The 53815-nt window shown below is 65.6% G+C and carries 62 protein-coding genes and 1 tRNA gene (1 of these 63 cut by a window edge); 45 read left to right on the top strand and 18 right to left on the bottom strand.

The features are described 5' to 3' along the window. Positions 1 to 1036, top strand: partial view of a peptidoglycan L,D-endopeptidase MepK gene (locus tag AC1DIN_RS18380; protein WP_476810837.1) — the 3' portion only. It extends 710 nt beyond the left edge of the window; 1036 of the gene's 1746 nt are visible here — the last part of the coding sequence; its start codon lies off the left edge, out of view; its stop codon occupies positions 1034 to 1036. Between the two features lie 120 nt (positions 1037 to 1156). On the opposite strand, the gene AC1DIN_RS18375 is transcribed toward AC1DIN_RS18380, so the two are convergent. Continuing rightward, entirely contained in the window at positions 1157 to 1765 is a 609-nt protein-coding gene (locus AC1DIN_RS18375; protein WP_476810836.1) for a glutathione S-transferase family protein, read from the bottom strand. Between the two features lie 78 nt (positions 1766 to 1843). Beyond that, positions 1844 to 2836, bottom strand: coding sequence for a LysR family transcriptional regulator (locus AC1DIN_RS18370; RefSeq protein ID WP_476810835.1), 993 nt, complete (start codon positions 2834 to 2836; stop codon positions 1844 to 1846). A gap of 114 nt (positions 2837 to 2950) precedes the next feature. On the opposite strand from AC1DIN_RS18370, the gene AC1DIN_RS18365 reads away from it, so the two are divergent. Further along, positions 2951 to 3556, top strand: coding sequence for an FMN-dependent NADH-azoreductase (locus tag AC1DIN_RS18365; protein ID WP_476810834.1), 606 nt, complete (start codon positions 2951 to 2953; stop codon positions 3554 to 3556). A gap of 69 nt (positions 3557 to 3625) precedes the next feature. Here the strand turns inward: AC1DIN_RS18365 and AC1DIN_RS18360 are convergent, their stop codons facing one another. Then, on the bottom strand, positions 3626 to 4957 hold the full coding sequence (locus AC1DIN_RS18360) for an aminotransferase-like domain-containing protein (RefSeq protein WP_476810833.1): 1332 nt from the start codon (positions 4955 to 4957) through the stop codon (positions 3626 to 3628). A 97-nt stretch (positions 4958 to 5054) separates the two neighbouring features. Here AC1DIN_RS18360 and AC1DIN_RS18355 point away from each other — a divergent pair, with 97 nt between their 5' ends. From AC1DIN_RS18355 to AC1DIN_RS18310, 10 genes are all read left to right on the top strand, one after another. Continuing rightward, positions 5055 to 6029, top strand: a complete 975-nt coding sequence (locus tag AC1DIN_RS18355) for a substrate-binding domain-containing protein (RefSeq protein ID WP_476810832.1) — start codon at positions 5055 to 5057, stop codon at positions 6027 to 6029. 95 nt (positions 6030 to 6124) lie between these two features. Continuing rightward, entirely contained in the window at positions 6125 to 6970 is an 846-nt protein-coding gene (locus AC1DIN_RS18350; RefSeq protein WP_476810922.1) for an ABC transporter substrate-binding protein, read from the top strand. Positions 6971 to 6983: 13 nt separating this feature from the next. Beyond that, a complete protein-coding gene (locus AC1DIN_RS18345) occupies positions 6984 to 7895 on the top strand; it encodes an amino acid ABC transporter permease (RefSeq protein WP_441472272.1) in 912 nt (303 codons plus the stop codon). Then, positions 7892 to 8692 (top strand): amino acid ABC transporter ATP-binding protein, encoded by an 801-nt coding sequence (locus AC1DIN_RS18340; RefSeq protein WP_441472271.1) that lies wholly within the window; start codon positions 7892 to 7894, stop codon positions 8690 to 8692. Before AC1DIN_RS18345 ends, AC1DIN_RS18340 begins: the two co-directional genes overlap by 4 nt. A gap of 272 nt (positions 8693 to 8964) precedes the next feature. Further along, entirely contained in the window at positions 8965 to 9354 is a 390-nt protein-coding gene (locus AC1DIN_RS18335; RefSeq protein WP_441472270.1) for a c-type cytochrome, read from the top strand. Positions 9355 to 9793: 439 nt separating this feature from the next. Then, positions 9794 to 10609, top strand: coding sequence for a cytochrome c oxidase subunit II (locus tag AC1DIN_RS18330; protein WP_476810831.1), 816 nt, complete (start codon positions 9794 to 9796; stop codon positions 10607 to 10609). 55 nt (positions 10610 to 10664) lie between these two features. Next, positions 10665 to 12425 (top strand): cbb3-type cytochrome c oxidase subunit I, encoded by a 1761-nt coding sequence (locus AC1DIN_RS18325; RefSeq protein ID WP_441472267.1) that lies wholly within the window; start codon positions 10665 to 10667, stop codon positions 12423 to 12425. Between the two features lie 12 nt (positions 12426 to 12437). Further along, complete coding sequence (locus AC1DIN_RS18320; protein ID WP_476810830.1) at positions 12438 to 13154, top strand: cytochrome c oxidase subunit 3; 717 nt, start codon at positions 12438 to 12440, stop codon at positions 13152 to 13154. Between the two features lie 22 nt (positions 13155 to 13176). Then, positions 13177 to 13899 (top strand): heme-copper oxidase subunit III family protein, encoded by a 723-nt coding sequence (locus AC1DIN_RS18315; RefSeq protein WP_476810829.1) that lies wholly within the window; start codon positions 13177 to 13179, stop codon positions 13897 to 13899. Between the two features lie 9 nt (positions 13900 to 13908). Continuing rightward, positions 13909 to 14244 (top strand): cytochrome C oxidase subunit IV family protein, encoded by a 336-nt coding sequence (locus AC1DIN_RS18310; protein WP_476810828.1) that lies wholly within the window; start codon positions 13909 to 13911, stop codon positions 14242 to 14244. 161 nt (positions 14245 to 14405) lie between these two features. Here AC1DIN_RS18310 and AC1DIN_RS18305 read toward each other — a convergent pair whose 3' ends face one another. The 3 genes from AC1DIN_RS18305 to AC1DIN_RS18295 all read right to left on the bottom strand — a co-directional run bounded on the left by AC1DIN_RS18305 (position 14406) and on the right by AC1DIN_RS18295 (position 17540). Beyond that, entirely contained in the window at positions 14406 to 15407 is a 1002-nt protein-coding gene (locus AC1DIN_RS18305) for a D-cysteine desulfhydrase family protein (RefSeq protein ID WP_476810827.1), read from the bottom strand. 382 nt (positions 15408 to 15789) lie between these two features. Continuing rightward, on the bottom strand, positions 15790 to 16665 hold the full coding sequence (locus tag AC1DIN_RS18300; protein ID WP_476810826.1) for a LysR family transcriptional regulator: 876 nt from the start codon (positions 16663 to 16665) through the stop codon (positions 15790 to 15792). After that, complete coding sequence (locus tag AC1DIN_RS18295) at positions 16662 to 17540, bottom strand: LysR family transcriptional regulator (protein ID WP_441472261.1); 879 nt, start codon at positions 17538 to 17540, stop codon at positions 16662 to 16664. The genes AC1DIN_RS18300 and AC1DIN_RS18295 overlap by 4 nt, the downstream gene beginning before the upstream one ends. A gap of 114 nt (positions 17541 to 17654) precedes the next feature. Between AC1DIN_RS18295 and AC1DIN_RS18290 the strand changes: the two genes are divergently transcribed. The 11 genes from AC1DIN_RS18290 to AC1DIN_RS18240 all read left to right on the top strand — a co-directional run bounded on the left by AC1DIN_RS18290 (position 17655) and on the right by AC1DIN_RS18240 (position 27191). Continuing rightward, on the top strand, positions 17655 to 19181 hold the full coding sequence (locus AC1DIN_RS18290) for an ABC transporter substrate-binding protein (protein ID WP_476810825.1): 1527 nt from the start codon (positions 17655 to 17657) through the stop codon (positions 19179 to 19181). A gap of 37 nt (positions 19182 to 19218) precedes the next feature. After that, positions 19219 to 20154: an ABC transporter permease gene (locus tag AC1DIN_RS18285; RefSeq protein ID WP_476810824.1), complete on the top strand. Its 936-nt coding sequence runs from the start codon at positions 19219 to 19221 to the stop codon at positions 20152 to 20154. Positions 20155 to 20158: 4 nt separating this feature from the next. Then, a complete protein-coding gene (locus AC1DIN_RS18280) occupies positions 20159 to 20971 on the top strand; it encodes an ABC transporter permease (protein WP_476810823.1) in 813 nt (270 codons plus the stop codon). Positions 20972 to 21006: 35 nt separating this feature from the next. After that, positions 21007 to 21924 carry a serine hydrolase gene (locus AC1DIN_RS18275; RefSeq protein WP_476810822.1) on the top strand — a complete coding sequence of 306 codons (918 nt, stop codon included), beginning with the start codon at positions 21007 to 21009 and terminating at the stop codon, positions 21922 to 21924. Positions 21925 to 22016: 92 nt separating this feature from the next. Next, complete coding sequence (locus AC1DIN_RS18270; RefSeq protein WP_476810821.1) at positions 22017 to 22781, top strand: ABC transporter permease; 765 nt, start codon at positions 22017 to 22019, stop codon at positions 22779 to 22781. Further along, positions 22774 to 23550 carry an ABC transporter ATP-binding protein gene (locus AC1DIN_RS18265; RefSeq protein WP_476810820.1) on the top strand — a complete coding sequence of 259 codons (777 nt, stop codon included), beginning with the start codon at positions 22774 to 22776 and terminating at the stop codon, positions 23548 to 23550. Before AC1DIN_RS18270 ends, AC1DIN_RS18265 begins: the two co-directional genes overlap by 8 nt. Continuing rightward, a complete protein-coding gene (locus AC1DIN_RS18260; RefSeq protein WP_476810819.1) occupies positions 23547 to 24503 on the top strand; it encodes an ABC transporter substrate-binding protein in 957 nt (318 codons plus the stop codon). The genes AC1DIN_RS18265 and AC1DIN_RS18260 overlap by 4 nt, the downstream gene beginning before the upstream one ends. Positions 24504 to 24558: 55 nt before the next feature. Continuing rightward, complete coding sequence (locus AC1DIN_RS18255; RefSeq protein ID WP_476810818.1) at positions 24559 to 25581, top strand: MsnO8 family LLM class oxidoreductase; 1023 nt, start codon at positions 24559 to 24561, stop codon at positions 25579 to 25581. 247 nt (positions 25582 to 25828) lie between these two features. After that, positions 25829 to 26158 (top strand): hypothetical protein, encoded by a 330-nt coding sequence (locus tag AC1DIN_RS18250; protein ID WP_476810817.1) that lies wholly within the window; start codon positions 25829 to 25831, stop codon positions 26156 to 26158. Positions 26159 to 26214: 56 nt separating this feature from the next. After that, positions 26215 to 26697, top strand: coding sequence for a hypothetical protein (locus tag AC1DIN_RS18245; RefSeq protein WP_476810816.1), 483 nt, complete (start codon positions 26215 to 26217; stop codon positions 26695 to 26697). Between the two features lie 417 nt (positions 26698 to 27114). After that, positions 27115 to 27191: transfer RNA gene (locus AC1DIN_RS18240), tRNA-Arg, on the top strand. Positions 27192 to 27763: 572 nt separating this feature from the next. On the opposite strand, the gene AC1DIN_RS18235 is transcribed toward AC1DIN_RS18240, so the two are convergent. Then, the gene (locus AC1DIN_RS18235) at positions 27764 to 28081 is read right to left on the bottom strand and encodes a hypothetical protein (protein WP_476810815.1); all 318 of its coding nucleotides are present in this window, start codon (positions 28079 to 28081) and stop codon (positions 27764 to 27766) included. Between the two features lie 55 nt (positions 28082 to 28136). Between AC1DIN_RS18235 and AC1DIN_RS18230 the strand changes: the two genes are divergently transcribed. From AC1DIN_RS18230 to AC1DIN_RS18205, 6 genes are all read left to right on the top strand, one after another. Then, positions 28137 to 28385, top strand: a complete 249-nt coding sequence (locus tag AC1DIN_RS18230; RefSeq protein ID WP_476810814.1) for a helix-turn-helix domain-containing protein — start codon at positions 28137 to 28139, stop codon at positions 28383 to 28385. Between the two features lie 164 nt (positions 28386 to 28549). After that, on the top strand, positions 28550 to 28816 hold the full coding sequence (locus AC1DIN_RS18225) for a hypothetical protein (protein ID WP_476810813.1): 267 nt from the start codon (positions 28550 to 28552) through the stop codon (positions 28814 to 28816). Then, positions 28813 to 29118 carry a helix-turn-helix domain-containing protein gene (locus AC1DIN_RS18220; protein WP_476810812.1) on the top strand — a complete coding sequence of 102 codons (306 nt, stop codon included), beginning with the start codon at positions 28813 to 28815 and terminating at the stop codon, positions 29116 to 29118. The genes AC1DIN_RS18225 and AC1DIN_RS18220 overlap by 4 nt, the downstream gene beginning before the upstream one ends. After that, a complete protein-coding gene (locus AC1DIN_RS18215) occupies positions 29105 to 29488 on the top strand; it encodes a hypothetical protein (protein ID WP_476810811.1) in 384 nt (127 codons plus the stop codon). Before AC1DIN_RS18220 ends, AC1DIN_RS18215 begins: the two co-directional genes overlap by 14 nt. Positions 29489 to 29509: 21 nt before the next feature. After that, a complete protein-coding gene (locus AC1DIN_RS18210) occupies positions 29510 to 30034 on the top strand; it encodes a hypothetical protein (RefSeq protein WP_476810810.1) in 525 nt (174 codons plus the stop codon). A gap of 58 nt (positions 30035 to 30092) precedes the next feature. Next, positions 30093 to 30470, top strand: coding sequence for a hypothetical protein (locus AC1DIN_RS18205; RefSeq protein ID WP_476810809.1), 378 nt, complete (start codon positions 30093 to 30095; stop codon positions 30468 to 30470). 54 nt (positions 30471 to 30524) lie between these two features. Here the strand turns inward: AC1DIN_RS18205 and AC1DIN_RS18200 are convergent, their stop codons facing one another. Next, a complete protein-coding gene (locus AC1DIN_RS18200; RefSeq protein WP_476810808.1) occupies positions 30525 to 30764 on the bottom strand; it encodes a hypothetical protein in 240 nt (79 codons plus the stop codon). Between the two features lie 157 nt (positions 30765 to 30921). Here AC1DIN_RS18200 and AC1DIN_RS18195 point away from each other — a divergent pair, with 157 nt between their 5' ends. After that, the gene (locus tag AC1DIN_RS18195; protein ID WP_476810807.1) at positions 30922 to 31224 is read left to right on the top strand and encodes a helix-turn-helix domain-containing protein; all 303 of its coding nucleotides are present in this window, start codon (positions 30922 to 30924) and stop codon (positions 31222 to 31224) included. Here AC1DIN_RS18195 and AC1DIN_RS18190 read toward each other — a convergent pair. Together AC1DIN_RS18190 and AC1DIN_RS18185 are read right to left on the bottom strand one after the other, a co-directional pair. After that, a complete protein-coding gene (locus AC1DIN_RS18190; RefSeq protein WP_476810806.1) occupies positions 31221 to 31496 on the bottom strand; it encodes a type II toxin-antitoxin system HicB family antitoxin in 276 nt (91 codons plus the stop codon). The two genes, AC1DIN_RS18195 and AC1DIN_RS18190, sit on opposite strands and share 4 nt — an antisense overlap. 407 nt (positions 31497 to 31903) lie before the next feature. Beyond that, complete coding sequence (locus tag AC1DIN_RS18185) at positions 31904 to 32146, bottom strand: DUF982 domain-containing protein (protein WP_476810805.1); 243 nt, start codon at positions 32144 to 32146, stop codon at positions 31904 to 31906. Between AC1DIN_RS18185 and AC1DIN_RS18180 the strand changes: the two genes are divergently transcribed. Continuing rightward, on the top strand, positions 32135 to 32419 hold the full coding sequence (locus AC1DIN_RS18180; protein ID WP_476810804.1) for a helix-turn-helix domain-containing protein: 285 nt from the start codon (positions 32135 to 32137) through the stop codon (positions 32417 to 32419). The two genes, AC1DIN_RS18185 and AC1DIN_RS18180, sit on opposite strands and share 12 nt — an antisense overlap. A 489-nt stretch (positions 32420 to 32908) precedes the next feature. Here the strand turns inward: AC1DIN_RS18180 and AC1DIN_RS18175 are convergent, their stop codons facing one another. Further along, on the bottom strand, positions 32909 to 33355 hold the full coding sequence (locus AC1DIN_RS18175) for a low affinity iron permease family protein (protein WP_441472240.1): 447 nt from the start codon (positions 33353 to 33355) through the stop codon (positions 32909 to 32911). 616 nt (positions 33356 to 33971) lie between these two features. On the opposite strand from AC1DIN_RS18175, the gene AC1DIN_RS18170 reads away from it, so the two are divergent. Further along, entirely contained in the window at positions 33972 to 35210 is a 1239-nt protein-coding gene (locus AC1DIN_RS18170) for an NAD(P)/FAD-dependent oxidoreductase (protein ID WP_476810803.1), read from the top strand. 217 nt (positions 35211 to 35427) lie between these two features. Here AC1DIN_RS18170 and AC1DIN_RS18165 read toward each other — a convergent pair whose 3' ends face one another. Beyond that, on the bottom strand, positions 35428 to 35709 hold the full coding sequence (locus tag AC1DIN_RS18165) for a hypothetical protein (RefSeq protein ID WP_476767023.1): 282 nt from the start codon (positions 35707 to 35709) through the stop codon (positions 35428 to 35430). Between the two features lie 401 nt (positions 35710 to 36110). Here AC1DIN_RS18165 and AC1DIN_RS18160 point away from each other — a divergent pair, with 401 nt between their 5' ends. Then, on the top strand, positions 36111 to 36401 hold the full coding sequence (locus tag AC1DIN_RS18160) for a hypothetical protein (RefSeq protein WP_476810802.1): 291 nt from the start codon (positions 36111 to 36113) through the stop codon (positions 36399 to 36401). A 178-nt stretch (positions 36402 to 36579) separates the two neighbouring features. On the opposite strand, the gene AC1DIN_RS18155 is transcribed toward AC1DIN_RS18160, so the two are convergent. Then, the gene (locus AC1DIN_RS18155) at positions 36580 to 36897 is read right to left on the bottom strand and encodes a hypothetical protein (protein WP_441472235.1); all 318 of its coding nucleotides are present in this window, start codon (positions 36895 to 36897) and stop codon (positions 36580 to 36582) included. Positions 36898 to 37063: 166 nt separating this feature from the next. Next, entirely contained in the window at positions 37064 to 37963 is a 900-nt protein-coding gene (locus tag AC1DIN_RS18150; RefSeq protein WP_441472234.1) for a LysR family transcriptional regulator, read from the bottom strand. 137 nt (positions 37964 to 38100) lie between these two features. Between AC1DIN_RS18150 and AC1DIN_RS18145 the strand changes: the two genes are divergently transcribed. The 4 genes from AC1DIN_RS18145 (at position 38101) to AC1DIN_RS18130 (ending at position 41153) form a co-directional block, all read left to right on the top strand. Further along, entirely contained in the window at positions 38101 to 39018 is a 918-nt protein-coding gene (locus AC1DIN_RS18145; protein WP_476810801.1) for an alpha/beta fold hydrolase, read from the top strand. Positions 39019 to 39418: 400 nt separating this feature from the next. Continuing rightward, entirely contained in the window at positions 39419 to 40105 is a 687-nt protein-coding gene (locus AC1DIN_RS18140) for a Spy/CpxP family protein refolding chaperone (protein WP_476810800.1), read from the top strand. A gap of 309 nt (positions 40106 to 40414) precedes the next feature. Beyond that, positions 40415 to 40609 carry a heavy-metal-associated domain-containing protein gene (locus tag AC1DIN_RS18135; RefSeq protein ID WP_476810799.1) on the top strand — a complete coding sequence of 65 codons (195 nt, stop codon included), beginning with the start codon at positions 40415 to 40417 and terminating at the stop codon, positions 40607 to 40609. Positions 40610 to 40751: 142 nt separating this feature from the next. Beyond that, entirely contained in the window at positions 40752 to 41153 is a 402-nt protein-coding gene (locus tag AC1DIN_RS18130; protein WP_476810921.1) for a PRC-barrel domain-containing protein, read from the top strand. 24 nt (positions 41154 to 41177) lie between these two features. Here AC1DIN_RS18130 and AC1DIN_RS18125 read toward each other — a convergent pair whose 3' ends face one another. Then, positions 41178 to 41462 carry a hypothetical protein gene (locus tag AC1DIN_RS18125; protein WP_441472230.1) on the bottom strand — a complete coding sequence of 95 codons (285 nt, stop codon included), beginning with the start codon at positions 41460 to 41462 and terminating at the stop codon, positions 41178 to 41180. 378 nt (positions 41463 to 41840) lie between these two features. On the opposite strand from AC1DIN_RS18125, the gene AC1DIN_RS18120 reads away from it, so the two are divergent. Then, on the top strand, positions 41841 to 41984 hold the full coding sequence (locus AC1DIN_RS18120; protein WP_441472229.1) for a hypothetical protein: 144 nt from the start codon (positions 41841 to 41843) through the stop codon (positions 41982 to 41984). A 121-nt stretch (positions 41985 to 42105) separates the two neighbouring features. On the opposite strand, the gene AC1DIN_RS18115 is transcribed toward AC1DIN_RS18120, so the two are convergent. Continuing rightward, positions 42106 to 42552 (bottom strand): PaaI family thioesterase, encoded by a 447-nt coding sequence (locus AC1DIN_RS18115; RefSeq protein ID WP_476810798.1) that lies wholly within the window; start codon positions 42550 to 42552, stop codon positions 42106 to 42108. A gap of 70 nt (positions 42553 to 42622) precedes the next feature. Beyond that, positions 42623 to 44113 carry a MocR-like pyridoxine biosynthesis transcription factor PdxR gene (pdxR, locus tag AC1DIN_RS18110; protein WP_476810920.1) on the bottom strand — a complete coding sequence of 497 codons (1491 nt, stop codon included), beginning with the start codon at positions 44111 to 44113 and terminating at the stop codon, positions 42623 to 42625. Positions 44114 to 44225: 112 nt separating this feature from the next. Between pdxR and AC1DIN_RS18105 the strand changes: the two genes are divergently transcribed. The 7 genes from AC1DIN_RS18105 (at position 44226) to AC1DIN_RS18075 (ending at position 51000) form a co-directional block, all read left to right on the top strand. Further along, the gene (locus tag AC1DIN_RS18105; protein ID WP_476810797.1) at positions 44226 to 45458 is read left to right on the top strand and encodes a benzoate/H(+) symporter BenE family transporter; all 1233 of its coding nucleotides are present in this window, start codon (positions 44226 to 44228) and stop codon (positions 45456 to 45458) included. 374 nt (positions 45459 to 45832) lie between these two features. Beyond that, on the top strand, positions 45833 to 46876 hold the full coding sequence (locus AC1DIN_RS18100) for a transporter substrate-binding domain-containing protein (RefSeq protein ID WP_476810796.1): 1044 nt from the start codon (positions 45833 to 45835) through the stop codon (positions 46874 to 46876). Between the two features lie 51 nt (positions 46877 to 46927). Then, positions 46928 to 47530 (top strand): protein-tyrosine phosphatase family protein, encoded by a 603-nt coding sequence (locus AC1DIN_RS18095; RefSeq protein ID WP_476810795.1) that lies wholly within the window; start codon positions 46928 to 46930, stop codon positions 47528 to 47530. Positions 47531 to 47532: 2 nt separating this feature from the next. Then, positions 47533 to 48159 carry a GntR family transcriptional regulator gene (locus tag AC1DIN_RS18090; protein WP_476810794.1) on the top strand — a complete coding sequence of 209 codons (627 nt, stop codon included), beginning with the start codon at positions 47533 to 47535 and terminating at the stop codon, positions 48157 to 48159. Positions 48160 to 48170: 11 nt separating this feature from the next. Next, on the top strand, positions 48171 to 48713 hold the full coding sequence (locus AC1DIN_RS18085) for a protein-tyrosine phosphatase family protein (RefSeq protein WP_476810793.1): 543 nt from the start codon (positions 48171 to 48173) through the stop codon (positions 48711 to 48713). After that, complete coding sequence (locus AC1DIN_RS18080; RefSeq protein ID WP_476810792.1) at positions 48710 to 49903, top strand: ABC transporter permease subunit; 1194 nt, start codon at positions 48710 to 48712, stop codon at positions 49901 to 49903. Before AC1DIN_RS18085 ends, AC1DIN_RS18080 begins: the two co-directional genes overlap by 4 nt. A gap of 65 nt (positions 49904 to 49968) precedes the next feature. Further along, positions 49969 to 51000: an amino acid ABC transporter permease gene (locus AC1DIN_RS18075; RefSeq protein ID WP_476810791.1), complete on the top strand. Its 1032-nt coding sequence runs from the start codon at positions 49969 to 49971 to the stop codon at positions 50998 to 51000. Between the two features lie 28 nt (positions 51001 to 51028). Here AC1DIN_RS18075 and AC1DIN_RS18070 read toward each other — a convergent pair. After that, positions 51029 to 53815, bottom strand: a 2787-nt coding sequence (locus AC1DIN_RS18070) for an aminotransferase class III-fold pyridoxal phosphate-dependent enzyme (protein WP_476810790.1), incomplete at its 5' end; no start/stop codon positions are given.

Raw genomic sequence — 53815 nt, 5'->3', positions numbered from 1 at the left:
CGGCGGCAAGAGCCTGTGGGCCTCGCTCTTCGGCGGCGATGACGAGGAGGCCGATGCCCGGCCGGCCCGTGGCCGCCGCGCTGCGCCGCGCCAGCAGCCGGCCGCCATCGCCTATGCCAGCCCCGGCTATGCCGACAGCAACTCCGGCGACGGCGGCCGGTTCGCCGTCGCCATGGCGCCGGAGCCGACGACGCGGACGCTCACGCGCGAACGCTCCGAGCGACTCGCTCCGCAGACAGCCGCAGCGCCGCCTCCTGCGCCGGCCACCCCAGCCACGGCTCCGGAGCCAGCCGCCCTGCCCACGCCGCCGCAGCAGCGCGCGCCTGAGAGCAGGCCTCAGCTCATGGATGCGCCGCTGCCTCTGGCGCGGCCACGCGGCCTCTCCGCGCCGGGAGACGATCCGGTCCAGGTCGCGGCCCTGCCCGCGACCGGCGGCGCACTCGCCTTCGCGCCGCAATCGGGCGCCGCCGCCGACCCGCGTCTCATCCTCGCATCGCTGCCGCCACGGCGGCCTGACGAGATGGTCGCGGCAACCACCCTTGCCCTTGCCGCCAGCCCGGCCGGCAGCCCGACCAACGCACCGTTGCCGCCGATCCGCCCGACGGCGCTCGCCGACGCCGCCATCGCCGCCCTGCGCGGCAGCGCCACGGATCAGGCGCCCGCCGCGGCAGCGGAAGGCCGCCTCGTCACGGCCGCGCTGCCTCCTGTCCGGCCGCGCGAAGGAGGCGTCACCTTCGTTCCGGCCAGCCAGCGCTCGGTCCCCGTCGCAGCCGAGCCTGAAGAACCTGAGGACATGGATCGCTCCGGCCTGAAATCGCTGTTCGCGACGGTCGCGCGCACCAGCGTATCGCCGGGCAGGCCGGTCAATGTCGCGACGGCGCGCGCCAGAACCGCAGGCCCCTCGGCCGCCCCGATCGCAGGCCCGAGCCCGGCCGCCGCGCTCGGCTTCAGCCATGCCGATTCCGGTGCCCCCAAACCGGGGGCCTTCAGCGGCCCGGCTGTGCGCCCGCTGCCGACGAGCTTCGTGCAGAACTGAGTGGTCGGGCGCCCGTCATGCTCGGGCTTGCTCCGAGCATCTCGCGACGCAGAGCCTCGGCCGGCTTGTGTTCTCGGGCCTCCCTGCGGTCGCCTGAGAACCACGCCTTAGGTGGCTCGGCTATTCCCGGTCGATCGGCCACGCCTTGAAGACGTCGAGCGCCTCGCAGGCCCGCGCCTGCTCGGCCAGCGCCGGCCAGCGCTCCTCCGGCGCGAATTCCGGGATCACGAAACGGCAGAAGCCCCAGGCGATCGCCGCGGCGATATCGCTCGGCAGCAGCTCCGGCCCTGCGGTCAGCTCGCCCTCCTTCGCCGCCGTGTCGAGCAGGTCGAGCGCGACGTGCAGCTGGCTGACGATGCGCTCCTGCCAGGGCGCATAGCGCTGCGCCTCCGGCCGCTTGCGCTCGTACTCGATCGACACTGCCTTGTCGGCCGCGACGATGCCGATGCCGGTGAGCGCGAGGTCGCGCCGGCGCGCCACGCCCTCGATCGGGCGCAGCGAGCGGCCCGCGACGTCCTCGAAATGCTGGATGATCAGCAGGGATTCGCTGATGGCGATGCCATCGTCTGTGACCAGCGTCGGCGCCTTGATCAGCGGGTTGATCGCCCGAAACTCGCCCATGTGGCGGAAGACCGAGACCGAGCGGTGCTCGAACGGCACCTCCAGCAAGCTGCCGGTGATCGCCGCACGGCGGACATAGGGGCTATCGAGCATTCCGACGAGCAGCATCGCTTCCTCCTGACAAGAGCGGTGCGACAGTGCAGAAGCCCGCGAAAGAAACCACGCGAATTCGCGTGATGCTGCGGATCACGCCGCTTGATGTTCGCGCTTCTTGGCCGGCGTGAGCTGGGCGCTCAGAGGTTCGTCCAGCCTGATGCCGCGCTGATGCGCCTCCATCTGGCAGGGATCCCAGTAAGGCGTGCCGCCGAAGCGCTCGACAAGCAGGTCGATCAGCACCCGAACCTTGCCGGGGACATAGGCACCCGGTGGGCGCACCACATAGAGCGCCCGCGTCGGCATGGGATGATCGAGCAGGATCGGTTCGACCGCGCCGGACCGGATGGCGTCGGAGGCAATGAAGGTCGGCAGCACGGCGAGCCCCAGCCCCGCCACGGCCCAGGATAGCAGCGTGTCGCCATTGTCGGAGCGCATCCGCCCCGGCGGCCGCACCGTGATCCAACGCTTGCCGGTGCGGAAGACCCAGTCCTGATCATTCGTGCCGCTATAGAGCAGGCAGTCATGGTCGTTGAGATCGGCAGGGATGGCGGGGCGGCCGCGCCGCGCGAGATAGGCCGGGCTGCCGATCACCGTGGCATGGACCGGCGCAACCCGGCGGGCGATCAGGCTTGAATCCTTCAGCGAGCCGATGCGGATCGCCGCATCGAAGCGCTCGCCGATCAGGTCGACATAGCGGTCGCTCGCCTGCACGTCGATCTCGAGCCGCGGGTACATTTGCGCGAGCTCGCCGAGCAGCGGCGCGACATGCTTGGTGCCGAAGGTGAGCGGCATCGAGAGCCGCAGCCGCCCGGCGACGCCGCCCGCCTGCTGCGCCACGGCCTCCCGCGCCTCTTCGAGCTCGGCCAGGATGCGCTCGCTGCGCGCCTTGAACTCCAGCCCGGCCTCGGTCGCGCTCACGCCGCGGGTGGTGCGGCTGAGCAGGCGCGTGCCGAGCTCCTCCTCCAGCCGGCTCACGCGGCGGCTGACGATCGACTTCGCCAGGCCGAGGCTCTGCGCCGCCCGGCCGAAGCCACCGGCCTCGACCACGGCGATGAAGCTGCGGATGTCATCGAGCTCCGACATGGGTGTTCCTCAGGGTGCAACAGCTTGGTGCCGATTATGCGAATTCTGGTGCGATCCGTGAACCACTATCTTCTCGGCCATCGAAATCACTCCTGCCGAATAGGAAGCTTCATCATGGCTACCGCCCTCGTCCTCAACAGCAGCGCTTCGGGCGCCGACTCGGTCTCCAGGCAGCTGGTCCAGGCCACGGTCTCCCGGCTGCGCGCCCAGAACCCCGGCGTGCATGTCGTCGAGCGCGATCTCGACGCCAACCCCATTCCGCATCTCAACGCGGAGACCACGGCCGCCGTGCGCGCCGGCATCACCGAGACGGCCGCGCAGCGCGAGGCGCTCGCCCTTTCCAACGCGCTGGTCGAAGAGCTGAAGGCCGCCGACACCATCGTCATCGGCGCGCCGATGTATAATTTCGGCATTCCTTCGACGCTGAAGAGCTGGTTCGACTACGTGCTGCGCGCCGGTGTCACCTTCCGTTACAGCGAAGCCGGCCCCGAGGGCCTGCTCAAGGGCAAGCGCGCCATCGTCGTCGAGAGCCGTGGCGGCCTCTACAGCAGCGGCCCGGCCCAGTCGCTGGATTCGCAGGAGCCGCATCTGCGCACCATGCTCGGCTTCGCCGGCATCACCGAGGTCACCTTCATCCGCGCCGAGAAGCTGGGCTATGGCACCGAGGCTCGCGAAGAGGCGATCCGCAACGCCAACGCCGAACTCGCCCTCGTCGCCTGAGGACGGCACAAGCAAAAGAGCCCCGTATCGGTCAGCCGATGCGGGGCTTTCTGTCGTCTGCGTCCAGGATCAGTCGCTGCGACGCGCGGCGCGCGCCACCGCGGCGGCGACCCGCTCATGCCCTTCCGCCAGGATCGCCGTAGCCAGGCGGACATGCTCGGTTGGCCGTAGCGAGCACTTGCTGCCAGGCAGAACCGCGATGCCGTGGGCGGCGAGTGTCACCAGCGCATATTGCTCGGACTCGACCGGAATCCAGATGCAGAGCCCATCCGTCTCCGGCATCGCGACGCCGTGCTCCGCCAAATGCCCCAGCAAGGTCCGCCGGCGCTCCGCATAGATCCGGCGCGCGTCGGCGACGCTCCGCATCGTCGCCGCATCCTCGAGCAGCCAGGCCGTGGCGGCCTGCAGCAGCCGGCTCGTCCAGCCGGAGGAGAAGCTGCGGTAGGATTGAATCTGCCGGATGACCTTGTCCGGTGCCGAGAGCACGGCGATCCGCAGATCCGGGCCGAGCGATTTGGAGAAGGAGCGGATGTGGACGACCCGCTCGGGCATGGTCGCGCCCAGGCTGATCGGCGGGTGGATGGAGACATCGCCGACGCCGTCATCCTCGATCACCAGTGTCTCGCTGGCGGCCAGCAGCGTTGCCAGCTCCTGCAGGCGTCGCGCGCTGACGGGCCGGCCTGTGACGGAATGAGTGCGCGGCTGGAACATGAAGGCGGCGGGGCGCCGTGACAATGCGGCTGCGAGCTGGTCTGGCAGAGGTCCCTCCGCATCGCAGCCGATCGGCAGAAGCTCGGCGCCGAGATTCTCGATGATGTCGAGGAGGCGCATCGCCGTAGGGTCCTCGATCGCGACGCAGGAGCCCGGCAGCACCGTCGCATTCAGCACAGAATAGACCGCGTTGTAGCCGCCATTGGTGGCAAGGAAGGCATCCGGCGCATAGGGCCATTGCGGCAGCACCGCCTCTCGCAGCGCCGGCAGGATCGAAGCACGCTCATAGCTGTTGAGGTCCTCGACGCAGGCCGCATGGGCCAGCGCTCCGTGCAGCGACGGCAGCAGGCTGGCGTCGGGGATGGCAAGCGACAGATCGAGCACGCCCGGGCCGAAATGGGCGACGCTGCCCATGCGGGCCGGGCGGGGCGTGGCGCTGTCGCCGCTGACCCAGGCGCCGCCGCGCCCGCGCCCCGAGACGATCTTCTGCCGCTTCAGCTCGCTCCAGGCTTCCGAGATCGTGCCGGGGCTGACGCCGAGCGTGAAGGCGAGGTCGCGCACGGTCGGCATCCGCGTGCCCACGGCCAGCGCACCCGAGCGGATCAGCGCGCTGACCTCCAGCGCAATTCCGCGTGCGGTGCGTTGCGTCAGGCGGCTCGCCAGCCAGGTCGCGTCGGGTTCGGTGCTCATCGATTCGGAAATTAATGTTCAGGAACGTAATATCGATTGATCAGCCAAAGTGAACATTTAATCTGCCTGATATTCAAGGCTTGGAACGAGGTATGCGTTGAAACCTGTCATCCGGCTGGCCCTGCGGGACTGGGACTTCATCACGCCGCTGCTGCTCGGCGACGTCGCCTCCGACCAATTCGAGCTCAAGATCGAGCGGCTCGCGGCCCTGCCGGACGATTTCGCCAGCGACCCGCGCTTCGACGCCTCGGAGATTTCGTTCAGCCGCTACACCACCGGGAAAGCGCGGGGCGAGACCGGCGTCTTCGGCATTCCGAACTTCATCATGCGCGGCTTCCGGCATCGCTGCGTCGTCACGGCGGCGGACAGCCCGCTGACGCGCTTCGAGGATCTGCGCGGCAAGCGCATCGGCATCGCCGGCTGGCAGGATTCCGGGAACACCTGGACGCGCGCAGCCCTGGCCGAGGCCGGGATCGGTATCGAGGATGCGTTCTGGGCGGTCAGCCGCCTCGCGGCAGACCATCCGGTCACCGACCGCGTCGGCCGCTATGCGCGGCCGGGCCGGATCGAGGCGCTGGCCGGCCAGCCGCCGCTGCTCGATCTGCTCGCCGCCGGCGAGATCGACGCCGTGCTGATGCCGTTCATGCCCAAGGGCTTCTTCTCGCAGGGCTCGGCATTCCGCGCCCTGCTGCCGGATGTCCGCGCGGCGGAGGTCGGCTATTTCCGCAAGGTCGGCTTCGTGCCCGGCATGCACATCATCGGGCTCAAGCCGGAGCTTGTGGCGCGCGAACCCTGGCTGCCGCAGGCGCTCAGCGACCTGCTCGACGAGAGCCAGCGCGTCTGGCTGGAGAAGCGCCGCCGCTATGCCGACACCAGCCCCTGGCTGATCGACGAGCTCGTGCGCAGCGGGCATGATCTCCCGACCGAATGGAATGCGAGCGGCCTCGGCCCGAACCGGGCAATGGTCGCGGCCTTCCTGGAACAGCTGCGGATCCAGGAACTCGCCGAGACCGATCTGACGCCGGAGACGCTGTTTCCGGCCGTCGGCGCTGGGGCCGAGCAGGCCGCCTGAGCGCGCGAACCAGTTTTAGAAATAACGAACAGGGGAATGTCGCCATGAAGATGATCGTGAAACTGGCCGGTGCCGTCGCGTTTTCCGTTGCGCTCATGCAGGGCGCGGCGCAGGCGCAGGACCAGTCGATCCAGATCCCGAAGCAGAAGGTCGACGAGGCTCTGCGCGCCAAGCTGCCGGAGACGATCCGCGCCGCCGGCAAGATGATCTCGGTCAATAACGGCTCCTTCCCCCCCTACGAAATCGTCACCGACACCAACAAGATGATCGGCGCCAGCGCCGATCTGTCCGAGGCGCTCGGCGAACTGCTCGGCGTCAAGATCGAGCACGCCACGGTCAACGGCCTCGCCTCGTCGCTGAGCGGCATCGCCGCCGGCCGCTTCCAGTTCGCGATGGGCCCGATCGGCGACTTCAAGTCGCGCCAGGAGGCAAACGACTTCGTCGACTATGTCCGCGAATACGTGGTCTTCGCCGTGCAGAAGGGCAATCCGAAGGCCATCAACAGCCTGGAGGACAGCTGCGGCAAGAAGATCGCCGTGATGTCCGCCGGCTCGGCCGAGAAGGTCATCAAGGCGCAGGCCGAGAAATGCGCCGCCGATGGCAAGCCTGTGCTGGAGGTGATGTCCTTCACCGATCAGCCGACCTCGATCCTGTCGGTGCGCTCGCGCCGCGCCGATGCGTTCTTCTCGTCGCAGGCGCCGCTCAGCTATTTCGTTCAGCAGGCGAAGGGCGATCTCGAGCTGGCCGCCATCGGCAAGGCGAACGGCTTCCAGGATCTGTTCCAGGGCGCCGTCGTGCCGAAGGGCTCGCCGCTCGGCGAGGTGCTGGTCGGCGGCATCAAGGCGCTGAAGGCCAACGGCACCTATGCCGCGATCTTCAAGAAATGGGGGCTCGAGAACAACATGATCGACGAGCCCGGCATCAACCGGTCGACGAACTGAGCCTGAGCACAGGATGAGCAACGCAACACAGGCGGCGGGCGAGCGCGAACTGGCGCTGCGCGACGTCGCCACGGCGCATCGCCCGGCCGAATGGGGACGCTGGCTGCTTTGGGCCTTCGTGCTCCTCATCGCAGCCAACTTCGCCTGGATCGTCGCCTGGAACCCGAATTTCGGGTGGCCGGTGGTGGCGCAATGGTTCACCGCGGAGTCGATCCTGCGCGGCCTCACGGTGACACTCGGCCTGACCGTCGTCGCCATGGTGATCGGCGTCGCCATCGGGCTGCTGCTCGCCATCGGCCGGCTTTCGGACGACCGTTTGTTCAGCGGCCTCGCCGGCCTCTACATCTGGTTCTTCCGCGGCACGCCGCTCCTGGTGCAGCTCATCTTCTGGTACAATCTCTCGACGCTGTTCCCCGAGATCTCGATCGCCATCCCCTTCGGGCCGACGCTCGTCAGCTGGCACACCAATGACCTGATCACGCCGATGACGGCGGCGATCGCCGGGCTTTCGCTGAACGAGGCCGCCTATATGGCCGAGATCATCCGCGGCGGCCTGATCTCCGTCGACAAAGGGCAGGTCGAGGCGACCGACGCCTTCGGCATGACGCGGGCACGGGCATTGCGCCGGGTCATCATCCCGCAGGCGATGCGCTCGATCGTGCCGCCCACCGGCAACCAGCTCATCAGCATGATCAAGGCGACCTCGCTGGTCAGCGTCATTGCCATGGCCGATCTGCTCTATTCGGTGCAGGCGGTCTACAACCGCACCTTCGAGGTCATCCCCATGCTGATGGTGGCCGTGATCTGGTATCTCGCGATCACCTCGGTCCTGAATATCGGCCAAGGCTTCATCGAGCGCTACTATGCGCGCGGCGAGCGGGGCGCGACGCAGGCCAAGCCCGTCATCGCGGAGGCGACCCCATGAGCCGCGATGCGATCAAGGCCGGCGCCGCGCCGCTGGTCAGCGCCCGCAATGTCCACAAATCCTTCGGCGCCAACGAGGTGCTGAAGGGCATCGACCTCGATGTCGCGCCGGGAGAAGTCGTGGTGATCCTCGGGCCGTCCGGCTCGGGCAAATCGACCTTCCTGCGCTGCATCAACCATCTCGAGGCGATCGACCGCGGCTCGATCATGGTGGCCGGCGAGCAGATCGGCTACCGGCTCGCGGGGGAGCGGCTGGTCCGGCTGTCGAACCGGGCGATCGCGGCGCAGCGCCGCCAGATCGGCATGGTCTTCCAGCAGTTCAACCTCTATCCGCATATGACGGCGCTGGAGAACATCATCGAGGCTCCCGTCGGCGTGCACGGCCACAGCCGCAAGGAGGCGACCGACTACGCGATGGAGCTGCTCGGCCGCATCGGCCTGACCGAGAAGGCACATGCCTATCCGCGCCAGCTCTCGGGCGGCCAGCAGCAGCGCGTCGCCATCGCGCGGGCGCTCGCCATCCGGCCGAAGCTGATGCTGTTCGACGAGCCGACTTCGGCGCTCGACCCCGAACTCGTCGGCGAGGTGCTGGCAACGATGCGCGATCTCGCCGTGCAGGGGCTGACGATGATCGTCGTCACCCATGAGATCGGCTTCGCGCGCGAGGCGGCCGACCGAGTCGTCTTCATGGATGGTGGTGTCGTCGTCGAGCAGGGGCCGCCGGGCGAGGTGCTCGCCTCTCCCAAGCATAGCCGCACGCGCTTGTTCCTGAGCCGCTTCATTCGCGAGGCGGTTTGACGCGTGACGCCGCGAGAGCGCGAGCAAGCTCGCGCTCGCCTGCGCTTACGGCGGTCGCGCGCGGCTCTGGCAACCTGATCTGAAACCGTTTCGGATTGCGGCGCCGATCGCCCGCGGGCTGGCGGTTTCGCCAAAGCCGGCAGAGCTCGCCGACAAGACGTCTTCAGACAATTTGGAGCGATCAAGTATTGGCAGTATAAACATATTGCAAAAACGGCGTGGTCGCCGGTCTGGCGGAAGGATCACCTCTGCATCTCGGAGGAGGGTGTCCGATGGCACGTAGGGCCGTGATAGCCTTGTTGATTCTGGCGGGATGGCCGCATTCGGCCATGGCGGCCGGCGACGCTGCCGCAGGCGAGAAAATCTTCCTGAGATGCCGGGCCTGCCACCAGATCGGCGAGACCGCGAGAAACGCTGTCGGGCCAAAGCTGAATGGCCTCTTCGGCCGCCCGTCGGGCTCGATCGAAGGCTACAGCTATTCGGCCGCCAACAAGAACTCCGGCATCGTGTGGGATGAACCGACGTTCCGGGATTACATCAAGGCGCCTCAGGCCAAGATCCCAGGCACCAAGATGACATTTCCGGGCCTCAAATCCGACCAGGAAATCGACGACGTCGTCGCGTTTCTCAAGCAATTCGATGCTGACGGGAAGAAAAAATAGCCGCTTCGCCCCCCGGCCGCGGCTCCCGTCAAGCTGATCTGCCGTGCGGCGTCGATTGACAACTCCCGTGCGCAGGACGACAACATGACGATGACTTTGGTCCGGCGACTTGACTGCCCCGCGGCCCGGTCGAAAGTGGATGCGCCCGATTGCGGCGCATCGTCGTCCAGGCGAGCCAAGGGTTCGGCGATGACGAGCAGGAAGCAAAAGCTCAGGCCTCCCCATCCGCCCGGCGGAATTCGCGCCCGCCGACTGCCTTGCTCCACTCCCGATCTCGTCGGCCTCGTTCGTTTCAAGCAGGGGATCCGGTCGGCCCCGGGCTGCAGCGTCGTTTTGATGTCGAAGATAAGTTTGTTCGCCTAGCGCCGCGGCGCATTTGCCTGCGCCGCAGCGTTGCCTTGCTCCTGTTCATCGCCGCCCTCGGCAAGGATGAAAAGGGATGGGTATCGCGGTCGTCCTGGCTCTGGTCGTGATCGGCTCGGTGGTCTTCCACTTCCTGAGCCCGTGGTGGTGGACGCCGATCGCCTCCAACTGGCGCTATATCGACGACACCATGATCATCACGTTCTGGATCACCGGCGCCGTCTTCACGGCGGTCGTGCTGTTCATGGCCTATTGCGTCTTCCGGTTCCGCCACCGTGAAGGCAGCCGCGCCGCCTACCAGCCGGAAAACAAGCGGCTCGAATGGTGGCTCGCGATCGGCACGGGGATCGGCGTCGCAGCCATGCTCGCGCCCGGCCTCGTCGTCTGGCACCGGTTCGTCACGGTTCCGAAGGACGCGACCGTCGTCGAGGTCGTCGGCCAGCAATGGCAATGGGCCTACCGGCTACCGGGCGCGGACGGCAAGCTCGGCACCGCCGACATCGCCCAAATCACGCCGGAGAACCCGCTCGGCATCGATCCGAAAGACCCGCACGGGCAGGACGACATCGTGATTCAGGGCGACCAGCTTCATCTGCAGCTCGGCAAGCCGGTCAAGCTGCTGCTGCGCTCGCTCGACGTGGTGCATGATTTCTACGTCCCGGAATTCCGGGCCAAGATGGACATGATCCCGGGTACCGTCACCTATTACTGGCTCACTCCGACCCGGGCCGGCACCTTCGAGGCGCTGTGCTCCGAGCTGTGCAGCACCGGCCACACCTTCATGCGCGGCGGCGTCGTGGTCGAGCCCGAGAGCCAGTACCGCGACTGGCTGCAGCAGCAGAAAACCTTCGCCCAGCTCCGGAGCCCAGCGAGGACGCAGGCGAGGAACTAGGGACGAGACAGGGGCGAGCTCCCGAACGGGGCTGCGAGGAGTGGGAGATGGCGCGATGGTCGACGTGATGCACGGCGTCCCCGAACCGCTACCGGCGGCCGAGATCGACGATGTCGAGCTCTATCATCCGAGGAGCTGGATCACGAAATACGTCTTCTCGCAGGATGCCAAGGTCATCGCCGTCCAGTATTCGACCGTGGCGCTGGCGATCGGGCTGGTCGCCCTGGTCCTGTCCTGGCTGATGCGGCTGCAGCTCGGCTTCCCCGGCGCGCTCCCCTTCATCGACCCGGATCGCTACTACCAGCTCATCACCATGCACGGGATGATCATGGTGATCTATCTGCTGACCGCCCTCTTCCTCGGCGGCTTCGGCAACTATCTCATCCCGCTGATGCTCGGCGCGCGGGATATGGTGTTCCCCTATGTGAACATGCTGAGCTTCTGGATCTATTTCCTCGCCGTGCTCGTGCTCCTCGGCGGCTTCTTCCTGCCGGGCGGACCGACGGGGGCAGGATGGACCCTCTACCCGCCGCAAGCGATCCTCGCCAACACACCCGGCCAGCAATGGGGCATCATCGTGATGCTCTCCTCGCTGATCCTCTTCATCATCGGCTTCACCATGGGTGGGCTGAACTACGTCGTGACGGTGCTGCAAGGGCGCGCCCGGGGCATGACGCTGATGCGCATGCCATTGACGATCTGGGGCATCTTCACGGCGACCGTCATGGCGCTGCTCGCCTTTCCCGCGCTCTTCGTCGGCGCCGTGATGATGCTGCTCGACCGGCTGATCGGCACCAGCTTCTTCATGCCGGCCATCATCGCGATGGGCGAGCCGCTGGCCTATAAGGGCGGCAGCCCGATCCTGTTCCAGCACCTGTTCTGGTTCTTCGGACACCCCGAGGTCTACATCGTGGCGCTGCCGGCCTTCGGCATCGTCTCCGACCTGATCAGCACCCATGCGCGCAAGAACATCTTCGGCTACCGCATGATGGTATGGGCGCTGATAGCGATCGGCGCGCTCAGCTTCGTCGTCTGGGCGCACCATATGTATGTCAGCGGCATGTATCCCGCCTTCGGGTTCTTCTTCGCCACCACGACGCTGATCATCGCGATCCCCACCGCGATCAAGGTCTACAACTGGGTGCTGACCCTCTGGCAGGGCGACATCCACTTCACCGTCCCGATGCTGTTCGCGCTCGGCTTCATCGTCACCTTCGTGAATGGCGGGCTCACCGGGCTCTTCCTCGGCAATGTCGTCGTCGACGTGCCGCTCTCCGACACGATGTTCGTCGTCGCCCATTTCCACATGGTGATGGGCGTCGCGCCGATCCTCGTGATCTTCGGGGCGATCTACCATTGGTATCCGAAGGTCACCGGGCGCATGCTCGACGATCGGCTCGGAAAGCTCCATTTCTGGGTCACTTTCCTCGGGGCCTATCTGATCTTCTTCCCGATGCACTACATCGGATTGATGGGCGTGCCGCGCCGTTATCACGAGATCGGCGGGATAGCCCTCGTTCCGCCGTCAGCGGCAACGCTGAACGAATTCATCACGGTCGTCGCGCTGATCGTCGGCGCCACCCAGCTCGTCTTCCTGTTCAATCTCGTCTGGAGCCTCAGGCATGGCCGGCCCGCGGGCGGCAATCCCTGGCGCGCGACCACGCTGGAATGGCAGACGCCGCAGACGCCGCCCGCCCATGGCAACTGGGGCAAGACCCTGCCCGTGGTCTATCGCTGGCCCTATGACTACAGCGTGCCCGGCGCCGCGGAGGACTTCCTGCCGCAGAACCAGCCGCCGGCTCCGCAGACCGGATGAGGAGATGCCGCCATGGGCGTGGTCCTCGGGTTCATCGTCGTCGTGGCAGCCTTCGCCGGCTGGTGGCTCTCGCGCCAGCGCCTGACGGCAAAGCCCTGGCTCGAAGTCGGCGTGATCGGCGACGCCGCCGAGCCGACCTCGCCCACGACGGCGAAGCTCGGCCTCGGCAGCTTCCTCGTCGTCGCCAGCTCGCTCTTCGCGCTTCTCATCAGCGCCTATTCGATGCGCATGAGCATGGCCGATTGGCGCGCGCTGCCGATGCCGGCGGTGCTCTGGTTCAGCACAGGGCTGCTGATCCTGGCGAGCATCGCCCTGCACATGGCGGTGGTCGCCGCGCGTTGCGACGAACGCGGCGCGCTCCGCTCCAGCCTTCTCGCGGCGGCGGTCTGCTCGCTCGCCTTCCTCTCCGCCCAGGCGCTGGCATGGCACGAGCTTGCCGCAGCCGGCTATTTCGCCGCCGCCAACCCCGCCAGTGCCTTCTTCTATCTGATCACGGCCGTTCACGGAGCCCATGTGCTCGGCGGGCTCGTCGCGCTTTGCCGAACCTACGCCAGAGCCTTCGCCATCCCGAAGGACCTCGCGCCGAAGATCCCACGCGAGCTCACCCTCAGCGTCGAGCTCTGCGCCATCTACTGGCATTTCCTGCTGCTGGTCTGGCTTGTCCTGTTCAGCCTGCTGATGCGCTGGACGGACGACCTCATCGAGATCTGCCGGGGATTGCTGACCTAGAGCTCCTGACGAGGAGGGGCCGATGAATGAGATTGCGCCGACTGCCGTGAACGCAGACATCATCCGCCCCGCCGGCTGGCGCGGCATCGCGGCCGATTGGTCGTCCGATCAGCGGGCCTTCAAGAACGTCTCCTGGGGGAAGGCCATGATGTGGGTCTTCCTCCTCAGCGACACCTTCATCTTCGGCACCTTCCTCATCTCCTACATGACGGTCAGAGCGTCGACGGTGGTGCCCTGGCCCAATCCGAGCGAGGTCTTCGCGCTCGAGATCGGCGGCCACCATCTTCCGTTGATCCTGATCGCGATCATGACCTTCGTCCTGATCAGCAGCAGCGGCACGATGGCGATGGCGGTCAATTTCGGTTATCGCCGCGACCGCAGGAAGACGGCGATCCTGATGCTCGCGACCGCCGTGCTCGGCGCGGCCTTCGTCGGCATGCAGGCTTTCGAATGGTCGAAGCTGATCGCGGAAGGCGTCCGCCCCTGGGGGAACCCCTGGGGTGCGGAGCAGTTCGGTTCCAGCTTCTTCATGATCACCGGCTTCCACGGCACTCATGTCACGATCGGCGTGATCTTCCTGATCATCATCGCCCGCAAGGTCTGGCGCGGTGATTTCGACCAAGGCCGGCACGGCTTCTTCACGAGCCGGAAGGGTCGCTACGAGATCGTCGAGATCACCGGCCTCTACTGGCACTTCGTCGATCTCGTCTGGGTTTTCATCTTCGCGCTGTTCTATCTCTGGTGAGGTGGCGACATGGCACAACCGGCGGCTCATAACGACGCGCAACAGCACCCGATCAGGCTCTACCTCGTGGTCTGGGCCTGGCTGTTCATCCTCAGCACCTGCTCTTACCTGGTCGACTATTTCGGCCTCGTCGGCTACCTGCGCTGGTCGCTGATCCTGCTCTTCATGATGTTGAAGGCGGGCCTGATCGTCGCGGTCTTCATGCATATGGCCTGGGAGCGGCTGGCACTGACCTATGCGATCCTCACCCCGCCGCTGGCGCTCCTCGTCTTCGTCGGAATCATGCTGTTCGAGTCGCACTACACGCTCTTCAGCCGGCTGACCTTCTTCGCGACCGGCTCATGAGGCGCCAATTTCGGAACGCGGGCCGAGCCGCGCGCGCCATCGGCGTGCCCGGCGCAATCCGAACTTGCGACCTCTTCCTGTCGGAGAATCGCACGCCGAAGTCCCCCGATACGCGTGGCGTATCGCGCTTCCCGTACGGCCGGGGGAGTGCGGCACCAGGTCTAGCGCTGAAACACTTCCGGATAAGCAAAGAGACCGGGCGCGCCGCCCGTGTGCCAGAAGACGACGGTTTCGTCGGGGCCGATGGCGCCTGTCCTTACGAGCGAAAGGAGTCCGGCCATCGCCTTTCCGGTATAGACCGGGTCGAGGAGAATTCCCTCCTCGCGGGCAACCAACTGGACGGCCTCGATCATCTCAGCGGTGGGCTGGCCGTATCCCGGCCCAACCCGGGAATCATCGATATCCAGAGCGGACACGGCGCTCCTCTGGCGATCCTCCAGACCGAAAATATCCTGAACCAGCCCGGAGACGATGACCCCGGCCTGCTCTGATGAGCGCGAGACGCTGATGCCGTGCACGCGCCAGGGCAACCCGGCCTGCTCCACGCCGGCAAGGATGCCGGCATGGGTGCCGCCGCTTCCCGTCGGCAGAACGATGCGGTCGATACGGCAGCCTTCATCCTTCGCCTGGGCCGCCAATTCCAGAAGCGCATCGCGATAGGCGAGGCTTCCAAGCGCATTCGAGCCGCCGACCGGGATGAAGTAGGGCTTCCGTCCCTGCCCCGTCAGCCCTGCCATCGCCTCCGCAGCGATCGCAGAACCGTCTTCGCTCGCGGCGAGGAGACGAATCTCCGCGCCAAAGATTCCGTCGAGCAGCCAATTCCCGTTGGTTCGATAGGCTTCGCTGCGATTTGCGACCGAGTCGGTCAGCAGCAGCAGGCAGCCGAGGCCATTCCGTGCGGCCGCCGCCGCGGTCTGACGGGCATGATTCGACTGGATCGCGCCCATGGTCACCAGCATGTCGGCGCCGTGCTTCAGAGCGTCGGCCACCAGATATTCGAGCTTGCGGACCTTGTTTCCGCCTCCGGCAAAGCCGGTGCAGTCGTCACGCTTGATCCAGATCGACGGCGCCCGGCCATTGCCGCCGAGCGCGCTCGCAAGGCGGGGCAATCGCTCGAAGGGCGTCGGCAGCATCGCAAGCCGGATAGCGTCGTGGCGGTTCATTCGAGCAAGCTCCGGCATCTGGACGGCGTCAGCGATACCATACCGCCGGAATGGAGATTGGCTGGGCCCGCTGCCGCATGCCGGATGTGCGTCTTCGACGCAGCGGCGTGGCCATGGCGACAGTTCAGGCGTCGGCGTGCTTCGCCAGGCCTCGCCTTGATCGTCCTTCTGGACCGCAAGCGCGCGACATGCCGGCAACAAGGGTGCCGGAGGCGAGGTGTCCGTTGCGAGGATCGATGCGGGGGATATCGATCACAAGCAAAGAGCAGCCGCGGCGTGCCGACGCGGCGCGAATGAATGACCTTTGCCGCCGCGTAGCAGGTTTCTAATCGCCAATCTTGATAGAAGCGCGCGATCGGGGGGACCGAAATCGCCGAGATGATCACCCTTGCCGGATGATTTCCACGAAGCGGGCGGCCAGCCGCGAAAGTGGTCTGCTGCGCACCGTCATCAGGCAAATCGTGGTGGGGATCTCAGGCCGGAGCGAAAGCTGCGCCAGCCCATCGAAGCGCTGCGCCTGCGTCAGCAGGCTGTCGATCAGCGTGACATCGCCAGGTTCGGCCAACAGATGCGCCGCCGAGATGCTGTAGGGAACCGTTATGAACGGCGCATAGTCGAGCCCTTCCCGCTCATAGGCTTGAGCGATCAGCCAGCCGAGCGGTGACTTCTCGCGATCGAAGCAGATCATCCTCCGCGTCTTGAGTTCGTGCAGGCTGACCCTGCCTTGCCCGGCGAGGGGATCGTCCTCGCGCACCAGTGCGATGATCGAGCCGCCGACGAGCGGCGTCAGCGCGATATCGTCGGTGACGCGAGGGGAAAACATCAGGCCGATATCGGCTGTCCCCTGCGAGAGCTCGGTCGGCGCATCGCCCATGATCAGCTCGACGCGCGCCTGCGGGTATTCGTCGGTCAGGCGGCGCAGGGCGCGGGCGATGATGCCATGGCCGATGCTCGGCGTGGAGGCGATGCGCAGCGGCATTTCCCGGCCGGCGCGCAATCGCCCCGCGGCGTCCCGCAAGGCGCGCCATTCCTGATCGACCGTGTCGAGTGCCGTCATGAGGGCGCTGGCTGCGGGCCGCAGGCTCAGCCGGCCTTCGCGGCGCTCGAAGACCTCGACGCCGAGGCTAGCCTCGCTGCGCGCGATGATCTTGCTGATGGCGGATTGCGTCAGATTCAGCTGGCGCGCGGCCTCGACCGTGGTGCCGAAGCGGTGCACCGCACGGAGCACGGCGGCGTGGGCTGGCGTGAACGGTCTCATGGCGCCGGGCGCTCCTGAAGCTGCGCGAGGAGCAGCCGGGCGGCGCGATCGAGGAGAGATCCCCGCCGGTGATGGGCATAGGCCGTGACCAACGGGCTCTGCTCCAGCGGCAAGGCGGCGAGGCCTTCGACGAGATTGCTGCTGATGACGAAGCCGTCGACCAGCGCGATGCCGACGCCCTCGCGGGCGAGATGGCAGGCGGTGTCGGTATGGCGGACGGTGATCGCGACGCGATCGGCCAATCCTGCGCCGACCAGCGCGTCCTGGAAGCTGTCGGAGGCGCTCACGCCGTCGGGACCATAGCTGATCAGCCGCTCGCCCTCGATATCGTCCCGCGACAGCGCCGCACGCCCGGCATGCGGATGCGTCCGCGACAGCACGCAGACGAGCGGGCTGCGTCCCAAGGCGACGTCCTCGATATCCTCGGTCGCCATCGGGCCGTAGGAGATGCCGAGATCGGCCTCGCCGGCGCCGAGATGCTCGCGCACATGGTCGAACATGATCTCCACGGCGGCGGCCTCGCCGAGCTTGCGCCGCGTCGAGGTGATTGCCGGCGGCAGGATGCTGTGCGCCAGCCCCGGCACGGTCGCCACCCTCAGCCTGTCGGCCATGCCGACGCGGATCATGTCCGCTTCGTGCCGCGCGCGGCGCAGCACGTTGAAGAGCGGTTGGGCTTGCCTGACCAGCGACTGCGCTTCCGGCGTCGGCACCAGCCGGCCCTGGATGGTCGTGGCGAGGCTGAGCCCGAATTCGTCCTCCGCCTGCCGCAGGGTCTTGATGACGGCGGACTGGCTGATGCCGAGGCCCTGCGCCGCCTCGCCCGTTCCGCCGAGCCTCACGAAGGTGTCGACCGCCAGCAGCGAGCCCAGCTTCATAGGGTATTCCAGATGGTTGATGATCTTGCCGAAGGTTTCATTGGAAGGACTAGTTGTCGTTATGGAAGGATGCAAGCCGCCGCCGCAATGCGGCCAATGAATCAGGGGATCGGTATGACCAAGCTTCGCTCGTTGCTCTCGGCTGGCGCGCTCGCGCTCGCACTCGGCGCCCCCGCTCTGGTAACGGCGCCTTCCACCGCTTTGGCCAAGGGGACGCTGCGGCTCGCGCAGACACAGGACCTCGTCTCGCTCGATCCGATCGCGACCAGCGACAACGCCTCGATCTACGCGCAGCTGCTCATCTTCGACACGCTGCTGCGGCCGAGCAAGGACGCCACGAAGCTCGAGCCCGGCCTCGCCGAGAGCTGGAAGGTCAGCGACGACGGCATGACCTACAGCTTCAAGCTGCGCGAGGCGAAGTTCTCGGATGGCACGCCGGTCACGGCCGCCGACGTCGCCTTCTCCCTGAAGCGCGCCGGCAGCGACGCTTCGAGCTGGAAGCGCTTCTTCTCCGGCATCGACACGATCGAGACGCCGGACGACCGCACCGTCGTGCTCAAGCTCAAGAAGGTGTTCACGCCGCTCCTCAACAACCTCGCCCTGTTTTCCTCGGCGATCCTGCCGCAGAAGGCCTTCGAGGCCGCCGGCGACAAGTTCTTCGAGAAGCCGGTCGGCAGCGGCCCCTTCACGGTCGCGGCCTGGAACAAGGGCCAGGGCCTGTCGCTGAAAAAGAATGCGAACTACTGGCAGGCCGGCAAGCCCGACCTCGACGGTGCCGAGCTGATGGTCATCCCGGAGGGCAACAGTCGCGTGCTGAAGCTGCAGGCCGGCGAAGTCGACGCCGCGATCGACATTCCACTGAACCAGCTCCAGGGCCTCGGGCGCGACAGCAAGATCAAGACGGCGGTGGCAAACGTCTTCCGCACCGATTTCGTGCTGATGAACACCAGGAAGAAGCCGTTCGACGACATTCGCGTCCGGCAGGCGCTGAACTACGCCATCGACAAGGAGGGGCTGCTCAAGGCGCTCCTCTACGGCACGGGCAAGGTCTCGAACTCGCCGATGCCGCCGATGGCCTATGCCGATCCGGGCCTGAAGCCCTATGCGCATGACGTCGCCAAGGCCAAGGCGCTGCTGACGGAAGCCGGCTACAAGGACGGCTTCAAGACCTCGCTGCTCGTCGATTCCAGCAAGCCGCTGCATCGCCAGCTCGGCCAGGCCCTGCAGGCGGCGCTGAAGCAGATCGGTGTCACCGCCGATATCCGCCTCGTCGAGGGCGGCACGCACTGGACCACCACGAAGGCCGGCGACTACGAGATGGCCGTCGCCTATGCGACCAGCGACACGATCGATCCGGACCAGCTCGTCGGCTTCCTGCTCGTCAATCCGGAGCGTGCCAATGCCTATCACACCGAGTGGAAGAACGAGCGCCTGAACGAACTCTACGAGAAGGAGCGCGTGACCGCGGACGGGCCCGAGCGCGGCAAGATGTTCCAGGAGATCGTCAAGCTCGCCCATGAGGGCGCACCGTCGGTCTTCCTGTTCTATCCCGGAACCTCCTACGCCTATCGCAGCAATGTCGAAGGCTTCGAGGTGCTCCCGACCTCGAATTTCCGCCTCGAGGACGTCAAGCTGAAGTGATGCAGGGGCGCCTTGGCGCCCCTCGTCCCGCCTCGCCATGCTGATCTACATCATCAAGCGTCTCGCGCAGCTGGTGCCGGTCCTGTTCGGCATCACGCTGGCCTGTTTCCTCCTGCTGCGTGCGCTTCCGGGCGACCCCGCGACATTGCTTCTCGGCGCCCGCGGTGGGCCGGAGGAAATCGCGCTGATGAAGCAGCGACTCGGCCTCGATCTGCCGCTGTGGCGGCAGTATCTGCTCTTCCTCGCCGATATCGGCTCGGGCAGCCTCGGCCGCTCGGTGGTGCATGCCCGGCCGGTGATGCAGCTCGTGTTCGAGCGGCTGCCGGCGACATTGTGGCTCGTCGCCTACTCGACGACGCTCGCCATCGCGATGACCGTGCCGCTGGCGCTCTGGTCGGCGCTGCGGCGCGGCGGGCCGGTCGATATCGCGATCAAGCTCGCCTTCACGATCGTCATCGCGATGCCGTCCTTCTGGCTCGGGCTGATCTTCGTCATCCTCTTCGCGATCTGGCTGCCGCTGTTTCCGACCTCGGGCTATGGCGAGGATTTCCTCTCCCGGCTGCACCACACCACGCTGCCGGCGCTGGTCATCGCGCTCGCTACGGCATCGCTGACGATCCGCAGCCTGCGCAGCGCCATTCTGGCAGTGCTCGGCTCAGACTATGTCACCACGGCGCGGGCCAAGGGCGCGGGCACCGGCCGGCTGATGGGCATTCATGTGCTGCCCAATGCCCTGATCAGCTCGATCTCGGTGCTGGGCGCCCATACCAGCTGGGTGATCGGCGGCACGGTGGTGATCGAGACCGTCTTCGCCTTGCCGGGTCTGGGTTCATTGTTCGTCGAGTCGATCTTCGCCCGCGACTATCCGCTGATCCAGGGGCTCACCATCGTCTTCGCCGTCCTCGTCGTGCTGATCAATCTGGCGACCGATCTCGCCTATGCGCTCGCCGATCCGCGCATCAGGCTGGAGTGAGCCGATGGACCGCCTCCGCTCCAATCCGAGCCTCGCCATCGGGCTCGCCATGCTGGTCCTGCTCGCCGCCTTCGTCGCGCTCGGCCAGATCTGGACGCCGCAGGATCCCTTCGGGGTCGATTACGGCAACACGCTGCAGCCGCCTTCCCTGGCCAACTGGTTCGGGACGGACGATCTCGGCCGCGACGTCGCCTCGCGCGTGCTCGCCGGCGGCTATGTCGACCTGAAGGTCGCGTTGATCTGCGTCGTCACGCCGGCCCTCCTCGGCGCGGTGGTCGGCGCGATCTCCGGCTTCGTCGGCGGGCGCGTCGACACCTTCATCATGCGCGTCACCGACATCTTCTGGGCCTTTCCCTTCTACGTCCTCGTCATCGCCATCGTCGGCGTGCTGGGGCCGGGCGAGACCAATCTCTACCTCGCCTTCCTCCTGGTGAACTGGATCTCCTTCGCCCGCATCGTGCGCGGCGAAGTGCTGGTGCTGCGCAACCTCGAATTCGTGCAGGCCGCGCGCAGCCTCGGCTGCACGACGCCGCGGATCATCACCGCCCATATCCTGCCGAACGCGGTCAACCCCGCGATCGTCTACGCCATGGCGGACGTGGTGCTGACGATCCTTGCCGTGACCTCCCTCAGCTTCCTCGGCCTTGGCATCCAGCCGCCAACGCCGGAATGGGGGCTGATGATCTCGGACGGCCGGCAGTTCCTGTTCGACGCCTGGTGGATCGCGACCTTTCCCGGCCTCGCGATCATCTACACCGGCGTCACCTTCGCCCTGATCGGCGAAGGCCTCGACACCGCGCTTCGGCCCAAGGGCTGATCGCCTCTTTCCGACCCGCCTCCGACAGGTGCGCCATGAGCTTTTTCGACGAGGATGAAAACCTGCAGCGCATCGGCGCGCTGTTGAGCGCGAAGGCCGCGGCCACATTCCGCGAACGGAGCGTGCCGGAGGAGCAATTCGGCTTCGTGCTGCTGCAACCCGCAGGCCCGGGCGGTCGGCCGCGCGGCGCAGCGCTGCGCCCGGATTGGCGCAGCTACCCCTGCTCGCTGGTCAAGGTCTTCTTCCTCGTCGCGGCGCAGGCCGCGCTGGAAGCGGGGCAGCTCACCGAGCATGAGGAACTGGAGCGCGCCATGCGCGACATGATCCTCTGGTCCTCGAACAGCGCGACGAACTACGTCATCGATCTGCTTTCGGGAACGACCGGCGACACGCTGCTCTCCGCCGCCGAGATGGCCGCATGGGGCGAGCGGCGCGAAGCGGTCAACCGCTTCTTCGCGCAGCTGGGGTGGCCAGAGCTCGCCGGCATCAACCTCAACCAGAAGCTGATGGACGATCTACGCTATGGCCGCGAGAAGATCGGCCTCGACCGTTCGCCGGGCGGACACAATGCCCTCACGCCCATCGCCATGGCCCGGCTGATGCACGAGACCTTCCACGGCTCGGCGCTGAGCGAAACAACGCGTCGAACGGTCGGACCATTGCTCGCGCGCGACCTCACGAGCCCCTTCGCGAAGCGCGGGGCCTATCAGGTCTCGGGATATCTCGCCGGCGGCATGCCGGATGGCACGCAGATCTGGTCGAAGGCCGGGCGCACGCGCTGGCTCGGCGACGAGCGCGCCGATTTCCGGCGCCATGACGCCCTGCGCGCAATCCTGCCCGGTGGACAGGAGTTCATCCTGACCGTTTTCACGCAGGGTGAAGCGATCGCAGAGGATGATGGCTTCCTGCCCTCGCTCGGCGAGATCGCGGCCAGCGGGCTCAATGAAGGCTAATATTTAGAATAATTCTACTTTGACACCGAGCACTTGCTATTATCTTCAAGTAGATTACAGCGCGCAGCACCTTGCAATTGCGGCCGCGCCGGATGCCACGCCTTCAGACATTGGCAGTATTCTTCATTGCGCTGGCGATCTGGCACGTCGGGAGCGCGTCCGGCTGGATCAACTCCTTCTTGCTGCCGGCGCCGGGCACCGTCTGCGAGACGTTGATCGAGCTGGCCGGTTCCGGCGTCCTCGCCAAGCACACGCTGATCAGCGTGCAGCGCGTCGCCGTCGGCTACGCGCTGGCGATTGCGGCGGCCGTGCCCTTTGCCCTGCTGTTCAGCCTGAGCAGAACGTTGCGTCGCACAATCGAGCCGCTTCTGGAATTCCTGCGCCAGATTCCGCCCCTGGCGATGATGCCGCTGCTGATCCTGTGGCTCGGCATCGGCGAGGCGCAGAAGATCGGGATCATCGTGCTGTCCTGCTTCTTCCCGATCTTCCTCGGGGTGCGCGGCGGCATTGCGGCCGTCGACCGGAAGCTGATCGATGTCGGCACGGTCTACGGCTTCACCCCCGCCGAGAACCTGCTGCGGATCGTCCTGCCTTCTGCCCTGCCCGCGATCGTCGTCGGACTGCGCATCGGGCTCGGCTATAGCTGGCGCGCCCTTGTCGGCGCCGAGCTCATCGCCTCCTCGGCGGGCCTTGGCTACATGATCGTCGACGCGGAAAATCTCGCCCGCACCGACATCGTGCTGGCCGGCATCCTCGTGATCGGCGTTCTCGGCCTGGCGAGCGATCAGCTGCTCCGCTCCGTCATCCGCCGCAAGGCGCCCTGGCTCGCCGGCGATCTGGAGATGGCGCGTGCTTGAGGCGCATCACCTCGGCAAGAGCTATCGACTCGGCGACGTCGAGGTTGCCGCTCTCACCGATGTCAGCCTTGCCTTTCCGCGCGGCTCGATCACGACCGTGGTCGGGCGCAGCGGCTGCGGCAAGACGACCCTGCTGCGCATTCTCGCCGGCCTCGAACAGCCGAGCAGGGGCGAGCTCCGGCGCACGGATGGCGGCCCGTCGCAGACCGGCGTCGTCTTCCAGGAAGCCCGGCTGATGCCGTGGCTCGACACGCTCGGGAACGTCGCCTTCGGCCTGCGCAGGCGGGTTCCGGCCGGGATCGCCGAGGAGCGCAGCCGGGCGGCTCTGGAAACCGTTGGCCTTTCGGCTTTCACCGACGCCATGCCGAGCCAGCTTTCCGGCGGCATGGCCCAGCGCGTCGCCATCGCGCGGGCGCTCGTCACCGAGCCGGACCTGCTGCTGCTCGACGAGCCCTTTGCGGCGCTCGACGCTTTCACCCGTCGCGCCATGCAGAATGAGCTGATCGCGATCTGGCAGAAGAAGCATCCGACCATCGTTTTCGTCACTCATGATGTCGAGGAGGCGGTGCTGCTCGGCCAGCGCGTGCTCGAACTCGAGGGCGGCCGTGTCGTCGGCCACGAGCCGATCGACCTGCCTTTCCCGCGTGACCCGACGGCAGCAGCCGTCAACGATCACCGCCGGCGCATCCTCGCCAATCTGACCGCACCGGCGCGGGACCACGATTCCAGAGTGGCTTCCCCCGCCATCGACAAGGAGCCATCTTCGTGAAACGCCTCGCTTCCCTGGGCCTCGCGCTCACGCTGCTGCTCGGCCCCGCCTCGGCCGCGGACAAGCCGAAGACGGTCCGCGTGACCTATGTGACCGCGCCCTTCAACGTGCCTTCCATCGTGATGCGCGAGAAAGGCTATCTCGACGAGGCCTTCGCCAAGTTCGGCATCAAGGTCGAAAATCCCGAGATCACCTCGGGCGCTCAGCAGACCCAGGCCCTCGCAGCCGGTGAGATCGACATCGCCAGCGTGCTCGGCGGCACATCGGCGATCCTGGCCCGCGCCAACGGGGTCGACCTGAAGGTGGTCGCGGCCTACGCACGCTCCCCCAAGGCTTATTTCCTGATGACCCGCGCGGACGGCCCCGCCAAGCTCGCGGACCTCAGGGGCAAGAAGATCGCGGGGCCGAAAGGCACGGTGCTGAACCAGCTCCTTGTCGCGGCGCTCGCCTCGCAAAAATTGACGCTGAACGACGTCGAATACATCAACATGGATCTGCCGGCCGCTCGTGCCGCCCTCCTCGCCGGCCAGGTCGACGTCGCGACGCTCGCCGGCGCCAACGTCACGCTGGTTGAACGGGCGGGCGGCAAGGCGCTGACGAGCGGCGAGGGGCTGATCAAGCCGACGACAGTGATCGGCGCCCGCACCGCCTTCGCCGAGCAGCATCCCGATCTGCTGGCGGCCTATTTCGACGCCCATCGCAAGGCGCTCGATTTCATGGCGAAGAATCCCGAGGAAGCGCTGGCGATCGCAGCCAAGGAGCAGAAGATCTCGATCGAGGATGCTCGGGCGCAAATGCCGCTCTACGACTTCACGCCTGCGATGACCGAGGCCGACATCGCCAATCTGTCGGACGATCAGGACTTCATGGTCCAGGCGGGCATGCTGCCCAAGGCCAAGGCGATTGATATCAAGGCGAGCCTCGTCGCCCCCTCTGCCTTCACTCTGAAATAAATCCGCGCGGCACCGGCCGGCTCAGGCCGGTGCCGTCGCCTGCCGGTTCGACATCATGCGTCTTTCGATTCTCGATCCCCTCGTCCTGCCGAAAGGCGGCTCTTCCGGCGAAGCCCTGCGGACGGCTGTCGGCATGGCACAGGCCGCCGAGAAGCTCGGCTTCACGCGCTACTGGATCGTCGAGCATCACGACGTCGCCTTCGAGGCCAATCCCGCGCCGGAGGTCTTCGCCGCGGCGCTGGCCGGCGCGACGTCGCGGATCAGGATCGGGGTCGGCGGCGTGCTGCTGAACCATTACAGCCCCTACAAGATCGCCGAGGCGATGCGCACCCTGAACGCGCTGTTTCCCGGCCGCATCGATGTCGGCATCGGCCGCGCCACGGCGGGACCTGTCGCCGACCGGGCACTGCAGCGCCTGCGCGATGTCGCGCTTCCGGACGATCATGCCGCTCAGGTCGAGGAATTGATCGGCTGGCTCGGCAACGACCTGCCGGCCAGCTCGCCGTTCCACGGCATAAGGATCATGCCGGACGAGCCTGCCGGCCCGCTGCCCTGGATCCTGGCGGTCAGCGAGGAAAGCGCCCGGCGCGCGGCGACGCTGGGCCTCGGTCTCGCCTGCAGCGCCTTCCACAAGCCCGAACAGGCCCCGCACGCAGCCGCGGCCTATGCCGAGCGCTTCACCCCTTCGCGCTACGCCGCAGGCATAAGCGCGCCGCAAGCCTTCATCGCAGTGCGCGTCATCGTCGGCGAGACCCAGGATGAGGCAGAGCGGCTCGCCATGCCCGTGCGTGCGGTATTCAAGCTGCGGCGGTCGCCGGAGCGGATCATGGTGTCGCATCTGCCCGATCTCGACGAAGCGATCGCCGTCATGGGCGGAATGGTCCCCGCCGAGACCGCGGACTGGCCCGCCTATGTCGTCGGCACGCCAGAGCGCGTGAAGGCGACGCTTTCGCGCATGGCGGCCGAGACGGGCATCGATGAATTCATGATCCAGGACTTCTTGGCCGATCCGCGGCTGCGCTTGCGAAACTACGAGCTTCTGGCTCGCGCTTTTGCGCCGAGCCGCTTGCAGTCATAGGCAAGTCGTCCGTAACATCGCCGCGGGGGATCGGATGTCGAAGTGCTTGCGGTCGATGGGAGCGCTCTTGGCCTTGTGCCTCGCGACGAGCCTCGCCGCAGCCGAACCGCCGCAGACCTGGGAGCTATGGGTCGCCCGCCCCAGCGGGCCTGGCCTGCTGACCAGCTGTCCATTGCCGAAAGGAATGCCATGGCCACCACCTTCAACGGTCGTGCCCGTGGAAGCGCCTCTGCGGCTGGATCAGCCTTTGACCATCACCTGGCAGGGCGGCCACCTCGAGCAATCGAATCGCGAAGGCGGAACCGGCGCCCCGGCGGGCAGCATGTGGAATCCGTTCGATTCCTGCTTCGTGCTGGCGGTCCGCGGCGTAGTCGTCGCGGCCGGGGCGGTCGTTCCGCGTTATTCGGCCCGGCTTTTCAGATCTGACACGCTCGTGCTCCAGAGCGACAGGCTCGACCAGCCGCTCGCCTTTTCGCTGCTGCCCACCTTCCCAGCCGAGATAGGTCAACCTGCTCCGCCGGAATGGCGCCAGATGCTGATGCCGATCAGCAAACCAACGGGGGCAGCGTCGCGATGAGGCGGGCGGGTGTCAGGCCGATCTTGCGCTGTATCGCAGGGGTCTCGGGGATCGGGGTGGCGCTGATCCAGCTTTCCGGCTTCGCTCAGGCGAGCGGTGTCAAGACAATCGGCCCCTGGGCCGTGGTAACCCACGACAAGGAGGATGGCCGCAAGGACGTCGCCGCCATCGTTTCCGGCAAGGGCTCGCCCTTCGGCCTAGCGATTCGCTGCATCGACGCCAATCTATCCGTAGCGCTTGTCCCACTGAACGATGAAGGGCTTTTCGGTGCTGCACCGCGCAACGCGGCTCTGTTGCTGCAGCCCGATGCCCTGGGGCCGAGCGACGTAGATGGCGTGGTCGGCGACGATCATGCCATCCACGTGCCGTCTCCGGCGCCGCTGGTGAAGCTGGTCCTCGCTACGGCGCGGCTGGTCATTTCCGCTCCGGCCTCGAATGGAAACACCGTTTCCGCCACTTTCGATCTCACGGGGAGCCGGCGCGCGCTCGCCGATCTCGTGGAGCACTGCCCCGGTGGAGACCCGTCGCCAGGTCGTTAACCGACGGATGGTGCAGCAGCCTTGTCTCTGAGGTCACAGGTTACTTGTCGGGCAGAAGCGTCACAATGCACCGTCGTTCGAGGGCGTAGACGAACGTGCGTAGTGCTGATTGCGAGCAGCGCGAAGTGGCCGATGCCGATCGTGGTCAACGTTTCCAATGAGACCTGCGCCTCCCACGCAGCAGCAAGTCGCTGCTGACCGGGACCATCAGTCGCTCGGCGAAGCTGGCTGCCGGCCGGCCGAGCGCCAAGACATTGCGGCCGAGTTCGACCGAGCCACTCTCTAGGACCCGCCACGCACTCGCGGCGCGCCCGACACGATTCGAACGTGTGACCTTTGCCTGTTCGGGCATTTGCTCCTTCGCAAAATCCCGCATTGCCGAAGCCGCGGGGATCGGCTATCCAGCCTTCACGGTTTGCGCCCGTAGCTCAGCTGGATAGAGCGTTGCCCTCCGAAGGCAAAGGTCACACGTTCGAATCGTGTCGGGCGCGCCAATAAAATTAATCACTTAGGCAAATCCCCCCTCTGACGCAGCGCGCTCGAGTCGCCACCGAGTCGCCACGAGCGGTGGAATCACGAGGAAACCCCAGCATCGTCGCGGCTATATTCGCGCCCACCCGCCCCCGTTTCCGATCGCGGGCTCTCCGCGGCTGCAACCTTAACATTTGACGTAGCGCCACCTTGGATACGCTCTAAATTAGCTGTCCTCACAAGGGCGGTTCCCCATGAATGACCCAACTGCCGACCGCATTGCCTTCTTGATTTTTCAGGTATCAAACGCCGCTCAATATAGAGCGGCACTGGCGCGGCTGCGGGTGATAGAGAACGCTCCCGCGAACAGCCCAATGGCCCAAGAACGGGCCAGATTGGAACTGGCTGTGTCGCGCTATCTTGCGATGGGGCAAGACCTAAAGCGGTAGTTGCATGCAGAGACAGCGCCAGCTGCGATCTAAGCGCCACATTCTGGCCGTTCACAGCCGACACCATTGGCGCGCCATCTAGCCTTGGCTAGGTCGGCGGACGCCAGGCCGCAACAAAGCCCCCCAGCCCCGCGGCCTGGCGCCCATTAGGCCGCCCTCCGCATCTCGACGGGCTCAATGCTGAACGGGAACTGGAACGGCTTCCAATGCAGCTCGGCGCTGTCCTGCGGGCTGAGTACGTCAACCGCCCTGCGCAGGGCCGCGAAGGCGCGCTGGCCGCGCTCCTGAACGCGCTCGTCATCGTTCTCAAGGTCGAAAAACAGGTAACCCAGGCGACCTTCGTCGGGGCCGCCAACGACCTGCGCAAAGCACCGCAGGACCATGCCCGTGCCGGTGTGGTTCGCCTCGTAAGAGGATTCAACGATCTCGAGGGTGATGGTCTCGTTAACTGTGTTGCTGGGCATGGCATTGCTCCTTAGCTTGAATCTGATACTTTCAGTATCGATATGAGGTGGATCAATGTCAATACTAAAAGTATCGATACCCCAGGTAAAGGCAGCGCGTGCCCTCTTGGAATGGTCGCAAGCAACTATGGCTGAGCGCTGCGGTGTGTCCCTGCCGACTATCAAACGGCTCGAGGCGGCTGATGGGGGCAGCTTGGGCGGGCGCACGGAGACGGCAATCAGAATCATCGAAGCCATTCAAGCCGCCGGCGTCGAATTCATCGACGACGAGCGCGGCGAAGGCGTCGTGAAGCTGCGACGGTGACTTCTGACATAAAAAGTATAGTGAAATCTAATTTGAATTCGCTACTGCTTTGGTTGACAACCATTACTCAAAGCGGTCGTTCTCATACGAAAGAATGACAGGTGAGTCCTATGGACTCCCTTTCTGATTTGCGCGACGACACCGCCTCAACTTGAGGCAATCGCATGCTACCAGACGAAACACTCCGCCCCGTCTTCGTAACGCGAAAGACGGCTGCCAAGCTGATGGAGATCAGCACAGACACGTTCAACATGTGGCTGCAGCAGGGCTTCATCCCGCCTGCCCATATCAACCGTGGCCAAATTGTGCGGTGGCACTGGCCTAGCGTTGAACAAAAGCTGGCGCCGCCTCCCGAGATGGAGAAGCCAGCCTTCGTGATGCCCGAGGGGCCGTATGTTCGCCCGAAGCGTCGCCGAAAGGTGGCGCAGTGACCGGCCCGCTTGGCACGATTTACAGCCTGCAGGAGGCCGCGGACCATCTGCGGATTACCAAGCAGGCACTGGCCCGAGCCGCTAGGCGCTACGGGATCGGCGCGGTCTTCGGACGCCACCACCGGTTTACGGAGGACGATCTGAAAGCCGTGCTCGAGGCCATGAAGATCCGCGGGGAAGAGCCTAATCCGGTGGCGGTGAGAGCATCCTACGTGAGCCTCCGCAAACTAGCTCAAGCGCAGCGCGAAGAGCGCGTTCGTCAACGATCAGCACAAAGAGGGGATTCAGGTGGCAAACGTTGAGATGATCAAAATTCCGCCGATGCAGGTCCGCGTTGGAAAGGTGCTGGTGGACGGGGAGGTGGTGGGCGCGGATGTCTACACCATGGACCATTTCGGCGGCGTCCTGCCGAATGTCGGTGACCATTTCATGCTTGTCCGTACAGCGGACGACTACGAGACGGTTTCGGTCCAGCGGCGCTATTTTGTTACCGAAGCTGCGAGCCGATCGATCTATTGGCTGCTGGTGGTCAAGGCTGCCGAGGCGTGTTCCCAGTTCACGCAGGTGGCGACGAACGCCCTAGCCGTGTCGGACTATCAGGAGGCCTCGCGCGAAGGTCGATCTTTGCGCGAAGTGACGGCCAAGCTACGAAAGGCCAACGGCGCGCGCTGACAAGCGCCGAGCGGGGGGAATATGAAGAAGCTCGCAGTCTGGTTGCTCTGCGGCTTGCTGGTGATCACGGGCGGCAATGCCTTCTACGTCACCATGCCGGCCTGGAACGCGGTGAGGGCCGATGAGCGAAACGCCAATCTGACGATGGTGACGCACCTCAGATATGGCGTGGATCCAAACACAGCGGTCGTGGATCTCGTGTCCATCGGCGACGGCTCGAGCATGCTGGACGTTACGCGCGCGCTTCTTCAATCAGCGCATGCTCTGAAGGACCGGACCTTTTCGGAAGTTCACCTGGCCTATCGGGGTCGTAGCCGCTTCATATTGCCGGGGAGCGACTTCAAGCAGATGGGCGAGGAATACGGGCCGCAGAACCCGGTCTACACGATCCGCACAATGCCAGAAAAACTGCGCCGTCCTGACGGAAGTCGTGCCTTTGACACGTGGACGGGCGGCGTGCTCGGCGTTCTCGGCAGGCAGATGGAGGACGTCAAAGCCCTCCATATGGAATGGTATCTGAGAGAGGCGGGGTACTTCGTCCCTTGACCGGACCTAGCTTGCTGAGTGACGGTGGTGATGACGAAGCAGGTCACAGGAGCAGCCGATGCAGGGTTGGGACAAGGATGCGTTCAGCCGTCGATCGCTGGCGCTCTGCATCGCATCCGTCACTGCTTCCTTCGGGCTGACAAAATGGGCAGGCCTTGGCGACGCTGCGGCGCTCTTTTGGTCGGTCGTGATTGATCGGGTGATTGCGTCCAAGGCGAATGGGCGCCCAGCATTGGTGCAGACTGTGATCGGCGCTCGGTTGCCCCCTGCCGCGACATCTCTAAATCGCGCCCCGCCGGCCAGCGTGGTGACCCTGCCGCGCGAAGATAAGCAAAGGACGCGAGAGCAGGCGCAGCTTCGCGCGGACGCATTGCGAGAAATATCGGCGCACAACTTGGCCCGACGCGATCACCGCTTCCTCAGGTTGGTGGCGTAGCCGCTCGACGCGCGAGGTGCGCCGACGGGCAGGTTGCGCGCTAGTAGTGCCGCCTCACTCAAAATCGTCAATTCCGCCGCGACCCGTGCTCTGCCTCTTGCCGTCGATGACGGTCTGCAGGCATCGCGCGGTCAAGCCCGCCACGTCATTCAACGCCTCAAGCGCGACCATGGTTGGTGTGTCGATCGGTATAGAGGCACACCAGCTTCGAACGCGCTGCTGGAAGGCAAGCGTCTCTTTGCGCATCTCCCCGGCGTCGGCGGGGTGCAATGAGCGAACTGACCTGCGAACCATGGCGGCCTCCATTCCTATGATGAGAACAAAATAGGAACAAAAGCCACCATGGAGTCAAGGGAGCCGCAGCTGGTTGTGGATTGCTCAGACGTTGGCGATGCTGAATGTGACGCACGCCACGGGCTAGACGCACCAGCAGATTGCGGCGATGGTCGGAATGTCGATTCAGAAAGTGATGCACTACAGCAAGCACATCGATCAGCGGTTGGTAGCTCGAGGTGCAGCACGGGCCGAGGTGCCCGCCCCTGCCGGACCGCTAGGGCGGATTTATGACTTGGATGAAGCGGCTGCTTATTTGCGGGTGCCCGCGGATGATGTTGCGGCGCTGGCGCGGGAAAATGGAATCGGGGCCGTGTTTGGCGAGGCCATTCGGTTCAACGAGGACGATATTCGCGCTCTTTGGGAGGCCGCGAGGCAATCGGTAGTGACGCCGCAGGCCACTTGTTCACGCAGTCCCTAGCCCCATGCATTCAAAGGAACAACCACGACCACTGCGCCGCGGCTGCGCGCGGCTCTAACGTCAGGGTCCCGTTGGATGGCCTCGAGCGTGCGGACCTCTGGCAAACTCCCGCCGCTGGCCAGAGTTTCAGCCGCCCAAACGCGCAAACTGGCGCGTGCAGACATGACGCATTCGTCAAAGGTGGCGCCGGCGGCCGCGGCACCAGGGGCGTCGGGAAACCAGCCGCCGTAGAGCGACTGCGGCTCCTTTTCTATGATGACGACGAACCGCATGACCTAGCGTAATTCAAGTCCTCGTATTCGAGCAATGCGGATAATGATGGAAGCCTTGCCCGCGCCCTGGCTTCACCGACACGCACTGCCGCGCACCCTCCAAATGGAGGGTTTCAGGGATAGTTGCGATTGCTATCACCTAAGCGCGGCTTATCGAGTGCGTTCCGATGTCTGAAATTGACTTTTCGGAAGGGGGCTCAACCGCCCCGGAGAGAAAGCGTTCCGTCCTATCCGACCGTGCTCTGGTTTCGGTACTGTTTACGGCGCTCGCGCTAAGGCAATCAGCCTGGTTCGCCGCGATTGGATACGGCGTCTGCTGGCTCATCGGCTCCTAGCGGAGTTCGAACACGACGTGCCAGGCAGAGTCAGCGCTTCTTCGTCGCGGTCTACGGATGGCTTGGCGGTGATCATACGAGCTTGCCGCATTCGCGGGCTGCCGCCTCAAACGCTTTCCTCGCGTGCATTGCCGGAACTTCGCCCTTGAGCGCGGCCATGCATGTTGCGATCGCAAAACGCCACGTTTCCGCACCGGATGGCTCCCGCCACGACAGCAGGAACTCAGCCGCACGCTCTACGCTGCTCACGGCGTAGCGCTCGCCGACCTTAGTCGACTCGACGTAAACCGGAGGCGTGAACCAGTGCAGCGGCATGTCGCGACTACGCGCGTCGTGGTCGCCGGCGTGAGCTTGCGGGCTCTGCAATACGGCTTTCAGAAGTTTCTGGGGGTGTCGATCTCGGAGTACGAACGGTCTGTGCGGCTGGAGGGTGTCCGACGCGAGATCGAAGGCAATTCCGGTGAATCCGTCGGAGAGATTGCCCGCCGCTGGCGCTTCTCCAATTTCACCCGCTTCAACGCTCAGTTCGAGGCGGCCTTTGGCGTGAGCGCGGTCGCGCTGCGCGCCCAACTCGGCCAGTTCCCGTAATCGAGAGCGTCCGCGAATTGAAATCGGATGCGACGATAAGCGGGAGGACCTGAAACGCTTCCTTGGCAACGGGTGCATTCGCACCGCTGCGCCGAGCACAAGCAACATCGTCCAATCTATTGAATGGTCGAGAGGACGACAAATAGCTCAACCTTGCTTTGACGGCTCCGGATCGGAAACCTTATAGCGCAATGTCAAACACATAGGTGTTCGCAGTTTTATCCTGAATGGCGCGCCATTTAAAGCGGTGAAAATCTGGATCTTTTTCGGAGATCTAGATCCAGGCTCAGTATCTTCCCGCACAAACTTCCCACACTGAGCACATGCCGGGCCGCCTTCAGGCCTGTGCTCTCGGCGCTTACAAGCGATTCGCCCCCTCCATACGCTCAACGCGGCTGCTCCAAGCGGGCGCCGATGCCGGGACGAAATTCGTCGTTGGGGTAACTTTCGCCCACCCTCGTGAAGCTTGGCGGGAAGGAGGGCCCAATTTCACGGGCTGATCGGCTTCTTTTGCTGCGGCTTCAGGCCAGCGGCCTTTTCTCGGGCCGTTGAAGCCCGCCCGCAAAAATCTTTGCGGATCTCGGACAGGTCGGCTTCGTCGAGCTCTTCGAGATCAAGCAATTCTTCCCGTGCACCTTCGAGCCGAATGATCAGCTCGTCGAGCTTGATCTGCATCGCAGCCGTGTCGCGGTTCTGACTGTTCTGGATGATGAAGACCATCAGGAAGGTGATGATGGTCGTCGAGGTGTTGATGACGAGCTGCCATGTATCGTTGAAGCCGAAGATGGGTCCCGATGCCGCCCAGACAACGATCAGAATGACCGCGATGAAGAACGTCACCGGCTTGCCGGTCCAGCTAGCAACCGCTTGAGCCAGACGCGTGAAGAGCGAAGCCTTGTTGTTCTTGTGGATCAGATGCTCGATCGAAGTGCTCATTGAGGTCATCCCGGAAAGGCGCTCCGAGGCCGAACGCCGCCAAGCCACGCCGTCGGTTTGTTGCTGCCCGACGAGCGGTTGAATGCTTCGCCTCGTCGTCCAGTGTCTTGGCTTGCTTCACGTTGCGCGGTGAAAACCCAGCCGGCTCTCGAATGTTCCGGCGCGCGGCCATGCCTCTGGCGGCCCTTTCCCGACTGTGTGTGCAGACCTTTTTGAGCCCGCGATAGTCGCCCGATCTCGGCAGGGGCGCGTCGGTTTTCAAGGATTCTCGAGATTCTTCGGTGAACTTCGCAAGATTGCTCTGAACAATCTATGGTCTGCCTCGTTTCAGCCTGATCTCCAGCAGGCTAGGCGCGATGAAACGGCGGCAGCTCAGAGCCCTCTCGATCGATCGACAGATTGCCAGGACGATCGCAAGGCGCAGCAGTCCCCGCGTCGAATATTTGGCGAAAGGTCTCGTTCGCGTGGCCGATGAGCGGCTTCCGCTTCCGATCGGCTTCGTCCGTTGGCTCGCTCCGCGCGCGGAGCGAGCCCCGTCGCAACGATGCGACGCTCCCGCTGCTGACGATGGCACCGAAATTCCGGGCTCTCATTGTGTTTCCCTCCGGTCAAAGTGATGCTTGATCCCGAAACCACGCGCCACGATGATCTGCGGAGTGGAGCTGGCCCGTGGCGCCCTGCCCCGCAGCGCCCGCGCGGCCAGCAACTCGCGCGCGACACTCGCTGCGATGTTGCGATCGTGGGTGCTGGCATTACCGGTGCATTTATTGCCGAGCATTTGACCGCGATGGGCCTTGATGTCGCGGTTATCGACCGAGAGCGGGAGGGATTCGGGAGTACGGCGGCGTCAACCGCGATGCTGCAATGGGAAATTGATCTGCCTTTGCGCGAACTCGCCGGCCTCTATGGCTTCGAGCGTGCCGCCGAGGCCTATCGACTGAGCTGGAGGTCAGTCGCAGGCTTGCGGCGCCTGATAGAGGAGCTTGCTTTGCCGTGCAGCTTCGCACCGCGTCAGACGGTGTATCTGGCAGCAGGCGAGATCGGCTTGCGGGAATTGCAAGATGAAGCCTTGCAGCGTCGACGCGCCGGGCTTCCCGGTGAGGTCGTCGACGGCGGAGGCCTGCGCGGCGCCTTGGGCTTGGATCGCCCGGGAGCAATTATCTCTCCCGGTTCAGCTGAGGCGGATCCGGTAGCGCTCTGTCACGGCCTTCTGATGACCGCAACACGCCGAGGGGCGCGTTTGATCCGGGACGAGGCAGTTGGGTTTGACGGCACCAACTTGGCTGCGGCCGTGAGTCTTGCCAGCGGGCATGTCGTTGAGGCCGCTCACCTCGTACTGGCCACTGGCTACGTCATGCCGGCGATCGTTCGGGATGCGCTCCACCAGGTTGCATCGAGCTGGGCCATTGCGACTGTGCCGCAGCCAGCACAAGCGCTCTGGCTTAACCGTGCTCTCGTATGGGAGGCATCGCAGGATTATTCCTATTTTCGGACCACACCGGAAGGACGGATCATCTTTGGTGGGGAAGACGAGAGCTTCGCAGATCCGAAGCTCCGCGAGGGGCTCGATAGAGACAAGACCGAAGCTCTTCGCGCCAAGCTTCACGCCCTGCTTCCCCTGGCTTGCCTAGATCTCGATCGCGCCTGGTCCGGAGCCTTCGGCAAGACGGCGGATGGTTTGCCCCTGATTGGCCACGTCCCCGGACACAAACGCCTGCTGGCGGCCTATGGCTACGGTGGCAATGGCATAACCTTCAGCTTCTTGGCGTCCCGCATCATCGGCATGCTGATCCGCGGCGAGGAAAGGCCCTGGTTCGAAGCCTTTGCGATCGACCGCGCCTTGATCCGAAAATAGCGGAAAGACCTTTGAAGCGGGGCCGTGGCCGGTGCGTCGGTCTAACCCCCGAGAACGCGAAAAGGCTCCGCCAGCCGAAGTCAGCGGGGCCACGTGCTCTACAATATCGACGTGGTCGCCGCCCTCGCCACGACCGGCTGGATGCGTTAGTCCGTCGGTGCCCTTCCTGCGCTCTTGTCGATCGTTCCCTCACGACGAGCGACGATGGCGAGCTCCTTCAGGTGGAGCGCTTCTTTCGATCATCCTTGCGCTTGTCCTGCTCAACCGCCGCGCTTGCCGAGCGCACAATGGTCGCAATTGCCAAGGGCGGATTGCCGGATTTCTCGGATATTACGCGATCCTGCTCCATGATTGTCGCTCGCGCGGGCTCGTCGCCATCCAGGCCGCCGAGCAAGGAGGTGGGAACGCGCCGATTGGAGGTTCTCGATCCGTCTTGATAAACGACATCGAACATCGTGAACTCGGTATCGAGAGCTTTGGATTTTGTCCGCTTAGCCACTTTAGCTTCCTTGCCGCGATGCGCGCATTAACCGAGCTCGTCCTAATGGCACTCGCTTGCATCATTCGCCACCCCCGGCTTCGCGCGAAGCAGCCTAATCGTCTGGCAGGTCGAGTTCGACTTGCTCGAAAGCCCCGTCGTTAGCGGCAAATCGGCGGTTAGGCATGGCGGGCCCGGGCCGCTGGTCGTTCGCGAGCTTGTCACACTCATCGCGCATCGCCTGCAAGCCGGCTGCACCGAAGAGCGATAACCCCGAAGATCGGTTGGCGCCTTGCGCTGACGGGTGTTCGCAGGGATCGGGAGCGGCTCACAGGGCTTGACGGTGGCGGATTGACCGGGGCTTCACGCCGGGAACACCGCATCCAGCGCGCGCGTTCGCTCTCCAAAAGGAGGAGCGTTCCATGGGTCATAAGCTCTTGGTCATTGCCGCCGTGCTCGTGCTGAATATTGGTACAGCCGCCCAAGCCCAATTTCATCCGCCCACAAGTGAAGGCGCGGGCGCTAAGCCAGGGGCGGCGCCTCAGCAAGGTGCCGGCGGCGGGGCCGCTGAACAGTCTCCCGATGCGAACCGACGAGAGAATGCGCAAAGCAAAGGCGGCGCGGATTCGCAGCTAAATCGCGACTATGGAAAGGACACGACGCCGACGGGGAAGGAATTGCACGAAGGACAGCCAGCCCCGCCGAAGCCGTAGCTCGCTTAGGCGCCTTCCAAACGCTTGGTTCACGACCAAAACGGCAACCAGCCAGGCTGCAGTTGTTGGCGCGGTGTGGCCTTGCCAAAAGCTCACGCCCTTGGGCGCATCGCTCGCCCGTCGCGCTCTATCTCGTTATCCCGCCCGATCTGTTCCAAGTAGCCCACCGATCCCGGCCCTATTCCGGCAGTCTCAGGCCCGCCAGGAACGTGGCGACCGCGAGCGTATGCTTGGGCTGCGCCTGGCAGTGGCGCTCAACCGCGATGATGATTTCGCCGTCGCCATATTGCGACAAGCGTGAGGGGGAATGCTGACGCAACGCGTCAACGACCCATTGGCTGATCGCGGTGTGCATCTGCTCGTCAGTCGACGCGCGCTTCATCCAGAGTTCGCAGGTGACGTAGTCCTGCAGGAATTCGCCTTTGCGCGGCTCGGCGCTGATAGCGCTCAATGGAAATGCGGCCACGCAAAGAACCGCCAACGCCCATAGGCGCATCGCTATGCCCCTGTCATGTCTACCCCGGAGCCGGACTTTACCCGTTCCCGATCCTCGGTCCAGCCGCGAAACGCGTTTCCTCGCCGGCCGTCTTCGCACGGCTCTTCGTGACCCAACCTGCTCGCAATGCGGACGCGCTCCTCGGCCCGGGCGGTGCTTGGGGCGTTCAGCGCTCCCAAGGGGGAGGATGGCCAAAGGCGCGGCGAAGGCAATCGGCGAAGGCGCGCAGCTTCGCCGAGGGGCGGCGACCTTCGGGATGGGCCAGGTGAATGAACTCGGTTTCAGGCTGAACGCCGATGTCGACGATGCGCAGACGGCCGCTCCGGATTTCGGCGCTGGCGATGAACAGCGGCAGCAATGCGATGCCGAGACCGGCCAGCGCGGCATCCCGCATCATGTCGCCGTTGTTCACGCGCAGCGCGGGGCGCGCGCGCACGCTGGTCGTGCCCTGCGGCCCGCGGAACCGCCAGTCGCCGGCTCCCCGATTGGTGTAGAAGACGCCGTCATGCCCATCGAGCTCGGCCATTGAGCCGGGCGTCCCGCGCCGCGCGAGATAGTCCGGCGACGCAACGAGAACCCGCCGGCTCGGCGCAAGCGTCCAGGCGACGAGGCGCGAATCCACGATCGGCCCATGGCGCAGCACGGCATCGTAGCTGTCGGAGCCGGCATCGACACGGCGGTCATCGAGGTCGAGCGTCAACTCGATCCGGGGATGCCGGGCAAGGAAAGGGTAGATCGCCGGGCCGAGATGCATCCGGCCGAAGGTTACTGGTGCCGAAATCCGCAACGGTCCGACAAGGGCGCCGCGTCGCTCCGCCATGTCGGCGGCAGCCTCCTCGACCTCCCGCGTGATACGAATCGCGCGCGCAAGGAAAGCGGTTCCGTCCTCGGTGAGCGTGAGCCGGCGGGCGCTGCGATGCAGGAGGTTCGCTCCCAAGCCGCGCTCCAGCTCCGCGAGGCGGTCGCTCACCACCGATTTCGATAGATGCAGCCGGCGGGCCGCCTCGCTCAGTGAGCCGGCCTCTGCGATCGCGACGAAGGTCGCGATGCCGTCGAGCTTCAGCATCGTTCGGCTTTCCCGGACATAAGTTTCGCCCATGCGATGCTAATCCGAACGGGGCTCGAATGCTACGTTCCGTCTCGCCAACGGGGCAGATAGCGACGGTCGCACGGACCGCCCTCCCGACAGGCGGGAGATACTCGATGTTGAAGTTCGCACTCGCACTTGGGGCGCTTGCCTTGGCCGCCCCGGCGGCCGCCCAGGTCCCCGACTTTCCGGCGTCCTTCAAGACGCAGGAGATCGCGACCAACGGCGCGACCATCCACGTTCGCCTCGGCGGGCGGGGACCGGCAGTGGTGCTGCTGCACGGCTATGGCGAGACCGGCGATATGTGGGCACCGATGGCAGCCGATCTGGCGCGGGACTACACGGTGATCGTGCCTGATCTGCGGGGGCTCGGCCTGTCGTCCAAGCCGGCCTCCGGCTTCGACAAGAAGACCCAGGCCGGGGACGTTGCGGGCGTGCTCGATGCCCTCAAGATCGAGCGCGCCGATATCGTCACGCATGACATCGGCAACATGGTCGGCTTCGCGTTCGCCGCACAACATCCGCAGCGCGTCGGCCGCTTCGCTCTCATCGACGCACCTGTGCCCGGCGTCGGTCCATGGGAGGAGATCCTCAAGAACCCGCTACTCTGGCATTTCCGCTTCGGCGGGCCGGACATGGAGCGGCTCGTGGCCGGCCGCGAGCGCATCTATCTCGACCGCTTCTGGAACGAGTTCTCGGCAACACCGGCGCGCTTCACCGAGGCTTCGCGCGAGCACTACGCCAAGCTCTACGCACTGCCTGGCGCCATGCATTCTGGCTTTGCCCAGTTCGCGGCCTTCGATCAGGACGCGATCGACAACCGCGCTTATCTGAAGGCCGGCGGCAAGCTCACCATGCCGGTTCTGGCAATCGGTGGAGAAAAGTCGTTCGGCACGACGATGGCGGTCGTCATGCGTGACGCTGCGACCGACGTAACAGAAGGCGTCGTCCCCGATTCCGGTCATTGGATCATGGAAGAGAACCCCACGGCCACCATCGCGATAGTCCGCGCCTTCCTGGACAAGGGGCGCTGACTGATCTGGTCGCAGGCACCGGACGCCGGCTGTGCTCGGCGGTACGCTTCAGGCCGGCCAAAGCCGGCCTTTTCACCCGATCGCTTCTGCGGGCAGCCACGCCTCGCCTTGATCTCGCTCAAAGTATCATCCGCGGGGGAGGTCCAAGATCACGACGCTCCGCTTACGGAAACCTCGGCATGAGCACCGCACCGAATGCCGCCCCGGGGTCGCCAAAGACCCGGGGGACCCTTTCTGGTCGACACACCCTTGGGCTGTGTCCGCATGCTCGCCCTGAGGGCTCTCGGCATTCACCTCTTCGCGAGCCACATGGCCCACATCGTGGCCGCACCCATGGAGCGAAAGATGCGCTGAGACCGCTTTTTCCCTTGGTCGACAGACTCGCAAAGGAGGGCCCGCCATGAAAACGCTTGTTCTCACCACCGTTCTGATTGCTCTAGCCGGACCCACCCTGGCCCAGGCGCCAACCTCCCATGACCAGCACAATCCCGGTGGTGCCGCTGCAGCACAGGCCCAATCCACGGCCCCGGCAAAGCCTCAGGCAGCGCCCGGTCAATCCGGGATGCCAATGCCCATGGGTCAGATGGTGCAAGGCCAGATGATGGACAGGGGCATGATGAGCGGAAGGATGATGGGCCGGTTCTCGGCCGAGGACATGAGCGCCTTCATCGACGCCCATATCGCGGCAATCCATGCCGGGCTGAAGCTGTCCGCCGACCAGGAGAAGGCGTGGCCCCCCGTCGAAGCTGCGATCCGCAACCTGGCAACCCTTCACCTTGGCCATATGCAGGCCATGCGCCAGACCCGGGGAATGATGGCGAGCGATCCGGTCGGTCGGCTCCGCATCATGGCCGACCATATGAGCCAGGGAGCGGACGCCGTGCGCAAGCTCGCGGACGCCGCGTCGCCGCTCTATGCGGCCCTCGACGGAGCTCAGAAGCGGCGGCTGCAAGTGCTCGTCCGGATGGGCGACCGCGGCATGATGGGGCGGGGGATGATGACGGGGTGGGGAACGATGGGTCCCGGTGGCGCCATGATGCCCGGCGGAGCCGGGGACGATGACGACGACAGTCAGGAAAGCCGCTGACACTCCAGCCCGGATGACGTCGGCCATGGAACGCGGTGACCTCCGCGCTCGGAGCCATCCGGTCGTGGGGGGATGAAAGCGGGCAGGCGCAAGCTTGCCCGCCCCGCAATGTCACTTTGGAAGGCACGGGGGGCCGCGACGGCCCGTGCGAGACCTCCAACGACGCGTTCAGACGAAGTTGCCGCTTGACCTTACCATCGTGGGAAGGTGCATGGTGCGCTCATCGTCAGAAGCGGAGATCATTCCATGTGCGGATGCAGCAGCCACTCCTCCCGGCCGGGTCAAGCGGTCGAGCGGGATCCGAACGCCTTGACCCTGCGGGTCGAGGACATGACCTGCGGCCACTGCGCAGGCACGATCAAGAAGGCGATCGAGACTGGGCTGCCCGGCACGCAGGTTGAAGCCGATCCGGCCTCCAAGCTGGTGTCCGTCCGCGGTAGCGCCGACCTGGCGTCCATCAAGGCCCTCGTGACCAAGGCCGGCTACACTCCGGTCGCGGCCTGACGGAGGCGCGCTCACAGGTAGAGGATTAGCCCCGTCGGCTCGGGTCGGCGGGTTTTTCGTTTTCAACGGTGTCGAGAGAGGAACATCCACCGCCCTTTAACGTTGTTTCCGCGGCTGGGAAATTAAGTTTGGAGAATTCATGATGCGCAAATTGCTCGTCGCTCTTGCCGTTGCCACGTCGTTCGCTGGAGCGACTGCTCTGCATGCTCAGACTGCGACGACCTCAACGCGCGAAGTCTATATCAAAGCGGAGCCGACCGATGTGCTCAGCAGTAACCTGATCAACCTCAAGGTCCAGAACAATGCCAAGGACAACGTAGGCGAGATCAAGGACCTCGTCGTGTCCAATGGGAGGCTGTCCGGACTTATCCTGTCTGTCGGCGGCTTCCTGGGCATGGGTGAGCGCTATGTCGTGGTCGCGCCAGCCGCCGTGAAGGTGGTTTATTCCGAGAACGACAAGAAGTGGTCGGCGACCATGGATACGACGAAGGATGCGCTGAAAGCGGCGCCCGAGTTCAAGTACGAAGGCCGCTGGAGCAAGTAGGCTGCTCCCGTTGCTCAGGCCCCGTCAGCTCTGGCTGGCGGGGCCATTTTGCTGTTCAGGTTGCCTCACGGGCATTACCCGCCCCGTGACCGCGAGATACCTGTCGCTGGAATGCATCACTGCCACGTCTATCTGGGTGCCGTCCTCGCATATCACGCGCAATTTGGAATGAAGCGCGGCGGGATCGATGTCCGAGGTGTCGCAATACAGGTATCCAGCGCGGATTTCGTCATAATCGCTGCCAAATTTGTAGGAGAGCGGGAGCATCCGCCCGTCCCGCAGGATGAGCAAACCTGTCCCGACATACATTGCTCTGTCCCCGCCTCAGCGGCGCCCGTAGCAGTGCCGAACGCCAACAGACAATTGCTGAAGTACACGCCTGTTCCGGGATGAAAGCAATCGACGTTTGGCTACCCGCCGGGCCCCCCAGGGGGCGCCTCATTGCATTGCATGCGACGGCGTGGAGGGCTGGCCAGTTCGCCGTGGACCGAAAGCCAAGCATGACGACGCAACGCCATCATCCGATCACGCGGAACACGACCGGCTTGGATTCGTTCCGTTTTCGAGAGGTCGGTACCTGATATGATCCTTCTATTCGTCTCAGCTCTTGGCCTGATTGTGGCCGGAGTTGTCATTGCGTTTTCGGCAGAGGGATGGACCGCGGCGCCTTGGAGCGGGGAAGCCGGCATGTCCAAGCCGGATGCAGGCGACCGTCAACCCGAAGCATCTTCATTTGTTCAGCCAATCGACACCGCCGACGACCCGGTTGCGGCAATGAATCAATGGTGGGACTGGGTACCGTGGTTGCGGCGCGGCGGAAGGGGCATCTGACATTCGGCCGGGGTCAGTTGTCGCGCACGGATCTTGGCCACGCTGGCTTCGGCGGGCCGGGAGTAGCAAGAGTCAAGGCGCCCCGGCGCTGCGAATACCTCGCTTGGGCGGGAGGCCCCTTCTAGTCGGCGATGCCGTCCCGGCCTTCGATGGCCATAAGAGTTGCCGTGAGCAGGGCAATCAATCGCTCATTTCCGTCTTTAGCCGCAAAGACCTCAGTCTGGGCCAGCGTCAGCGTGCGCCCCGCCTTGACGACCTTGCCACGCTCGATGATGCGCTCGCCGGTCGCCGGCGCCAGGAGATTGATCTTGAACTCGGTGGTGAGCACCCCGCGGTCCATCGGCATCGTGCTGAGGGCGGCATAGCCCGCCGCGCTGTCCGCAATGGCGCTGACTGCACCTGCATGGACAAAGCCGTGCTGTTGCGAGATTTCCGGTTTGGGCACCAGTTCGATCACGACCTGTCCCGGTGCGACACTCGTCACGACTGCGCCGAGCGCGCCCATGAGCCCCTGCTTGGCGAAGCTGGTCCGAATTCGTTGATCAACCCGCGCCGACTCGTCGTTCATTTGAATGTCCTCCGCAGTGCAGCGTGACATGCTGCCATTCGGCTGGAAACCGGGCGGGATTGAGCCGCCATTATAGTTTCGCCACTGTCCGAAATGCATTCGCCAGTTTCTTGACTGCGATTTCGGTCTCGGCGGGCGTCGAGGCGGCAAAGCCCATCAGGAAGCCGGCCTCGGCATCACCCGTGGCGTGAAGGGCCGACAATCCCAGAAGCTCGATCCCGGCGCGCCGCCCAGCATCGATGGCAGCACGTTCGGATAGATCGCATGTCAGCAGGCAGGGCATTTGCAGCCCGCCGATGGGAATGCGCGGCTCGACAAAATCCGACAGGTGCTTCTGGACGAGATCGACAAGCGCACCGAGCCGCTGCGCATAGATGCCGCGCATGGTGCGGACATAGGCGCCAAAATGCCCTCCCTCCATGAAGCGGGCCAGCGTCAGTTGCGCCATCGGGGCGGAATGCCCGTCGAGGAGAGTGCGCGCGATGGTCATCGGCTTCACGAGTTGCGGCGGCAGCACGACATAGCCGATCCGCAGGCCCGGAAAGAGCGACTTGGTGAAGGTGCCGATGTAGATCGTCCGGTCGTGGGGATCGAGCCCCTGCACGCAGGCCGTCGGCTTGCCGGCATAGTGGAATTCGCTGTCGTAGTCGTCCTCGATAATCCATGCCTGATGCCTGGCCGCCCATTCGATCAGGGCCAGACGGCGGTCCAGCGCCAGCGTCGCACCGGTCGGAAACTGGTGGGAAGGCGTCAGGGAAACGGCTTTCGCCTTGCGCGGCTGGGCCAGAATCTGCTCGACGACGATCCCTTGCCGGTCGACCCGGATTGGGACGCATTCGAGGCCCGCCGCATCGAACGCCTTGCGCGCGCCGTGATAAGCCGGGTTCTCGATGAAGATCCCGTCGCCGGGATCGAGCAACATGCTCGCGCACAACATCATGGCCTGCTGCGAACTGGTGAGGACAAGCACCCGGTCGGCCGTCGCGCGCGCGCCGCGCTCCAGGTTCACGTAATCAGCGATGGCGCGGCGCAGCGGTTCGGTTCCCTGCGGATCACCGTGCGCCAGCGCCTGGGTGCCGACCTCCCTGCGCACCTGCCGTTCCAGCCTCTCCCAGAGCTGAAGAGGAAAGGTGCGGGTTTCCGGCACGCCGGGCGAGAAGGGCCGGGGCGACAGCGTATCGTGCACCCCGCCGCTGCGGAACATGGCATTGCCGCGCTTGCTGAGGTTCGGAGCCTGGTGGCGCAGCAGCGCATCCCGCTGGGACAGGCGATGGCCGGGCGTGAACTCCGTGATCTCTGCCACGAAGCTGCCGCTCCCGACGCGGCGATCGATGAAGCCTTCGGCATGGAGCCGGACGTAGGCTGCTTCGATCGTATCGCGCGACACCCCCAGCGATTTGGCGAGCCCACGCGAGGCCGGAAGGGGTTTTCCCGGTCCAAGCGCGCCATCGATAATCAATTGCCGGATGGCCCGCTGGATCCGCGCATGGAGCGGCATCGCCGCATGAGCGGGGTGGGCCATCCCCGCCTTCACCGTTTCCAGTTGAGAGTGCCTGAACAAATGGTCTGATCCCCTCGAATAAAATGGATGGGAACATCGAGCCATTGTTTGACTATGTGTCAATCCGACTTGTTGGCCCTGCGTCCCGAGCTTCAGGAGATTTTTCAGGATCATGTCGTCCCGTGTCGCATCTTCACCCATTCGCTTGAACGACCTGCCCCATCCTGTCGTCGCCGGCCTGATCTCCGTCATCGTCAACTATGGCGGCACCTTCATCCTGGTCTTCCAGGCGGCGAAGGTTGCGGGGCTGAGTCCTGAGCTGACGGCCTCTTGGGTCTGGTCGGTTTCGATCGGCGTGGGGCTGACGGGTCTCTTCCTGAGCTGGCGCTATCGCGAGCCGATCATCACGGCCTGGTCGACGCCTGCAGCGGCTTTCCTCGTCGCAGCGCTCGGCACCACACCCTACGCCGAGGCCGTCGGCGCCTATATGCTCTCGGCGGCGGCCTTCGTCGCGCTCGGGCTATCCGGCTATTTCGAGAAGGTCATCCGGCTGATTCCGCCGGGCATCGCCTCGGGCCTGCTGGCCGGCATCTTGCTCCAATTCGGCATCGGTGCGTTCGGTGGCGCGAGCGTCGATCCGCTGCTCGTCGGCTTGCTGGTCATCGCCTATGTCGTGCTGAAGCGCTTCTCCGCGCGCTATGCCGTGGTCGGCATCCTGCTTATCGGGCTGACCTTCTTGCTCATGCAGGGTCGGGTGGATCTGTCCGGACTCAAGCTGGCGTTCGCAGCTCCCGTCTTTACCATGCCGGCGTTCTCGCTGGACACGCTGCTGTCCGTCGCGCTGCCGCTGTTCGTCATCACGCTGACCGGCCAATACATGCCGGGGATGCTGGTGCTGCGAAACGACGGCTTCAAGACCAGCGCCAATCCGATCGTCACCGTGACGGGTCTCGGCTCACTGGTCATGGCCCCGTTCGGTTCCCACGCCTTCAACATTGCGGCGATCACGGCCGCGATCGCCACGGGTAAGGAGGCTCACGAAGACCCGTCGAAGCGTTGGATCGCGGGCATCGCGGCCGGCTGCTTCTATGTGCTCGTCGGGGTGTTCGGCGTCACGCTCGCCGCCGTCTTCATGGCCTTCCCGGCGACCTTCATTACCACGCTGGCCGGCCTCGCGCTGCTCGGCACGATCGGTGGCAGCCTCGCGGGAGCGATGGCCGATCCGGCGTCCCGCGAAGCCGCGCTCATCACGTTCCTCGCCTCGGCCGCGAACATCAAACTGCTCGGGATCGGCGGGGCGTTCTGGGGCCTGGTCGCCGGGCTCGTCGCCCATCTCGTTCTGAACGGCGGCCTGCTGCGCAGTCAACGGAACGGGCCGACCGGGAGCAAGGCTGCCGCAAAGTGACGACCGCCCACCCGCCTGCCCCGCGCCGGAACCGGTGACGTTCCTCGCGTCGGTCAGGGCGAGGATATTTCGCGATCGAGAAGCGCACTGCGGAGCCTCGGGAGAGAGCGGCCCGATGAGGTCGCTCTCTCCCGGGAGGGGCACGGCCCCGTGATCAGGCCAGATCCTTGCGATAGACGATGCAGCCCGGGCACAGGGCAACGTCGCCATAGAGCTTGCGCTGGGGCGTGTTGCTTCGCGTGTCTGCCAATAGACGCGTTTGGCGCCGGCCCGGCGCGCAGACCGCGCCTTCCACTGCTTGACAGAGGCGCAGCTGGCTGCCTTAGTGTCTACCTGTATACAAGTATAACGATAATCGTCACCGGAGGAACGCCATGATCCGCCCTTCACTCGCGGCAGCGTTGGTTTGCGCCGCGTCGCTGCTCCAGCTTTCGACGGCCAAGGCCGGCCCGGTGCTCGACGAGATCAAGTCGAGCGGCAAGCTGATCTGCCTCGTCAGCCCGAGCGCACCGGGTTTCTCGATCCCCGACAGCAAGGGCGTGTTCCGCGGCTTCAACGCCGATTTCTGCCGGATGGCGGCGGCGGCGATCCTCGGTGACGCGAGCAAGGCCGATATCCGCGGAGTCGGCTTTTCGGATGCTCTGAAGAGCCTCGTCTCGCGGCAGGCCCATATGGCTTCACGCTCGATCACCGAGACCGGCACGCGCTCGGCCGATCCCGGCCTCGCCTTCGTGGCGACGACCTTCTACGACGGGCAGGGCTTCATGGTCTCGAAGTCGCTCGGCGTGAAGTCCGCCAAGGAGCTGAAGGGCGCGACCATCTGCGCCGAGGACGGCTCGACGACGCTGCTCAACATCGCCGATTGGTATGCCGCGCAGGGCATGGCCTACAAGATCGAGAACATCGCCGATAAGACTGCGCGCCTGCAGGCGTTCTATGCCGGCAAGTGCGATGCCTATGCTTCCGACCTGACGGCGCTCGCGGCCGACCGCCAGCTCGCCAAGGACCCGGACAGCTACGAGATCCTGCCCGAGGTGATCTCGGCCGAGCCGCTGACGCTCGCGACCCAGCCCGATGACGAGCTGCAGAAGGCGGTGCGCTGGGCTTTCGCCGCCATGCTCAACGCCGACGAGCTCGGCATCAATTCCGGGAACGTCGACAAGGCGGTCGCCGATCTCGCCAAGCAGCCCAAGGCAGTACAGCGCCTGTTCGCGAAGGATGGCGCGGCGGCGGACATGGCCGCCAAGCTCAAGCTCCCGGCCGACTGGGCCTATCAGGTCGTCAAGCAGGTCGGCTCCTACGGCGAGGTCTTCGACCGCAATCTCGGACCGGCAACGCCGTTCAAGCTGAAGCGGGAAGGCACCCAGAACGCATCGGTGCGCAATGGCGGCCTGATGTACGCCTATCCGATCCGATAAGCTGCATGCCGAGGCGGCTGGCTCGGGGCGGCCGCACGAGGGAGAACGCGCTTGGTCCAGCCGAGCGAGACGATGCCGGACGAGTACATCGAGTCCGTCGTTTCCATCCGGGCGGTCGTGGATTGCCCGGGCGGCGGCCGGCTCGTCACGCTCGGCGTGCCCGGGCTCTCGATCGACCATCGCGGCCGTGGCTGGGTCGACCCTGAGTCGCTCGCGGTGACCCTGGCGGAGCTCGGCCGCCTCGACACGGCGCTCTTCGTCCTGCTGGTTCGCGACGACGAATGCCCTGCCGGCCTGCGCAGTCTGCTGAAGCAGAGGGCCAGGGAAGCAGGCATCGCTCTGATCGCGTTGCCGATCGACGATTACGAAGCGCCCGGCGCGCCGTGGTTGCGGGCGTGGCGGCGGATCGAGACGATGGCGGACCGCCAGATGGTGGCCGGGCACTCGCTCGCCCTCTGCTGTCTCTACGGCGCGGGGCGGAGCGGGACGGTCGCCGCCGCCATCCTCTGCTGGAAGGGGCTGACGCCGCCCGAGGCGCTCGGCCGGCTTCGAAACGCCTTTCCGGACTCGGTCGAAAGCCCGGTCCAGGAAGCCTGGGTACAGTCGCAGACCGGCGGAAGCCCGTTCCTGCGGGATCAAGACGAGGAATTCTGAACGTGGCGCTACAACTGGCACCGAGATCCGCTCCGGCGCGCGCCGAGGAGATGCTGCAGACCCTCCGGTTCCGGATCTGCCGCGAAGACCCGGAGACCTCCATCATGCTGCACGAAGGCAAGCTGGCGCAGGAGTTCGGCGTCAGCCGGACGCCGATCCGGCAAGTCCTGCAGCGGCTGGCCTTCGAACATCTGCTCGAGACGCGCTCCGGCATCGGCACGGTGGTCAGCCCGCTGCAGCCAGCCGAGCGGAGGCTGCACTTCGCCATGCTCGCCGACGTGCTCCAGCTATGCCGGCGCTGCGCGGCACCGAAACTGGACGTCCCGGCCCGTGTCCTCGCAGGCACGATTGCCGGGCTTGCGCGAAGCCCGGGGCCGGATCCGGAAGGAAGCTATTTCGAGATCCGCACGCAGATGCTCGAACTGGCGTCCGGCCTCATCAGGGACCCCATCGCCTCGGAAGCTCATGCCGCGATGCATTGGCGTGTCATCCGCTGGCGGATGCAAGCCGTGCGGAACGACGCCGCAGCGGCCTTTGCCGGGCTGGAGAGCACCATGGCTCTGCTGGAGCGGGCGGCGACGCCGGGGGATGTCCTCGATTGCCTCGCCGCCGAGGCACCGCTGGATTGACGGAGCAGGAGATGAGTATCGCCCAGGCGCAGTTCCTGCGCCGCGCAGGATTACCGCCGGCCGTCGCGGGCGCACTCTGGCTCGGCCCCATGCCCGGCCGGCAACGGCCGCTGCGCGAGGATCTCGAAGCGCTGGCCGAGGCGAAGGTGAGCCGCATCATCTGCCTGGCGCCTCCGGAGGAGGTCGCGCGGAAATCGCCGGACTACGCAGCTCTCCAGCCTGGCGTCGCCATTGCCGTGACGGGGTTTCCGATCAGCGATTTCGGCGTTCCCGAGGACGAGGAGGGGCTGCGCTCGCTCGTCGACCGGGCGGCCCGCGACCTGTTGCAGGGGCAGAGCCTGTTCCTGCATTGCGCTGCCGGGATCGGGCGAACCGGCATGGTCGGCATCTGCATCCTCGTCGCGCTCGGCCTGGGACTGGAAGAAGCGAAGGCGGCCATCGCCGCGGCCGGCTCGGGGCCGGAAACGGAGATCCAGAGGGAGTTGGTCTGCCGCCTTGCCGCAGGCATGCGGCATCCCGCACTCTCCGGCATCGACAGGACGGGCCGACCATGAGCTCCGCCAGCATTGGCGGCGCGTCGCCCGCACTCGGCCCTCCCCGGGTGAAACGCCCGTTTCCCGTGGTCGACTGCCTCATTGGAGGCGGACTGCTTCTCGTCCTCGCCTTCATCGCCATCAATGTCCGCGCCAACATGACGGCTGCCGGCATGCAGCCGGGCTTCGGCTTTCTCTGGCAGCAGGCCGGCTTCGATCTCAGCGAAAGCCTGATCCCCTACAACGCCGAGGACAGCTATCTCCGGGCCATCCTCGCCGGGCTTGTCAACACGCTATTCGTCTCGGCGGTCAGCCTCATCCTCGCCTGCGTGGTGGGGTTGGCGGTCGGCCTGGTTTCCGTCGGGCCGAGCCCGCTCGCGCGGCTGTTGGCGCTCGCCTATGTCGAGCTCTTCCGCAACCTGCCGAAGATCCTCATCCTGCTGGTTCTGTTCGTCGTCGCGGTCAACGGACTGCCGACGCTCCGGCGCGCGATCGCGCTGGGGCCTGTGCTCATCTCCAACAGGGCGATCTATTTCCCCTGGCTGGCCGCTGATCCGCGCAACGGCATCTGGCTCGTTCTGTCGCTCCTGCTTGCCGCGACGATGGCGACGCTCTGGATGCGCCGTGCGGGGCGGCGACAGGCCGCGACCGGGAAGCGGCCGCCGGTCATGCCGGTTCTGCTTGCACTCTTCCTCGTGGTTCCGGCCGGCCTCGCGCTGCTGTTGCAGGCGCCGCTGCAGCTTAGCCGGCCAGTGCTTGCCGGCTTCGCGGTGGAGGGTGGCGTCGGCATTTCCATCCAGTTCTGCGCGGTGGTCGTCACTTTGGCGCTCTACCATGGCGCACAGATCGCCGAGGTCCTGCGCGGCGGCATCGAGGCGGTGCCGACGGGCCAGATGGAAGCCGCCGCGGCCCTCGGCCTGACACGCGGCCGCACCATCCGCCTTGTGGTCGTCCCGCAGGTGCTGCGGACCGTCATCCCGCCGCTGAACAGCCAGTTCGCCAACCTGCTCAAGAACACGTCGATCTCGATCGCCGTCGGCTATTCGGACCTGATGTCCGTCAGCGGCACCGCCATCAACCAGACGTTCCGGCCGCTGGAGCTCATGCTGATCACCATGGCGCTCTATCTGCTGCTTTGCCTCGGCCTCACCGGAGTCCTGAACCGGTGGAGCGACCGGATCCGTGCCCGCGAAGGACGGGGGGCCCGATGAGCATCACCCTTCCGGCAGCGACACCCAGATCGGCGCCCCCGCGGCCGGCCCGATGGATCGCCGGCGTGATCGCAAGGCCGGGCGCCGCGCTGCTTTCGGCGGCGAGCGCCGGGCTGGCTCTGTGGCTCGGCTGGACTATGCTGCGCTGGCTCATCCTCGCCGCGGTTCCTCCCTGGGGCGAGGCCGCCCGATGCGCTGCGGCCACCGGCGCGTGCTGGCCGTTCTGGGCCGAGAAGACACGCTTCATGCTCTTCGGGACCTATCCGTTCGACGAGCAATGGCGCCCTGCCCTCGTCTCGGCGATCCTGCTGGCGCTATCGGGCGGGACGGGCTGGATGGCAGTGAGCGGGCGCTGGCCGAAGGCGACCACCCTGGCCGGCCTCTGGGGCGCCGGCATTCTGGCGAGTTTCCTGCTGATGGGCGGAGGAGTGCTCCGGCTAGCCCCTGTCGACGCCACGCGCTGGAACGGGTTGCCGCTGCTCCTGATGCTGTCTGCGATCGCGCTGGCGCTGGCGTTCCCACTCGGCATCCTGCTCGCGCTTGCACGCTACCAGACGCGGCATCGCCTGCTGAAGCGGATGGCCGGCCTTTTCGTCGAGTCCATGCGCGGCGTGCCGATGGTCACGCTTCTCTTCGTCGGTGTCTTCGTCCTTCCGCTGACCTTGCCCAAGACCATGGTCATCGGCCCGATCGCGGCGGTGCTGGTGGCGCTGGTCCTGTTTCACGGCGCCTACCTGGCCGAGGATGTGCGCAGCGGGCTGCTCGCCTTGCCCGCAGGGCAGCATGAAGCGGCGTCCTCGCTGGGCCTCGGCTTCTGGGCGACCGCCCGCCGGGTGCTGCTGCCGCAGGCGATCGAGCGCTCGATGCCGGCCCTGGTGAACAGCACGATCGGCGCCTACAAGGACACGTCGCTCGTCGTCGTGCTGGGGCTGCACGATCTCAACGCCACCGCCAAGATGGCGTTCAGCGATGTGGCCTGGGGCCACCAGGCGCTGGAAGCCTATGTCTTCGTCGGCGCCTGGTTCCTGTTGTCCTGTTCCTATCTGTCCTGGGTCGGCAGGCGGCTGGCGGCCAAGAGCTCCGGCCGCCGGCGATAATGATGCAGACCTGCCGGCTGAGCCGCCTTCAGCGCGCGGCCTCGACCTCGCTCAGGCAGATCCTGAGGCGGTCGAGGATCATCTCGACGTCATCCGCGCCGACCGTGAGCGGCGGGCGGATCTTGAGGATGTTGTCGGCCGGGCCTTCGCGCCCGACGAGGATGCGCATGTCGCGCAGGCGGTTCATGACATGGGCGACCGCATCGGTCGCGGGCTCCAGCGTCTCGCGATCCGTGACCAGCTCGAGGCCGAGGAAGAGGCCGATGCCGCGGACGTCGCCGACGCAAGGATAGTCCGCCATCAGCTCGCGCATGCCGGCGAGCAGCTTGTCTCCCATCGCCTTGGCATTGGCCGAGAGACCTTCGTCCTCGACGATGTCGAGCACTTCCGAGGCAATGCGGCAGGACAGGTTCGAGCCGCCGAAGGTGGAGAAATACTCCGGGCCTTCGGCGAAGCGCTCGGCGATGGCGCGGGTGGTGATGACCGCGCCGATCGGGTGGCCGTTGCCGAGCGGCTTGCCGAGCACGACGATGTCCGGTTGCACCGCTTGCTGCTCGAAGCCGAAATAGTAGTCGCCGAGGCGCCCGAGCCCGGTCTGCACCTCGTCGGCGATGCAGATGCCGCCGGCGGCGCGGATGCGCTCGTAGACAGCCGCGAGATAGCCCGGCGGCGGGATGATCTGGCCGCCGACGCTCGGGAAGGTCTCGGCGATGAAGCCGGCGACCTTGCCACCGCGCTCCGCGATGGCGTTGAGCGCGCCGTCGACCTGCTTGGCATAGTGCAGCGCCCGGTCGGGATCGTCGCGGCGGAAGCGGCCGCGATAATCGTCGGCGACGTCGACGAGTTGCACCCAGGGCTTGCGGCCGCCCATGTTCGGCTTGTTGAACTTGTAAGCGGAGATGTCGATCGCGCCGGTGGTGTTGCCGTGATAGCCGTGATCGGGCGTGACGATGTCGTAGCCGCCGCTGGCGGCGCGGGCGAGGCGCAGCGCCAGCTCGTTCGCCTCCGACCCGGAATTGACGAAGAAGCAGACCTCCAGCTCCCCTGGCAGCTTGGCAGTCAGGCGTTCGGCCAGCGCCATCGGCGCCGGATGCAGATAGCGCGTGTTTGAGTTCATCCGCGCGAGCTGGTCCATCGCGACGGCCCGGATGCGCGGATGGGCATGCCCGACATGCGGCACGTTGTTGTAGGCGTCGAGATAGGGCCGGCCCATCGCGTCGAAGAGATGGTGGCGCCAGCCGCGCAGGAAGGTGACCGGGCGCTTGTAGCTCAGCTTGAGATTGGCACCGAAACGGGCCTTGCGCTCGGCCAGCAATGCGGCCTCGTCGATCGCCTGATAGGCGACGACATCGTCCGGCAGGTTCAGCAGGGCGGCGGGGTTCGGGCAGATCGCCTGCCAGAGTGCCCAGTCGTCGGGATCGGCGACGCCGGGCCAGTCATGGCCCATGCCGTCCAGCGTCAGCGCGAGCTGGAAGTGCAGATGCGGCTCCCAGCCGCCATTCTCCTCGGCCGGGCCGAGCTTCGCGAAGACCTCGCCCGCCGCGATCTCCTGGCCTGGCTTCAGCTTGGCCGCACCATCGGCGGCGAGATGGCCGTAGAGCGTGTGGAAGACATCGCCCGCGGGCGTGCGGTGCTCGAGGATGACGACGCCGCCATAGTCGAGATGGCCCTTGCGGTTCTCGGCCAGCGCGACGCGGCCGGCCAGCGGCGCGCGGACCGGCTCGCCGGCGGGGCCGAAGACATCGACCGCCATATGGATGGTGCGACGGTTCGAGGCGAGCCAGCGGCCCTTGCGGAAAGCCTTGTCGGTATAGACCAGCCGCGGCTCGCCATATTGGCCGAGCCACCACTGCGAGGTGATGCCGAGCCCGGTGCCGAGATTGCGTGCTTCGTCGGCGCGCAGTTCGAACGGGTTCTGCGGGATCGTCGCCTCGGCGACGCCGAGCGAACCGACGGGCAGGCCTTCGAGCGAACGGCCGAGCACCGGCGCGAAATTGCCGCGCTGCCCGGCGATCCAGCTCGCGATACGGCCGGCGGCGTCGGTGACGAGCAGGCCGCAGGCATTGCGCAGGCGCGCGCCCATCAATTCGCCGTCGATGGCGGGGTTCTCCAGCAGCCGCCAGGCGGGGCCTTGCGAGATCGTGACATAGGGGTCGTTCGGGCGGTCCTTGGCTTCGATCGTCGAGTTCACGACGCTGACGGCGAGGCGCATCCGGACAAGCGGCCAGATCAGGCCGATCTCCTCGGAACTCAGCGGCGAGACGCCATGATAGCCGGCGACGAAAGCGGCGAGCGCGGCCTCGGGCGTCTCGTGGTCGAGGATGGCATAGGCCGCGGCGATGGCGATCTCGCAGACCCGCGGGCCATTGGTCATGTCGCCGAAATCGATCAGGCCGCTGATCCGGGCGGGTTCGCCGAGACGGGGCTCGACGAGGATGTTGAAGTCGTTGAGGTCGTTATGGAGGGTCTGGCGCGGCAGCTTGTCGAGCGCGGGCTTGAGGGCCTCGAAGGCCGCGACGATCTCGGCCACGAGCTTGCGGCGCGAGCCTTCCAGCACATCGAGATGCGGCTTGATCCAGCCGGCCTGGGTCAGGTCCCATTTCGCGGCATCCGGCGCGGCGGTGACCTTGAAATCGCGCAGCGCGAGGTCGAGCCGCGCGGTCAGCGCGCCGAGTTCGGACAGGACGGCAGGCGGTTGCGGCCCGGCTTCACCCATCGGGATGCCCTGAAAGGCGCGCTGGACCCAGACCATGCGTTGGCGGCCTTCAGCATCCGCAACGTTCTGCCAGAAGCGGTTGCCTTCGGTGGAAAGCAG

The organism is Allobosea sp. 05T438, from assembly GCF_056396025.1.
The sequence above is the reverse complement of the archived record's forward strand: the minus strand, read 5'-3'. Positions and strand labels throughout refer to the sequence as shown.

Bases quoted from the DNA above. Each gene is read 5' to 3' on its own strand.
- AC1DIN_RS18295 (WP_441472261.1), bottom strand. From the start codon at position 17,540: ATGAAGCTGGGCTCGCTGCTGGCGGTCGACACCTTCGTGAGGCTCGGC.
- AC1DIN_RS18310 (WP_476810828.1), top strand. From the start codon at position 13,909: ATGGCACAACCGGCGGCTCATAACGACGCGCAACAGCACCCGATCAGG.
- AC1DIN_RS18185 (WP_476810805.1), bottom strand. From the start codon at position 32,146: ATGCCGCTGCACTGGTTCACGCCTCCGGTTTACGTCGAGTCGACTAAG.
- AC1DIN_RS18205 (WP_476810809.1), top strand. From the start codon at position 30,093: ATGCAGGGTTGGGACAAGGATGCGTTCAGCCGTCGATCGCTGGCGCTC.
- AC1DIN_RS18270 (WP_476810821.1), top strand. From the start codon at position 22,017: ATGCCACGCCTTCAGACATTGGCAGTATTCTTCATTGCGCTGGCGATC.
- AC1DIN_RS18360 (WP_476810833.1), bottom strand. From the start codon at position 4,957: ATGAGCACCGAACCCGACGCGACCTGGCTGGCGAGCCGCCTGACGCAA.
- AC1DIN_RS18370 (WP_476810835.1), bottom strand. From the start codon at position 2,836: ATGTCGGAGCTCGATGACATCCGCAGCTTCATCGCCGTGGTCGAGGCC.
- AC1DIN_RS18190 (WP_476810806.1), bottom strand. From the start codon at position 31,496: ATGCGGTTCGTCGTCATCATAGAAAAGGAGCCGCAGTCGCTCTACGGC.
- AC1DIN_RS18145 (WP_476810801.1), top strand. From the start codon at position 38,101: ATGTTGAAGTTCGCACTCGCACTTGGGGCGCTTGCCTTGGCCGCCCCG.
- AC1DIN_RS18365 (WP_476810834.1), top strand. From the start codon at position 2,951: ATGGCTACCGCCCTCGTCCTCAACAGCAGCGCTTCGGGCGCCGACTCG.
- AC1DIN_RS18140 (WP_476810800.1), top strand. From the start codon at position 39,419: ATGAAAACGCTTGTTCTCACCACCGTTCTGATTGCTCTAGCCGGACCC.
- AC1DIN_RS18085 (WP_476810793.1), top strand. From the start codon at position 48,171: ATGAGTATCGCCCAGGCGCAGTTCCTGCGCCGCGCAGGATTACCGCCG.
- AC1DIN_RS18305 (WP_476810827.1), bottom strand. From the start codon at position 15,407: ATGAACCGCCACGACGCTATCCGGCTTGCGATGCTGCCGACGCCCTTC.
- AC1DIN_RS18080 (WP_476810792.1), top strand. From the start codon at position 48,710: ATGAGCTCCGCCAGCATTGGCGGCGCGTCGCCCGCACTCGGCCCTCCC.
- AC1DIN_RS18155 (WP_441472235.1), bottom strand. From the start codon at position 36,897: ATGCGCCTATGGGCGTTGGCGGTTCTTTGCGTGGCCGCATTTCCATTG.
- AC1DIN_RS18235 (WP_476810815.1), bottom strand. From the start codon at position 28,081: ATGCCCAGCAACACAGTTAACGAGACCATCACCCTCGAGATCGTTGAA.
- AC1DIN_RS18330 (WP_476810831.1), top strand. From the start codon at position 9,794: ATGGGTATCGCGGTCGTCCTGGCTCTGGTCGTGATCGGCTCGGTGGTC.
- AC1DIN_RS18275 (WP_476810822.1), top strand. From the start codon at position 21,007: ATGAGCTTTTTCGACGAGGATGAAAACCTGCAGCGCATCGGCGCGCTG.
- AC1DIN_RS18315 (WP_476810829.1), top strand. From the start codon at position 13,177: ATGAATGAGATTGCGCCGACTGCCGTGAACGCAGACATCATCCGCCCC.
- AC1DIN_RS18210 (WP_476810810.1), top strand. From the start codon at position 29,510: ATGAAGAAGCTCGCAGTCTGGTTGCTCTGCGGCTTGCTGGTGATCACG.
- AC1DIN_RS18200 (WP_476810808.1), bottom strand. From the start codon at position 30,764: ATGGTTCGCAGGTCAGTTCGCTCATTGCACCCCGCCGACGCCGGGGAG.
- AC1DIN_RS18350 (WP_476810922.1), top strand. From the start codon at position 6,125: ATGCAGGGCGCGGCGCAGGCGCAGGACCAGTCGATCCAGATCCCGAAG.
- AC1DIN_RS18115 (WP_476810798.1), bottom strand. From the start codon at position 42,552: ATGAACGACGAGTCGGCGCGGGTTGATCAACGAATTCGGACCAGCTTC.
- AC1DIN_RS18160 (WP_476810802.1), top strand. From the start codon at position 36,111: ATGGGTCATAAGCTCTTGGTCATTGCCGCCGTGCTCGTGCTGAATATT.
- AC1DIN_RS18255 (WP_476810818.1), top strand. From the start codon at position 24,559: ATGCGTCTTTCGATTCTCGATCCCCTCGTCCTGCCGAAAGGCGGCTCT.
- AC1DIN_RS18340 (WP_441472271.1), top strand. From the start codon at position 7,892: ATGAGCCGCGATGCGATCAAGGCCGGCGCCGCGCCGCTGGTCAGCGCC.
- AC1DIN_RS18335 (WP_441472270.1), top strand. From the start codon at position 8,965: ATGGCACGTAGGGCCGTGATAGCCTTGTTGATTCTGGCGGGATGGCCG.
- AC1DIN_RS18325 (WP_441472267.1), top strand. From the start codon at position 10,665: ATGGTCGACGTGATGCACGGCGTCCCCGAACCGCTACCGGCGGCCGAG.
- AC1DIN_RS18375 (WP_476810836.1), bottom strand. From the start codon at position 1,765: ATGCTGCTCGTCGGAATGCTCGATAGCCCCTATGTCCGCCGTGCGGCG.
- AC1DIN_RS18105 (WP_476810797.1), top strand. From the start codon at position 44,226: ATGTCGTCCCGTGTCGCATCTTCACCCATTCGCTTGAACGACCTGCCC.
- AC1DIN_RS18130 (WP_476810921.1), top strand. From the start codon at position 40,752: ATGCGCAAATTGCTCGTCGCTCTTGCCGTTGCCACGTCGTTCGCTGGA.
- AC1DIN_RS18225 (WP_476810813.1), top strand. From the start codon at position 28,550: ATGCTACCAGACGAAACACTCCGCCCCGTCTTCGTAACGCGAAAGACG.
- AC1DIN_RS18100 (WP_476810796.1), top strand. From the start codon at position 45,833: ATGATCCGCCCTTCACTCGCGGCAGCGTTGGTTTGCGCCGCGTCGCTG.
- AC1DIN_RS18175 (WP_441472240.1), bottom strand. From the start codon at position 33,355: ATGAGCACTTCGATCGAGCATCTGATCCACAAGAACAACAAGGCTTCG.
- AC1DIN_RS18300 (WP_476810826.1), bottom strand. From the start codon at position 16,665: ATGAGACCGTTCACGCCAGCCCACGCCGCCGTGCTCCGTGCGGTGCAC.
- AC1DIN_RS18290 (WP_476810825.1), top strand. From the start codon at position 17,655: ATGACCAAGCTTCGCTCGTTGCTCTCGGCTGGCGCGCTCGCGCTCGCA.
- AC1DIN_RS18195 (WP_476810807.1), top strand. From the start codon at position 30,922: ATGTCGATTCAGAAAGTGATGCACTACAGCAAGCACATCGATCAGCGG.
- AC1DIN_RS18150 (WP_441472234.1), bottom strand. From the start codon at position 37,963: ATGCTGAAGCTCGACGGCATCGCGACCTTCGTCGCGATCGCAGAGGCC.
- AC1DIN_RS18120 (WP_441472229.1), top strand. From the start codon at position 41,841: ATGTCCAAGCCGGATGCAGGCGACCGTCAACCCGAAGCATCTTCATTT.
- AC1DIN_RS18230 (WP_476810814.1), top strand. From the start codon at position 28,137: ATGTCAATACTAAAAGTATCGATACCCCAGGTAAAGGCAGCGCGTGCC.
- AC1DIN_RS18285 (WP_476810824.1), top strand. From the start codon at position 19,219: ATGCTGATCTACATCATCAAGCGTCTCGCGCAGCTGGTGCCGGTCCTG.
- AC1DIN_RS18170 (WP_476810803.1), top strand. From the start codon at position 33,972: ATGCTTGATCCCGAAACCACGCGCCACGATGATCTGCGGAGTGGAGCT.
- AC1DIN_RS18345 (WP_441472272.1), top strand. From the start codon at position 6,984: ATGAGCAACGCAACACAGGCGGCGGGCGAGCGCGAACTGGCGCTGCGC.
- AC1DIN_RS18280 (WP_476810823.1), top strand. From the start codon at position 20,159: ATGGACCGCCTCCGCTCCAATCCGAGCCTCGCCATCGGGCTCGCCATG.
- AC1DIN_RS18320 (WP_476810830.1), top strand. From the start codon at position 12,438: ATGGGCGTGGTCCTCGGGTTCATCGTCGTCGTGGCAGCCTTCGCCGGC.
- AC1DIN_RS18125 (WP_441472230.1), bottom strand. From the start codon at position 41,462: ATGTATGTCGGGACAGGTTTGCTCATCCTGCGGGACGGGCGGATGCTC.